This is a genomic window from Acinetobacter sp. ME22, from assembly GCF_022012315.1.
Taxonomy (GTDB): Bacteria; Pseudomonadota; Gammaproteobacteria; order Pseudomonadales; family Moraxellaceae; genus Acinetobacter; species Acinetobacter brisouii_A.
On record NZ_JAKLTL010000001.1, the window covers coordinates 171,417 to 229,087 of the forward strand.

General features: G+C 40.5%; 51 protein-coding genes and 1 pseudogene (2 of these 52 cut by a window edge). 25 read left to right on the plus strand and 27 right to left on the minus strand.

Features of this window, described 5'->3' with window-relative positions:
- From alc to LVY74_RS00905, 4 genes are all read right to left on the minus strand, one after another.
- Positions 1 to 918 carry the 5' portion of an allantoicase gene (alc, locus tag LVY74_RS00890; RefSeq protein WP_237813419.1) on the minus strand. It extends 96 nt beyond the left edge of the window, so the window shows 918 of its 1,014 coding nt (coding positions 1-918); it begins with the start codon at positions 916 to 918; the stop codon falls past the left edge of the window.
- Positions 919 to 1,065: 147 nt separating this feature from the next.
- On the minus strand, positions 1,066 to 1,764 hold the full coding sequence (locus tag LVY74_RS00895) for an aspartate/glutamate racemase family protein (protein ID WP_237813420.1): 699 nt from the start codon (positions 1,762 to 1,764) through the stop codon (positions 1,066 to 1,068).
- A gap of 103 nt (positions 1,765 to 1,867) precedes the next feature.
- The gene (locus LVY74_RS00900; protein WP_237813421.1) at positions 1,868 to 3,328 is read right to left on the minus strand and encodes an NCS1 family nucleobase:cation symporter-1; all 1,461 of its coding nucleotides are present in this window, start codon (positions 3,326 to 3,328) and stop codon (positions 1,868 to 1,870) included.
- 79 nt (positions 3,329 to 3,407) lie between these two features.
- Positions 3,408 to 4,520 (minus strand): porin, encoded by a 1,113-nt coding sequence (locus tag LVY74_RS00905; protein ID WP_237813422.1) that lies wholly within the window; start codon positions 4,518 to 4,520, stop codon positions 3,408 to 3,410.
- 286 nt (positions 4,521 to 4,806) lie between these two features.
- Between LVY74_RS00905 and LVY74_RS00910 the strand changes: the two genes are divergently transcribed.
- The 4 genes from LVY74_RS00910 to leuA all read left to right on the plus strand — a co-directional run bounded on the left by LVY74_RS00910 (position 4,807) and on the right by leuA (position 8,989).
- Positions 4,807 to 5,529, plus strand: coding sequence for a GntR family transcriptional regulator (locus LVY74_RS00910; RefSeq protein WP_237813423.1), 723 nt, complete (start codon positions 4,807 to 4,809; stop codon positions 5,527 to 5,529).
- 135 nt (positions 5,530 to 5,664) lie between these two features.
- On the plus strand, positions 5,665 to 6,360 hold the full coding sequence (locus tag LVY74_RS00915; protein WP_237813424.1) for a DUF1826 domain-containing protein: 696 nt from the start codon (positions 5,665 to 5,667) through the stop codon (positions 6,358 to 6,360).
- Positions 6,361 to 6,438: 78 nt separating this feature from the next.
- Positions 6,439 to 7,203 (plus strand): AraC family transcriptional regulator, encoded by a 765-nt coding sequence (locus LVY74_RS00920; RefSeq protein WP_237813425.1) that lies wholly within the window; start codon positions 6,439 to 6,441, stop codon positions 7,201 to 7,203.
- 97 nt (positions 7,204 to 7,300) lie between these two features.
- Entirely contained in the window at positions 7,301 to 8,989 is a 1,689-nt protein-coding gene (gene leuA / locus LVY74_RS00925; protein ID WP_237813426.1) for a 2-isopropylmalate synthase, read from the plus strand.
- A 55-nt stretch (positions 8,990 to 9,044) separates the two neighbouring features.
- On the opposite strand, the gene LVY74_RS00930 is transcribed toward leuA, so the two are convergent.
- The 4 genes from LVY74_RS00930 to LVY74_RS00945 are packed head-to-tail and all read right to left on the minus strand — an operon-like array spanning position 9,045 to position 13,342.
- Entirely contained in the window at positions 9,045 to 9,710 is a 666-nt protein-coding gene (locus LVY74_RS00930) for a methionine ABC transporter permease (RefSeq protein ID WP_237813427.1), read from the minus strand.
- The gene (locus tag LVY74_RS00935) at positions 9,710 to 10,720 is read right to left on the minus strand and encodes a methionine ABC transporter ATP-binding protein (RefSeq protein WP_237813428.1); all 1,011 of its coding nucleotides are present in this window, start codon (positions 10,718 to 10,720) and stop codon (positions 9,710 to 9,712) included. Before LVY74_RS00935 ends, LVY74_RS00930 begins: the two co-directional genes overlap by 1 nt.
- Positions 10,717 to 12,183: an FAD/NAD(P)-binding protein gene (locus tag LVY74_RS00940; protein ID WP_237813429.1), complete on the minus strand. Its 1,467-nt coding sequence runs from the start codon at positions 12,181 to 12,183 to the stop codon at positions 10,717 to 10,719. The genes LVY74_RS00935 and LVY74_RS00940 overlap by 4 nt, the downstream gene beginning before the upstream one ends.
- A gap of 10 nt (positions 12,184 to 12,193) precedes the next feature.
- A complete protein-coding gene (locus LVY74_RS00945) occupies positions 12,194 to 13,342 on the minus strand; it encodes a peroxidase-related enzyme (protein WP_237813430.1) in 1,149 nt (382 codons plus the stop codon).
- Positions 13,343 to 13,546: 204 nt separating this feature from the next.
- Here LVY74_RS00945 and LVY74_RS00950 point away from each other — a divergent pair, with 204 nt between their 5' ends.
- Positions 13,547 to 14,386, plus strand: a complete 840-nt coding sequence (locus tag LVY74_RS00950; protein ID WP_237813431.1) for a MetQ/NlpA family ABC transporter substrate-binding protein — start codon at positions 13,547 to 13,549, stop codon at positions 14,384 to 14,386.
- A gap of 67 nt (positions 14,387 to 14,453) precedes the next feature.
- On the opposite strand, the gene LVY74_RS00955 is transcribed toward LVY74_RS00950, so the two are convergent.
- The 9 genes from LVY74_RS00955 to LVY74_RS00995 form a co-directional block, all read right to left on the minus strand.
- Positions 14,454 to 15,308, minus strand: coding sequence for a MetQ/NlpA family ABC transporter substrate-binding protein (locus LVY74_RS00955; protein ID WP_237813432.1), 855 nt, complete (start codon positions 15,306 to 15,308; stop codon positions 14,454 to 14,456).
- Positions 15,298 to 16,377 carry an isopenicillin N synthase family dioxygenase gene (locus LVY74_RS00960; RefSeq protein ID WP_237813433.1) on the minus strand — a complete coding sequence of 360 codons (1,080 nt, stop codon included), beginning with the start codon at positions 16,375 to 16,377 and terminating at the stop codon, positions 15,298 to 15,300. The genes LVY74_RS00955 and LVY74_RS00960 overlap by 11 nt, the downstream gene beginning before the upstream one ends.
- A 98-nt stretch (positions 16,378 to 16,475) precedes the next feature.
- A complete protein-coding gene (locus tag LVY74_RS00965) occupies positions 16,476 to 17,183 on the minus strand; it encodes a response regulator (protein ID WP_237813434.1) in 708 nt (235 codons plus the stop codon).
- Between the two features lie 11 nt (positions 17,184 to 17,194).
- On the minus strand, positions 17,195 to 19,807 hold the full coding sequence (locus tag LVY74_RS00970) for a sensor histidine kinase (protein WP_237813435.1): 2,613 nt from the start codon (positions 19,805 to 19,807) through the stop codon (positions 17,195 to 17,197).
- Between the two features lie 2 nt (positions 19,808 to 19,809).
- Positions 19,810 to 20,421 (minus strand): potassium-transporting ATPase subunit KdpC, encoded by a 612-nt coding sequence (kdpC, locus tag LVY74_RS00975; RefSeq protein WP_237813436.1) that lies wholly within the window; start codon positions 20,419 to 20,421, stop codon positions 19,810 to 19,812.
- 11 nt (positions 20,422 to 20,432) lie between these two features.
- Entirely contained in the window at positions 20,433 to 22,418 is a 1,986-nt protein-coding gene (kdpB, locus tag LVY74_RS00980) for a potassium-transporting ATPase subunit KdpB (protein ID WP_237813437.1), read from the minus strand.
- Positions 22,419 to 22,429: 11 nt separating this feature from the next.
- Positions 22,430 to 24,127 (minus strand): potassium-transporting ATPase subunit KdpA, encoded by a 1,698-nt coding sequence (gene kdpA, locus LVY74_RS00985; RefSeq protein WP_237813438.1) that lies wholly within the window; start codon positions 24,125 to 24,127, stop codon positions 22,430 to 22,432.
- Between the two features lie 234 nt (positions 24,128 to 24,361).
- Positions 24,362 to 25,417, minus strand: coding sequence for an NAD(P)-dependent alcohol dehydrogenase (locus LVY74_RS00990; RefSeq protein WP_237813439.1), 1,056 nt, complete (start codon positions 25,415 to 25,417; stop codon positions 24,362 to 24,364).
- Position 25,418: 1 nt separating this feature from the next.
- A complete protein-coding gene (locus tag LVY74_RS00995) occupies positions 25,419 to 25,823 on the minus strand; it encodes a (R)-mandelonitrile lyase (protein WP_237813440.1) in 405 nt (134 codons plus the stop codon).
- Positions 25,824 to 26,014: 191 nt separating this feature from the next.
- On the opposite strand from LVY74_RS00995, the gene LVY74_RS01000 reads away from it, so the two are divergent.
- Positions 26,015 to 26,908, plus strand: a complete 894-nt coding sequence (locus tag LVY74_RS01000) for an AraC family transcriptional regulator (protein WP_237813441.1) — start codon at positions 26,015 to 26,017, stop codon at positions 26,906 to 26,908.
- Between the two features lie 188 nt (positions 26,909 to 27,096).
- The gene (locus LVY74_RS01005) at positions 27,097 to 27,612 is read left to right on the plus strand and encodes a hypothetical protein (RefSeq protein ID WP_237813442.1); all 516 of its coding nucleotides are present in this window, start codon (positions 27,097 to 27,099) and stop codon (positions 27,610 to 27,612) included.
- A gap of 365 nt (positions 27,613 to 27,977) precedes the next feature.
- Here LVY74_RS01005 and LVY74_RS01010 read toward each other — a convergent pair whose 3' ends face one another.
- Complete coding sequence (locus LVY74_RS01010) at positions 27,978 to 28,208, minus strand: hypothetical protein (RefSeq protein ID WP_237813443.1); 231 nt, start codon at positions 28,206 to 28,208, stop codon at positions 27,978 to 27,980.
- Between the two features lie 296 nt (positions 28,209 to 28,504).
- On the opposite strand from LVY74_RS01010, the gene LVY74_RS01015 reads away from it, so the two are divergent.
- On the plus strand, positions 28,505 to 28,948 hold the full coding sequence (locus LVY74_RS01015; protein ID WP_237813444.1) for a universal stress protein: 444 nt from the start codon (positions 28,505 to 28,507) through the stop codon (positions 28,946 to 28,948).
- A 47-nt stretch (positions 28,949 to 28,995) separates the two neighbouring features.
- On the opposite strand, the gene LVY74_RS01020 is transcribed toward LVY74_RS01015, so the two are convergent.
- From LVY74_RS01020 to LVY74_RS01030, 3 genes are read right to left on the minus strand one after another with little or no spacing between them, the layout of a single operon-like run.
- Positions 28,996 to 30,240 carry a GDSL-type esterase/lipase family protein gene (locus LVY74_RS01020; protein ID WP_237813445.1) on the minus strand — a complete coding sequence of 415 codons (1,245 nt, stop codon included), beginning with the start codon at positions 30,238 to 30,240 and terminating at the stop codon, positions 28,996 to 28,998.
- Positions 30,241 to 30,284: 44 nt separating this feature from the next.
- A complete protein-coding gene (locus LVY74_RS01025; protein ID WP_237813446.1) occupies positions 30,285 to 31,364 on the minus strand; it encodes a DUF459 domain-containing protein in 1,080 nt (359 codons plus the stop codon).
- Complete coding sequence (locus tag LVY74_RS01030; protein WP_237813447.1) at positions 31,351 to 32,775, minus strand: MBOAT family O-acyltransferase; 1,425 nt, start codon at positions 32,773 to 32,775, stop codon at positions 31,351 to 31,353. The genes LVY74_RS01025 and LVY74_RS01030 overlap by 14 nt, the downstream gene beginning before the upstream one ends.
- A gap of 462 nt (positions 32,776 to 33,237) precedes the next feature.
- On the opposite strand from LVY74_RS01030, the gene LVY74_RS01035 reads away from it, so the two are divergent.
- The 7 genes from LVY74_RS01035 (at position 33,238) to gcvH (ending at position 39,972) form a co-directional block, all read left to right on the plus strand.
- A complete protein-coding gene (locus tag LVY74_RS01035) occupies positions 33,238 to 33,567 on the plus strand; it encodes a metalloregulator ArsR/SmtB family transcription factor (RefSeq protein WP_237813448.1) in 330 nt (109 codons plus the stop codon).
- Positions 33,568 to 33,803: 236 nt separating this feature from the next.
- Positions 33,804 to 35,006: a serine/threonine transporter SstT gene (gene sstT, locus LVY74_RS01040; RefSeq protein ID WP_237813449.1), complete on the plus strand. Its 1,203-nt coding sequence runs from the start codon at positions 33,804 to 33,806 to the stop codon at positions 35,004 to 35,006.
- Between the two features lie 23 nt (positions 35,007 to 35,029).
- Positions 35,030 to 35,701: a YoaK family protein gene (locus tag LVY74_RS01045; RefSeq protein ID WP_237813450.1), complete on the plus strand. Its 672-nt coding sequence runs from the start codon at positions 35,030 to 35,032 to the stop codon at positions 35,699 to 35,701.
- A gap of 18 nt (positions 35,702 to 35,719) precedes the next feature.
- A complete protein-coding gene (locus tag LVY74_RS01050) occupies positions 35,720 to 36,259 on the plus strand; it encodes a DUF2058 domain-containing protein (RefSeq protein WP_237813451.1) in 540 nt (179 codons plus the stop codon).
- Between the two features lie 107 nt (positions 36,260 to 36,366).
- Entirely contained in the window at positions 36,367 to 37,605 is a 1,239-nt protein-coding gene (locus LVY74_RS01055; protein WP_442862761.1) for a mechanosensitive ion channel family protein, read from the plus strand.
- 84 nt (positions 37,606 to 37,689) lie between these two features.
- Entirely contained in the window at positions 37,690 to 39,522 is a 1,833-nt protein-coding gene (locus LVY74_RS01060; protein ID WP_237813452.1) for an ABC transporter ATP-binding protein, read from the plus strand.
- Positions 39,523 to 39,597: 75 nt separating this feature from the next.
- Positions 39,598 to 39,972: a glycine cleavage system protein GcvH gene (gcvH, locus tag LVY74_RS01065; RefSeq protein ID WP_237813453.1), complete on the plus strand. Its 375-nt coding sequence runs from the start codon at positions 39,598 to 39,600 to the stop codon at positions 39,970 to 39,972.
- 141 nt (positions 39,973 to 40,113) lie between these two features.
- Here gcvH and LVY74_RS01070 read toward each other — a convergent pair whose 3' ends face one another.
- Together LVY74_RS01070 and map are read right to left on the minus strand one after the other, a co-directional pair.
- The gene (locus LVY74_RS01070; protein ID WP_237813454.1) at positions 40,114 to 41,001 is read right to left on the minus strand and encodes an alpha/beta hydrolase; all 888 of its coding nucleotides are present in this window, start codon (positions 40,999 to 41,001) and stop codon (positions 40,114 to 40,116) included.
- 17 nt (positions 41,002 to 41,018) lie between these two features.
- Positions 41,019 to 41,813 carry a type I methionyl aminopeptidase gene (map, locus tag LVY74_RS01075; protein WP_237813455.1) on the minus strand — a complete coding sequence of 265 codons (795 nt, stop codon included), beginning with the start codon at positions 41,811 to 41,813 and terminating at the stop codon, positions 41,019 to 41,021.
- A gap of 353 nt (positions 41,814 to 42,166) precedes the next feature.
- On the opposite strand from map, the gene brnQ reads away from it, so the two are divergent.
- From brnQ to LVY74_RS01090, 3 genes and pseudogenes are all read left to right on the plus strand, one after another.
- Positions 42,167 to 43,477 carry a branched-chain amino acid transport system II carrier protein gene (brnQ, locus tag LVY74_RS01080; protein WP_151710893.1) on the plus strand — a complete coding sequence of 437 codons (1,311 nt, stop codon included), beginning with the start codon at positions 42,167 to 42,169 and terminating at the stop codon, positions 43,475 to 43,477.
- 263 nt (positions 43,478 to 43,740) lie between these two features.
- Positions 43,741 to 43,956, plus strand: coding sequence for a hypothetical protein (locus LVY74_RS01085; protein ID WP_151710892.1), 216 nt, complete (start codon positions 43,741 to 43,743; stop codon positions 43,954 to 43,956).
- A 203-nt stretch (positions 43,957 to 44,159) separates the two neighbouring features.
- Positions 44,160 to 44,360, plus strand: a pseudogene (locus LVY74_RS01090) (hypothetical protein); the annotation flags it as partial.
- 51 nt (positions 44,361 to 44,411) lie between these two features.
- Here the strand turns inward: LVY74_RS01090 and LVY74_RS01095 are convergent.
- The gene (locus tag LVY74_RS01095; RefSeq protein ID WP_151710890.1) at positions 44,412 to 44,873 is read right to left on the minus strand and encodes a hypothetical protein; all 462 of its coding nucleotides are present in this window, start codon (positions 44,871 to 44,873) and stop codon (positions 44,412 to 44,414) included.
- A 109-nt stretch (positions 44,874 to 44,982) separates the two neighbouring features.
- On the opposite strand from LVY74_RS01095, the gene LVY74_RS01100 reads away from it, so the two are divergent.
- From LVY74_RS01100 to dapC, 5 genes are all read left to right on the plus strand, one after another.
- Positions 44,983 to 45,705: an AzlC family ABC transporter permease gene (locus LVY74_RS01100; RefSeq protein WP_237813456.1), complete on the plus strand. Its 723-nt coding sequence runs from the start codon at positions 44,983 to 44,985 to the stop codon at positions 45,703 to 45,705.
- Positions 45,702 to 46,049 (plus strand): L-valine transporter subunit YgaH, encoded by a 348-nt coding sequence (ygaH, locus tag LVY74_RS01105; RefSeq protein ID WP_151710888.1) that lies wholly within the window; start codon positions 45,702 to 45,704, stop codon positions 46,047 to 46,049. Before LVY74_RS01100 ends, ygaH begins: the two co-directional genes overlap by 4 nt.
- A 117-nt stretch (positions 46,050 to 46,166) precedes the next feature.
- On the plus strand, positions 46,167 to 47,375 hold the full coding sequence (gene purT, locus LVY74_RS01110; protein ID WP_237813457.1) for a formate-dependent phosphoribosylglycinamide formyltransferase: 1,209 nt from the start codon (positions 46,167 to 46,169) through the stop codon (positions 47,373 to 47,375).
- Positions 47,376 to 47,404: 29 nt separating this feature from the next.
- On the plus strand, positions 47,405 to 50,071 hold the full coding sequence (gene glnD / locus LVY74_RS01115) for a [protein-PII] uridylyltransferase (RefSeq protein WP_237813458.1): 2,667 nt from the start codon (positions 47,405 to 47,407) through the stop codon (positions 50,069 to 50,071).
- Positions 50,072 to 50,088: 17 nt separating this feature from the next.
- Positions 50,089 to 51,258 carry a succinyldiaminopimelate transaminase gene (dapC, locus tag LVY74_RS01120; protein WP_237813459.1) on the plus strand — a complete coding sequence of 390 codons (1,170 nt, stop codon included), beginning with the start codon at positions 50,089 to 50,091 and terminating at the stop codon, positions 51,256 to 51,258.
- Between the two features lie 79 nt (positions 51,259 to 51,337).
- Here the strand turns inward: dapC and LVY74_RS01125 are convergent, their stop codons facing one another.
- The gene (locus LVY74_RS01125; RefSeq protein WP_237813460.1) at positions 51,338 to 52,231 is read right to left on the minus strand and encodes a LysR substrate-binding domain-containing protein; all 894 of its coding nucleotides are present in this window, start codon (positions 52,229 to 52,231) and stop codon (positions 51,338 to 51,340) included.
- A gap of 182 nt (positions 52,232 to 52,413) precedes the next feature.
- Here LVY74_RS01125 and LVY74_RS01130 point away from each other — a divergent pair, with 182 nt between their 5' ends.
- Positions 52,414 to 53,829 carry an aspartate ammonia-lyase gene (locus LVY74_RS01130; RefSeq protein WP_237813461.1) on the plus strand — a complete coding sequence of 472 codons (1,416 nt, stop codon included), beginning with the start codon at positions 52,414 to 52,416 and terminating at the stop codon, positions 53,827 to 53,829.
- 156 nt (positions 53,830 to 53,985) lie between these two features.
- The gene (locus LVY74_RS01135; protein ID WP_237813462.1) at positions 53,986 to 54,912 is read left to right on the plus strand and encodes a ketopantoate reductase family protein; all 927 of its coding nucleotides are present in this window, start codon (positions 53,986 to 53,988) and stop codon (positions 54,910 to 54,912) included.
- 28 nt (positions 54,913 to 54,940) lie between these two features.
- Here LVY74_RS01135 and LVY74_RS01140 read toward each other — a convergent pair whose 3' ends face one another.
- Together LVY74_RS01140 and LVY74_RS01145 are read right to left on the minus strand one after the other, a co-directional pair.
- A complete protein-coding gene (locus LVY74_RS01140; protein ID WP_237813463.1) occupies positions 54,941 to 55,411 on the minus strand; it encodes an Lrp/AsnC family transcriptional regulator in 471 nt (156 codons plus the stop codon).
- Positions 55,412 to 55,967: 556 nt separating this feature from the next.
- Positions 55,968 to 57,671: the 3' portion of a glutamine--tRNA ligase/YqeY domain fusion protein gene (locus tag LVY74_RS01145; protein WP_237813464.1), read on the minus strand. Its footprint extends 24 nt past the window's final position; 1,704 of the gene's 1,728 nt are visible here — the last part of the coding sequence; its start codon lies beyond the right edge, outside the window; it ends in the stop codon at positions 55,968 to 55,970.

Genomic DNA, 57,671 nt, shown 5'->3' on the forward strand with positions numbered 1-57,671 from the left:
TAAAACTGGGTTGATATAACTGTGTATATGATCCATTTGCATGTCTTGAGCTTCGAGTAAAAATGGCCAGAACATACTTTGCGGAATCAATTGTGGATCTGTTGCATCTTCAACATATACCGCTTGAATGGAAACCTGTGCTGGAAAGTTACCTTTAAAATGGGCGGTATCAATTTCGATTTTTTCAATCTTCCCTGCTTGCCCTAAAGCCAGTACACACCAATCAAACCCCGGTTCACGACGACGCTTCGTTTCCCAGCCATCCCCCATGTTGATTCCACGTCCAGGATTAATCAGGTTACGCGGATGACCATAGTGTGCATCACTGTAGGCAATGACACGTCCACCATTTTCCAGAGCGAGTAAATCGAGTATTTGATCGCTTTTTTGAAGTTGAATCTGCACTTCACCATAAATACGTAACCGTGCAACACCACCATCAGGAAAAATATTCAGGCGAATATGCGTAAACACCTGATTCGATGCAATATCAAAAATATGGTGCTGGCTTGAACCTAAAATACTATTGGGCAATAAATCAATCCATTCGGCCTGCTCCAGCTCATCATGCGGTGCATAGCACGCTTCAAGTGAAGCTGATGCAGGATAGTTGCCTGTAAAGAATGTGGTATCGATATCTATGCCATGAATTTTTCCTGCGACCCCCAGTTTAACGATGCACCAATCATAACCCGCATGACGTTTACGCCGAGTTTCCCAACCATCCATCCATTTGCCGTGATCATCAAACTTATCTTCAACAAAAATTGGGGCATCAGCATTGAGCATACGTTTAGCTTCTGCAAAGAAATCGTCAGAGCAATCTATGATTTTGGCTCCAATTCGTTCATCTGCCAGATTGGTAAACGGCTGTAAATAGGTCGGAATATCAAAAATTGGTGCGAGTAAAGTTGCCATATATTTTCCAAGTTGAATCAGTTTTAAATAAAAAATTTGAGAATAAAAAGTACAGTGCCTGCTTATTGCAGATGATCATGTTGTGAATCATCCTTGTCTGTCAGATCAATACTTCCATGCCATCGTCAATTTCTAAAAAGTTAAGCATTACTTTTGATTGGGATAGTCATAATCGCCCCATTTACTGGTACGAAGTCCTAATCCATGCAATGCTTCGAGTAATTTCACTGCCGCAGTCACACCGTCTATCACAGGGATATTTAATTGTTTTGAGATAGATTCGACATGCTTAGACATGCCACCACAACCCAAGACAATCGCACCAATGCCATCATTTTCTTTTGCACGCAAACAGGTTTCGAGTAATTTGTCGTAGGTTTCTTTTTCGTTTTTTTCAAGATCAAGTACAGGTAAATCAATGCAATGGATTTTTTCGCATTTATGGCTATAGCCGTATTGATGTAGCAAATGCTCTGCAATAATTTTGGTTCGTTTCAGCGTTGTAACGATAGAAAACTTGGTTGCAATGAGAGTCGCCATATGAAAAGCCGCTTCTGCTATGCCAATAACAGGAGCATTGGTTAACTCTCTTGCTGCATCTAAAGCAGGATCACCAAAACAGGCAATGATATGTCCATCGACGTGTTGAGATTGACCTTGTTGCACGAGTTCTAATAAATGAAAGGATGCAATGGCTTCATCATAGTGCCCTTCTATAGATGCAACCCCCTGACTTGGGGAGACTGCAATAATTTCTGTTGAATCAGCTGCAACTTTAATTGCACTTTCAGCAATAGACTGTGTCATTTCCAGACAAGTATTCGGATTAATTACTTGAATACGCATGATGAACCTTGAATATTTTTAAACAAATTGAAAGACCCTTAAATTAAAGATCTTTCCGAGTAATGGACTCCGCCAATCATGATGAACAGAGTCCGAGGAGAAATTAAGTCATTGATTTAGAATATTTAGTTGATGATTTCATACTAATAAAGCTGTAAGTCACCACCCCTAGCCCCATCCCAATAAACCAGCTGAAATTTGCAACTGCATGGAACTGAGGCAGCAATACACAGAGAATTGGAATAATGGCAGAAGGAATCAGGGCATAAATCGCTTGATGGTTATAACCATTTTTATACCAATAGCTTCCGTTGCGATCTAATGTATAAAGATCATCGACAACAATATTTTGTTTTTTAATGAAATAATAATCTGCAATTAAAATACCGAACAAAGGCCCAATGAATGCACCTAAAATATCAATGGTGTAGTGAATGACTTGTGGATTGTTAAACAGATTCCATGGGGTAATAAAAATCGAACCTACGGCAGCGATCATCCCTCCCATACGCCAACTGATTTTATTTGGTGATACGTTTGAAAAGTCGAAGGCTGGAGAAACAAAGTTCGCCACAATATTGATGCCGACAGTTGCAATCATGAGCGTTAGACTGCCTAAGATCACCACAAAGGTATTGTCTAATTTTCCGACCATTTCCACAGGATCAGTAATAAGTTTGCCGTAAATTGGTAAAGTCGCGGCGATACACACCACCGTTAATAATGAAAAACCAAGGAAATTCACTGGCAAACCTAAGAAGTTACCAAATTTGACCGCTTCAAAAGATTTACCATAACGCGAAAAGTCACCAAAGTTTAAAACAGGGCCAGAGAAGTAAGACACAACCAGTGCAATTGCGCCAATCATCACAGGTAAAACATCTAGACCTTCATATTTGACCCCACCAAGATTGAGATCAATATTTTCCCAGCCCACTTGTGTGACTAACCAAGCAGCCATGGCAAACATCACCACATAAACCGCTGGCCCAGCCCAGTCAATAAACTTGCGAATACTGTTCATGCCTGACCAGAACACCACAGCTTGCAAAACCCAGAGTGTCATAAAACCCACCCAACCGAGGTATGAAAGTCCCAAGAAACCATACTGTTTAACATCGGCATACGCAGTCATTTCTGGATTGAACTTGAGAATCACCAGAATAAAAGCACTCGATGCCAAATAAGTCTGGATTCCGTACCAAGCAACCGCAATCAGGCCACGGATAATTGCAGGAATATTGGCCCCTAAAACACCAAAAGTTCCTCGGCAAATCACAGGAAAAGGTGTACTGGTTTTTTGGCTTGGCTTGGCGATCAGATTGGCAAAAAATTGTACGATCACAATCCCGATAAGCAGTGAAATTAAGACTTGCCAACTGTTTAAACCGAGTGCAAACAAACTTCCTGCGGTCACATAGCCACCAACGCTGTGGACATCTGACATCCAGAAAGCAAAAATGTTATACGAGCCCCAAGTCTGCTTTTTGAGCGGTGCTAAGTCCTGATTGGTTAATGCTGGATCATAACTTGGCTTTATTAATGCTTCTGATTTGTTATCCATTGTCATTACTCACTTCATATTCATATGCATGTGTAAGCTCTAATTTATTGACATTGAGCTCACGGCTTTATTGCTTAACCTAGAATGAAAATCTGACGCCTAGTGCTGTGGAAAGCTGATCTTGGTTGGCATAGCCTCCACCAGCAAGTGATGAATCTGTATTGACTAAACTCTCACTAGATCCCTTATAATTTTTAAGATAGGCAACGTTTGCGATAAGACTCAGTGGCTCAGATAGCTTGTAAATTGCCAGAGTTCGGTAAACCACGGCATTATTTTCAAAGGTCATATTTTTCTTGTAGATGATGTCACCTGACAAAGTGAATTTCGGTGTAAATGCATAATCTACGCCAACTTCAGTTGCCCAAGCTTTTTGTTTTGCTGAATTACTGGCAATTGCAGCGTATTGTCCTGGTCCTGAAATATCCGCATAGGCAAAACCCAAACGTGTCGTGAGTTTGTCGAAGCTATACTTCGATGCGAGGGTCGTTAAGCGGTAATGGTTACTGGTATCTTGAGCTTCATGATCTTCGTATGCAGCGCCCAGCAACATTTTATTGGTCGTGTATTTTGCTGCACCTGAAAAAATTTGCCCGTGAGTGTTTTTTGAAGAATCATCTTTGGTCGCGTAAAATCCACCAAACTGCCAGCCTGTCATTTCTGGGGAAACATATTTTAAGGTCTTACTATATAACTCACTGACAGCATCAAATTCCGACATTTTGAACACTGCGCCTGAGTTGTAACCGCCTTTAAAAACACTTCCGACAAACCAGTCATCATTAAATGTCCATTGCTTACCCACACTCACCGCACCATATGGCGTTTTTAGCCCAACATAAGCATTGCGGTCAAAAAGCTCACCCTCTTTATTTTGTTCCCCTGTTGATGGCTTAAAACCCGACTGCAAGTTGAAAAATGCTTGGTAATTGTCATCCAGTTTATAACTGCCACTAAATCCAATATTCGATACACCCAAAATACTGTCTACAGCTTCAGTCTTGCTTTTGTTCCCTTCTTTGACATTCGTTACAGAAGCAATCCCAGTGTCGATTACAGCCGAAATACGGAAGTTCATATCTGGCGTATTAAATTCTACGCCTGCATAACTCAATCCTGTACACGACATCGTTAAGCCAAACAGAATTTTTCTTTTCATTTTTAGCGCATCTTTCCCCAAAACATTGCTCATCGCTTTACCCCATAAAACAAGATTGTTGATAATATTGATTGAAATTGTGCACAATCTGTATTTTGCAAAAACTAAGCCAATTTTTTTTGATCGAAGAAAAATAATGAACGTGTATTTTTAAAATTAACCTAAACACATAATATTTATATTTTTTTAATTTTAATTTTAACTATTAATTCTAAACATTCATTGATAAGATGATTCAATATAGTTCGATTTGCATTGCAAATTTGATTTTGAAATGTGCACCATTTTGAAATTTGAATGCACTAAGGGGATTCAAAAAATGTCATTGCCTACAGAAAATGTGAACAATGTTATCCATAAGAAAGATATAGATCTGCACATCTACAATGCCATTCTTGATGCCATCCTAAACCGTCAATTAACGCCTGGCGCACGTTTAGTGGAAGCACCTTTATGCAAAGCATTTGGTGTGACCCGTGGTGTTATCCGACGAGTTTTTGTCAAACTCGCTCATGATAAAATCATTAAAATTGAGCCCAATCGTGGTGCAATTGTCGCAGAACATGATATTGAAGAAACCAAAGCGGTATTTGAAGCGCGCAGTATGCTGGAGCTTGGAACTGTAAAAAAACTGGCGAAAGAAGCAAAAACCCTCAATTTAAAAAATATCAGGGAACTTGTACGAAAAGAGGAAAATGCCTTATCCAATGGCAACTGGCAGGAGTGGGTAAAACTGTCAGGCGACTTCCACCTTGAGTTGAGTGAAATCAACAATAATCCACTGGTGACCAATTATCTTCAAACCTTGATCGCAAGAACGTCACTGTTGATTCGTATGTATGAAACCCCTACGCATAATTGTTGTTCGGTTGAAGAACATACTGCCATTCTCAATGCCATTGAAAATGGTGATGAACAGCTAGCGATTTCGCTTATGGAAAATCATTTAGAAGATTACGCCAGTGCATTTCTCAATAGACAGCCTGCATCGAATCATGCCAATTTATTTGAGATTTTTCAGAATAAAAAAATAACTGACTAAGGTTTATGATGAGCAAAGTTCGTACAGGAATAACCTAGAATTTTTAAAAATTGACTTGTGTCATTCATTATTCTCCGCTTCTATAAAGCCGAGCGTATATAATTAGATATAGTTTCTCATTTATTTAATTCTTATATGAAGAATGCTTTTTCTGACAATACGCAAATCAAAGTGGTTCCAAGTTTTGCTGAACTTGTAAATTCAGACTTTCATGGCATCATGAATGCCATGTGCTGGCATCGCAATTTGCTTGGTGATTTTAAAGAAATTGTAGATAAACTGGAATTAAAAGAGAATATTACAGAAGTTTCTATCGAAGATCTTTTAGCACTACAACTTTCAGAAAAAGGCAATCTGGCAAGGGAAATTATCTTAACAGATCTACAGCTGTTAACAGATTTTGGAGCCTCTCCTTCTCTAAATTTATTAAAAAATTACCAACGGGATGACGAGCTAGACTTCATTTCGACAGATGTTTATTCCTATCATGTTGATCGTTCTCCCATCGCAACAGATACGTTCTTATGTACTTATTACGGCGTTGCAAGTGATATTTTGCCTAATGATCAGGTTGAACAAAAAATTCTGATTCCAGAAATCAGAGAAAAACTTAAAGCATTACATGACGGCGCAGAAGCAGAATTTGAAAATTTCCTCGCAGAATATTTTTTTGATTTGCACTATCAGCCAAAACCCAATGCAAAACCTGTCAATTTAGGCTTAGGACATTTATGGCGCTTGGCAGTCGATCATCCAACGCAACAGGTTTTACCCTGTGTTCACAGAGCACCGCATGAAGAAGATCAATATCGTTTACTGTTGATTTGTTGAAATATTCCTCGAAAAATTTTGCGTCCATTGATCTTGCACATAAGATAAGGACATCTATCTTCAATTATTCGAGAACTTGTGCACTATTTTCACGGTCAACTGAACTATCCCATTTACGCCTATGCGCAATCGTATACAGATGGGCATATGGAAACGATGCATCAGCATGACCGTATTCAACTGTTGCATACCTTGTCAGGTGTTATTCATGTCGGTACTGAAGAAGGAATATGGGTCATTCCACCATCAAAAGGGATTTGGATTCCAGAAAATAAAAAGCATTCCATTCAAATCTTTGGCACAGTGGAAGCCCGAGGTGTTTTTGTTGAGCCCTTTGCTCGAGCCGATTTTAATACCGAGTGTAGCGTTGTTGCCATTCCAAAACTCTTATCTGAACTGATTAATCAGGCGATAGAAATTAAAGATGAAATATTGCCACATACCCGCAACGAACGGCTTTTAGAACTCATCCTCGATGAAATCCGCTTTTTGGAAGAGTTGCCATTTCAATTGCCTGAGGCACAATCGGCGGTGCTTAAAGACATTTGTAAAAATATTAAAAATAATCTAGGTACAGTGAATCATTTAGAAGATCTCGCTCAGCAATATCATGTCAGTGCCAAAACCATTTCCAGATTATTTAAAAAAGAGATGAATATGAATTTTGGCGTATGGTTGAAACAAGCCAAGTTGTTACAGGCTTTGACCGATTTGGAAATGAAAAAACCGATTTTAAACATTGCTTTAGATTTGGGCTATGAAAGCCCAAGTGCATTCTCCTATATGTTTAAACTAGAAATGGGTTTAACCCCGACAGCTTATTTAAAGAAAAAATTCAATTAAGTTGTCCGTTTTTCGATATAAGTTGTCTATTCTTCAAATGAAAGACAAAATCAGATTGAGCATGCTGTTTTTATTCCCCAGATAGAGATGACACAGCATGTTAAATTATCCTCAAAATAAATATCGTCCATTTGAGTTTTTGGATTTTCCTGAGCGAACTTGGCCCAGTCAGAAAATTACCCACGCCCCGATTTGGTGTTCCACAGACTTAAGAGATGGTAATCAGGCACTTGCTAACCCGATGGATCATGCCAGAAAGCTTAAATTTTTTGAGTTACTTGTCGAATGTGGTTTTAAAGAAATCGAAGTGGCTTTCCCTGCTGCATCAGATACAGATTTTAATTTCGTCCGTTATCTGATTGAACAAAACAAGATTCCAGCAGATGTCTGTATTCAAGTGATGACACAGGCAAGATCAGATTTGATTGAGCGTACATTTGAAGCCTTGCATGGTGCAAAACAAGCGATTGTTCATGTTTATAATGCAACGGCTGAAGTTTTTCGTCGCGTGGTGTTCCAAAAGTCCAAGCAGGAAGTCATTGATTTGGCGGTTGCATCAACCCAGCAGATTAAAGCGTTGTGTATGCAGCATCCAGAAACGAAATGGACTTATCAATATTCACCTGAAACGTTTTGTTTTACTGAAATTGAATTTGCATTGGAAATTTGTGAGGCAGTCGCAGCGGTCTGGCAGCCCAGTATCGACTGTCCCATGATCATTAATCTTCCGACCACAGTTGAAGTCAGCACACCGAATATCTTTGCCGATCAAATCGAATATTTCTGTCAGCATTTTTCTTACCGTGATCAGGTTTGTATCAGTATTCATCCGCATAATGACCGCGGTACGGGCGTTGCAACGGCTGAGCTTGCCTTGATGGCAGGCGCAGATCGGGTCGAAGGCTGTTTATTTGGCAATGGTGAAAGAACGGGTAATTTGGATTTGGTCAATATTGCCTTAAATATGTATACCCAAGGGGTTCATCCCAATTTGGATTTCTCAGATATCAAGGCGATTGCTGAAATTGTCAAAGAATGCAATGAATTACCGATTCATCCGCGACATCCTTATGTGGGTGAATTGGTGTTTACGGCTTTTTCGGGCAGCCATCAGGATGCGATTAAAAAAGGCTTTAAAGCGCGTGAAAGTCAAAGCCATGCTTACTGGGAAGTGCCCTATTTGCCGATTGATCCTGCCGATTTGGGATGTAACTATGAAGCAGTGATTCGGGTGAATAGTCAATCGGGCAAGAGCGGTGCAGCTTGGGTATTACAACAAAATCATGGCATTGATTTACCGAAAAACTTGCAAAAAGATTTTAGTCAAGTGGTGCAACATCAGTCAGATTCGAGCAAGCGCGAACTTTCTCATGCTGAAATCTGGCAGTTATTTTGTCAAAGCTATGGTGTTACCGAAAAAGATCGAAGATTTAAACTTTCCAATTACCAATCACATAAAAATCAGGAGGTATTTGAAGTCAAAATCTCATTGCAATCTCAAAATGAGGTGATGCATTTGACTGGACGTGGCAATGGTTTATTGTCCGCATCGGTACAAGCATTAAATAGCAACTGGCCTTATAAAATTTCGATTGCAGAATATTTTGAACATACCCTTGGAAAACAAAGCAGTAGCCGTTCGATTAGTTATATTTGCTGTGTCGATGATCAGGGAAATCATGATTGGGGTGTCGCGATTGATACCGATATTGCGACCGCTTCCATTCAAGCACTTATCAATGCTTTTGCAGGCGTGAATCAGCAAAATTTGTGTTTAACTGCCTAAAAATAGGTATCTAGGATCGTTGCAGGAATAGATCTTCTGCAACGGTTTTGAGCTTTTAATGACGTGCTTTATTGGCGAGGTATTCCCCAAGCCATTGGATAATCTGCACAATAATAATCAGGGTGATGACGGTTAAAGCCATCGCAAAATTATCAAAACGCTGATAACCATAATTGAGCGCCAAGTCACCAATCCCGCCACCACCGACAGCGCCTGCCATTGCCGTAGCACTGAGCAAACTAATCGTGGCTGTAGTGATACTTAAAATCAGGGAGCTTTTAGCTTCAGGCAAAATAAAATGCCAAATAATCTGCCATACGGTTGCCCCCATAGCATCGGCAGATTCCACAATACCGGGATTAACACTCAGGAGTGAGTTTTCGATCAATCGAGCCATATACGGCGCAATATAAATCACCAGAGGTACAATCGCAGCCGATGTTCCAATTGATGTCCCGACAATCAAACGGGTCAATGGAATAATCGCGACCAGTAAAATAATGAACGGCAAGGAACGAATAGTATTAATGATCGGGCTTAAAATTCGATAGACCCATTTGTTTTCAACAATTCCATCGGGGCGTGTCAAAATCAGGACAATCGCCAAGACCAGTGCCAACAATGTGCCTAAAATCAGAGAAATACCAATCATGGTAAACGTCTGAATCATGGCATCGATAAACTGGTCGAGCGTTAAATCTGTATTAAACCATTGATTCATTATAATTCTCCATTGACACGGACATGTCTGGATTTGAGAAATTGCACAGCATTATGGATTTGCTGATCATCACCAATCAGTTGTACAAACATGCTGCCCACCACATGCCCCTGTATTTCCACCATGTTGGCAAATAACACATTGCTCACCACGATCTGATGGGTTGCCAACTCATGCAGCACAGGCTGTTTGGCGGCATGGTCTAAAAACTCCAGTCGGTAAATATGCTGATCCGATTCCAAATGTTGCAGCACATTTTCAGGAATTTGCTCATTGAGTACGGTATTGACAAATTTTTGAGTCACGCTGTGTTGTGGATTAGAGAAAATATTCAATACCGAATCCAGTTCAATGACCTGTCCATTAGCCATAACGGCGACCCGATCACAAATATGCTGAATCACATCCATTTCATGGGTGACCAGTAAGATGGTAATTTTCTGTTCACGGTTAATCTTTTTCAGCAATGCCAAAATTGACAGTGTAGTTTGCGGATCCAGTGCTGAGGTTGCTTCATCACACAGTAAAATCTTCGGATTATTGATTAATGCTCTTGCAATACTCACCCGCTGTTTTTGCCCACCCGATAACTGACGCGGATAACTGGATTTTTTTTCCTTCAGATCAACATAATCCAAAATGGCATCGACCCGTTGTTCGATTTCCTCAGTTTTCACTCCTGACAAGATCAAAGGCAAAGCCACGTTTTGCGCCACAGTTTTTGATTCGAGCAAGTTAAAATGCTGAAAAATCATGCCAATATTCTTTTTATGTGCAATACGTTGTTTGGCATTTAAACGGGCAATATCAACACCATTGACGAGAACCTGCCCTGAACTTGGTTGTTCAAGTCGGTTAATCAGACGAATCAGGGAGCTTTTACCCGCACCGCTATAGCCAATAAAGCCAAAGATTTCCCCTTGCTCGATGCTGAGATTCACCTCTTTCAAGGCATGTACGCTTTGACCATTGCGGTGAAATACTTTGGTAATCTGTCGTAATTCAATCATGCGTCAATCTCATCTCGCTGTACTGCCCGTGTGGCATAAGGTTTAGCCACTTGCCATTCATTACCCTCAAGTTCATATTCGGTGCTGTGTTTGACCTGCTGTAAATGCTCATCAAACTGATCTTGATAGAGTTTTCGGGCAATCGCCTGTGCCAAAACCTCTGCGCCATGATGTGTTCCACCAATCATGCCCACCAAAGGTCCATGACTTAAACCTGCGCTAAAGTTAAAGGCATAAAGTCGTGATAAACCTGCCAACTGACCTGCCTGCTTCTCCTGAAACTCAAACGCTGCCCCCAAATATGGCTGCCGAGCCAGTTCAGAATTTTGTTCATGTTCAGGTGGATGGTAAACATCTTGCCACTGTTTAAAATACGGCTGTAATTTGGCTGTCCATGCATGTTTTTGCCAATCCAAACAAAAACCTGTGGCTAAAATCAGATAATCCAGTACAAAGCATTCTTGTTTGGTATAGACATATAATTTTTGGTCAATCAGTTCGACCTTTTGCACGGCGCTATTCAAATTAAAATAAGCATTGTCATGACGTGACACCCGTAAGGTACTGCCATGTGGCGCAGGCGTGCGCTGTTGCTGTACATAAAAATGAAAATGCCATTTTTGCGCATCTGTCCAGTCAGAATAAGACTGCAAATAACCCGCATTTGAGGCAACCTTGCCACGATTGACCCGAGGAAAGTCCTGACAGCGACATAGCAATTCTACAGACCTTGCTCCATGTTCCAGTGCGGTGGCTGCGCTGTCCATTGCGCCTGCGCTATAACCGACAACACCAACATCTAAATCCTGAAAACGCGCATAGTCTGTCCCCGCATAAGAATGCTCCCAGTAAGCACTTGGAATATCTCGGATAAACTCAGGAATATTCGGCACACTAAACGCTTCCATACCCGTTGCCAGTACCGTATGTGCTGCAAAATAACTGACCTGACCTTGTGCTGTGGAAAAAGTCAGTGTTGCGCCATGATCCTGAAGCTCAAGATCAACCAGTTCATGCTGATAGCGAATATCAGGCGCAGTTACTTGCTTAAACCATTGCAAATATTCATGCCACTGGATACGTGGGATTTTATCGAGTTGTTGCCATGCCTCTAAACCAAACTGTGCTTTAAACCATGCCTGAAAACTCAAAGACGGTGAAATCAGTGCAGGGCCAATGGCATTTTTAGGTGAACGTAAAGTCTGCATGAGTGCGGGGCTCAGCCAAGGACCTTCATTGCCCTGATCTGCTTTTTCAAACAAAGTACAGGCAACACCTTGCGCTCGCAGCGCCAATGCCAAAGCCAGTGCTGACATGCCCGCCCCAATAATCGCCACATTGAGGCGATACTGTTCAGGGCGATGTGGATCAATTACCCAGTCTTTGACTCCGATATTCAGATACTCAAAATCGGCTTGGATCTGCTGCTCAAGTGCAGCCAAACCATTCAGTGAAGATGTCATGTTGCTGCTCCTAAGCCACTACAGTTTCAGGGAGATGAAATGGCTCACCCAAAGACAGCATTAAACGGTTTGCCCATGCAAAAAATGCGGTTGCCTGAATAAAATCCAGTAATTCCTGATCAGAAAACCCGAATTGACGTAAACCCTGTACATGTGAAGCATTTAACTGAATCGGTGTAGTTGCCAGTGCCGCATTAAATTCAATAATTTGCTGTAATTTTTCAGAATAAGTGCTATTTGCTAAAACTTGTCCTGCAGGTGTATCCAGCAAGCGCTGTACATCGTCAGCGTGTGCTTTGGCATAAATACTGGCTTTACGGGCATGTACCGAAGCACAATAAATACAACCATTGACCTTACTAGAAATAACCGCAGAAAATTCACGCAGCCATTTTTCCAGACCACCCTGACTATAGAAAATGTCACGATCAATCACAGTACGTTTTTCTAAAATATCGAGCTGATGACTCAACAATAAAAAGTAAGCTGAACCTTTTTGCAATAAGCCATAACGATCCAAAACAGCCTGCTCAGCCACAGACAACTGATCTAAATCTCTAGGTCGTAACCATGCTTCCCAACCCAAGACCTCTTGGGTAAAGTCTGTCACACCTGTTTGCCCTGTCGATGTGGTTGAGTGATGATTCCAGTCATGCGCACGTATCGCAGTAAGATCTGAAGGCGGCTCACTTGAGGTATGATGATCAAGCAAAATGCTTAAACCCTGAATCAGACGGACTTGAAAGGCGACAAAACTACTGAGCTGTGCCAGCAATACAATATCTGCAACTGCCCAACCTGCTTGTTGTAAATCCTGTAATTGTTGGCGCTGAGTATGCTGCGGCTCAAGTGTCAAGGTATCGACATAGTCCAGAAGCACATGCCACCACGGCGCAGTTTCAGGCAGATCTGCAAACTCGGATTGCGCCGTATAGTGTGCAGCCAATCCAACGTTTCCAGATGCGTTGGCAATTCGTGCAGCCAGAAAATATTTTAAGGCTGGGCTCAGTAGCGTTGAAGGGGCTTGAAAAATGTCATGAAAAGCCGCTTGACTAAATTCGGCACTTTTTGCACGTAAACCACGAATATTCTCAAGGAAAATTAAATCATTAGGATGTTTGACCAAAAACTGGTGAATAAAATCAGATGAATTGCTCATTTTCTAAAATCTCCAAATTATGGCTATTGAAAAGCAGAAAAAAATATAAGAAAAATAATTTAAAGATATAAACAAAGCTGTTTTGATGATTAGGACTAAAAAATAAGCATTAGCTGTTTTTGTGCTAAATATATTGATTTTTATTAATTTTAATTATTTTGAATATTTCTAGAATGATCACAAATTTCTTCGGATGATGTGTTTATGTCTTTGTCTAAAAAAATATTCTGCTGTGCAATTGCCAGTGCAGCGATTTTATCGGGGTGCAGTCAATCTTCAGGCAAAACTGCGACTGACAACAAAAAGACCATTACGATTGCGTTTGGTTTAGGCAACTATATCGATCAAGTACGTGGCGGTATTGTGCCAATTTTGGAAAAGCAAGGTTATACGGTCAACTTAAAACAGTTCTCACAAAACCGTCAGATTAACCCTGCATTTCAGGAAGGTTCTATTGACGCTTCGGTCAACCAAAGCCGCGCCTATATGGAAGCGTTTAACAAGAAAAATAATACTGACCTGATTGCATTGACTGACTCACCCAGTGCACCACAAAGTTTACGCTCACTCAAGCATAAGTCTTTAAACGAAGTACATGATGGCACTATCGTCATCATTCCAAATGACCCTGTCAATGCTGAACGTGCTGCACAAATCTTGCAACAACTTGGCTGGATCAAGATCAAAGCCAATACCAGCCCGCTCAGCTTCGGTATTAATGACATTTCCCCAGCCAAATATAAAATTGATGTCCGTGAAGCCGACTCAGGGCAAAGCTTGCGTTTATTGCAAGATGCTGATTTTGCTGTGGTGAATGGGAACTATGTAGCTGATGCAGGACAAAAAATCTCAGATGGCTTGGTGGTTGAGAAAACCCCATTGCAACACCGTGTTGTGGTCGCAATTAGTGGAAAAGACCAAAATAGCCAATGGGCAAAAGACCTCAAAGCAGCGTTTGAGTCCAAACAATATGCCCAGTATGTGAAAAGCCAAACCAAATATAGTGGCTTTATTTTCCCTGCATCATGGGATAAATATAAATAATTCTCCCCAAATACTAACAATAAAAAAAGAGCCGCGATTTGGCTCTTTTTTATACTCGACTTCAATCTTAGTTCAGACTTGAAATCGGTTGGTCTACATCGACTTTTGTTCCACCAAAATGTTTTTGAATATATTGTGCGACAAAGGGCTGATGATAAAGCTTGCCGAGTTTTGCCAAGTTGGCATCATTGGCGCGAGCTTTATTCACCACCAAGATATTAATATTTTGCGTGGTACGCTCTCCCACATTTTCCCGTGCCAAAGACTGTTGCAACACATTTAAACCACTGTCTAAGGCATCAGTATTGCCAATTGCCACCAAATCGACATCGGGCAAGACCCGTGGTCCAGAAGGCCCTTTGATTAATTCGATTTTCAGTTTTTTCGGATTGGCTGTAATGTCTTTCAGATTGCCACGAATCGCGTTGAAGTGACTATCAAGCTGAATCAGCTTGGCTTGTTCCAGTAAGCGTAAAGCTCGTGCGGTATTGGCTGCATCATTGGGAATCGCAACTTTTGCGGCATGGGGTAAATCGTTCAGAGTTTTGTATTTACTCGAATACAATCCCATTGGTTCAAGGTAAGTCGTAGAGATCGCCACCAGTTGCTCACCATGAATCTGATTAAAGGCTTTGAAATATCCCCATGACTGAAAGGCATTGACATCGGCATCCTGATCAATCACGGCGCGGTTGAGTGCCACGCCATCATTAATCTCTTTGACCTCAATATCAAGCCCCGCCTGTTTGGCTTCATCCGACTGGGCAATATATTTCCAGATCTGGGCATCTGCACCGACAGAAGCGACCACCACATGGGCATTTTCCAGCGATTTTTTGCTCTCGACATTCGAACATGCAACAACGCCTGCACCCAAGACTAAACTGGAAATAATGGCGAAAATGGTTTTTTTATGCGTCATATTGACCACCTACAACCCGATGCGGATTACTGATAATTTCTTGATATTGTGCTGGATAAAACTTGGCAGTCACTGACAGGTGTGAACGTAAACGGCTTTTGATACTGTTTTGCCCAATACTTTTTAATAATGGATTGAGAGGATCACTGACTGATCCTGTGGCTAGACGTTGCAATTCCGCTGGCAATTGCAAGACAGGTAAATCGCCTGCAAAGACATTTGGAGAAATAAAATAGGCAATTGAATAGCGATCTTGCTGCGTTGGTGACACCACCCGATGCGTATTGGCAACCAAATACCCGTTAGTCGCCAACTCTAAGGTTTCACCAATATTAATCACAAAAGCATCTTCGACATACGGCACATCAATCCATTTGCCATCACGCTGTACCTGTAAGCCACCGACTTGATCTTGCAGCAATAAAGTCAAAATATTGGTGTCTTTGTGTGCACCCACGCCTTGCTGTAGCTGATGTTGCAGCTCGGTTTTGGGATAATGAATCAGCTTGAGTAATTCATTGGGTGTACCTGTAACAAAAGCATCCAAAGCATTTTCTGGGACTTTGAGCGCAAGCATAAAGGCATGTAACAAATCTGTGGCGATACGGCGCAGATCTCGCAACCAAGCTGTAGTAACTTGCTGAAATTCATCCCAATCCGTTGGCCACTGGTTTGGTCCTTGCAGTCGATGCCATAACGGTGTTGCTGCATCAAAAGGCAAGGCAGGCAATTCAGGGCCAATATCAATTTGTTCACGGGCATCGGGAATATTACGGGTATTTTCTGCATAGAGTTGGGTATAGCCCCGAAAATGTGGTGAATTGTCCATCGACAGCCGTTGTTTTTCGGTCTGATCAAGCGCAAAAAATGCTTGGCTAATGCTTTCAATTTCCTCAATTCGAGCATGACTCAGCCCATGCCCTGTTAGATAAAAAAAGCCAATATCACGGGCTAAAACTTGCAATTCTTGTAAAAACTGTGGACGCGTTTCAGGATCATAAAAACGCGTCAAATCCAAAATCGGTAAATCGCTGTGGGTTGCTGTCGCTTGGGATACAAATACGCTCATAATTCATCAATGTTGTGTTATTTTCAAACTCAGACTAATCATTTTTCGCTGTGCTTAAAAATAATAAAAACTTGATTACTTATTCTTTTTTATTGAAATCAAGGGGTTTCATCTTGACGTAAAAAGCGTAAACCCACTCCAGGTTCTGTCATAATATAGCGCGGATGAATCGCATCATCTTGCAGTTTGGCACGCAGTTTTGCCACCAAAATCCGCAAGTAATGGGTATCTTGCTGATGTGAAGGTCCCCACAACACTTCAAGCAAATGTGGTTGGGTGATCAGTTGCCCACAATGTTGCACCAATAAACTCAGCAGTTGATATTCCTTACGACTGAGCGCCAACGGCTGTTGCTGTAAAAACACCTGATGCTGTGCAAAATCAATTTTCAGTTGCCCATCATCATAAACAGCCATTTCAGGTGTGACTGTACGAATGGTACTGCGTAACATGACGCGTATCCGTGCCATCAGCTCCTGTACGCTAAATGGCTTGGTGACATAGTCATTGGCGCCCATATCCAGCAGTTTGACTTTTTCCTGTTCCGAATTACGCACCGAAAGTACAATGACGGGCACTTGCGACCATTCACGCAGTTGCTGTAACAATTCTGCACCGTCTAAATCAGGCAGCCCCAAATCCAAAATCACCAGATCTGCCCCTTGCAATACCAGAGTTTCCAAGCCTTGCTGCGCAGTTTCCGCCAACAAAGTCTTATAGCCTTGGGCACGTAGGGCAATCTCTAAAAATTTGCGAATCTGTGGTTCATCGTCAATCATCAGAATTTGGGGTGCAGAAGAAGTCATAACGTGCCTATTTAAGCGGCTGGAGCAATCAGTAAGCTCATGATAATACATGTCCCTTGCTGATGATGCCCAGCCGTTGCCCAAATTTGTCCCATATGAGCGCCAATAATCGCTTTGACAATGCTTAAGCCCAACCCTGTTCCCTGTTGACCACGATCACCGCGCTGCATGGTATAGAACATATCAAAGATACGCTCACGCTCCGCTTCGGGAATCCCTTGCCCCCGATCATAGATGGCAATCTGAATCTGTTGATTTGGCAGGCATTGCACTTTCAATTCGACCGCCTGATCTTCGGGGGAGAATTTGGCGGCATTTTCCAGTACATTAAAAATCGCCTGTTCAATTAAAGCGGCATGTACCCATAAACTGGGAGCGGGTTCAGGCAAATCGATCTCAATACGCACTTGAGGCAAATAGCGCTTTAAACGGCGTACTGCCGAACCAACCAGTTCATCGACCCCAATCCAGTCACGCTTTAGGGTTAAACCGTCATGCCCCAAACGGGTCATATCCAGCAAGTTCTGAATATAGCGGTCTAGGCGCTCACCTTCGACCCGAATTGCGCTCAGCAAGTCTGCCTGATCTTGCGGATTCATGGCATGTCGATAGTGTGTCAGCGTATCGGCAGCGCCAATCATCGCCGCCAGTGGTGAGCGTAAATCATGCGACACGGACGACAACAGTGCAGAACGTAATTTTTCAGTTTCAGCATTAATTTTTGCCGCTTCTAATTCCTGACTAAGCAAAGTTCGGGAAATGGCTTGGGCAATATGCTCCACCATCGCTTCACTTAAACGCTTTTGCTGCTCAGCTAATGTATGCTGTTCAGCCGAAAACTGTAAACCCACCACCCCCACACACTGTTTGGATGCCAAACACGGTAAAAACCACCACACACTTTGACTCAAGGTTTGGGTAAAACGTCCTGATGGCTGCTGATTTTTCAGTGTCCATTCGGCTGAAATCTGTTCCTTTTCACTCAAAGTCTGCCCGATGTTTGATTGTTGCGGTACATGCAACCAAACTTGCGCTGATAAATGCTGGGTTAAACACGCATCAGCAATCTCAAGAACCTGTTGTAAATGGACGGCACGTGACAGCTTTTCCGTTAAATCACGCAAAATTGACTGATCACGGTTGGCAGCGGTCAAGGCATTGACCTGTTCACGTAGCCGCGATGCCAGACGACTGGCAATCAATGCCGCTGCCAAAAACGCCACGATGGTCATCACTCCCGTATATGCAGCAATTTGAAAGGTAAATTTGGGTGGAATAAACAAAAAATCATAGGCAAGAAACAGCAAAATTGCCGCAATCACGGCGACTGTCATACGGGTTTTTGAGGCAATAAAGACCACAGCAGTGATAAAAATCACCGAGATTTCCCGAATGGCTAAGAACTGCTCGCCCAGACTGGCAAAGACAATACTGAATGCAGTGACCAGTAGCAGCAACCCTGTTTCTTGCAAGCTCAGCATCACACTTGATAAATGTCGCACAGGCAACGGAATAGGCTTTACTGCAACAGTGACCAGACTCACTTCAAAACGCGGTTGCAGTTTCAGTAATTCAGACAAAGTATTCTGTTGCCAATAACGGCGTAAACCTGTCTTGGCAGGCTGTGCCATGATCAGGGTTGAAATCCCATGTTGCATTGCATAGTCATAGACCAGTTGGACATGTTGCTGACCATAAAGCACCTCTGTCATTGCACCGAGCTGCCGCGCAAGTTGAAAACTGTTTTGGGTCAGCGCCGTTGCCTGATGTGAAAATGCCACCACTGTCCATATTGCAACACGGCTCTCAGCAATACGACAGGCTGCACGTAGCAAAGCTTCGGCATCACTGTGTTGATCCAGTAACACCAACATATGCTGATGCAGTGGAATCGGCGCTTTGCCTTGTAACACAAAGCTTTCACGCACATTGTGATCGACATGACTGGCAACAGTCTGAATCGCCAGTTCACGTAAAGCAGAAAGATTCGCCGTCTTAAAAAAGCCATTCAGCGCTTGCTGAGCCTGCTCGGGGACATAAACTTTGCCCTGATTTAGACGTTCCAGTAATTCATTGACAGGCAAGTCAATCAGGCGAATATCACGAATTCGTTCAAACACCCGATCAGGCACGGTTTCTTGTACTCGAATCCCCGTAATTTGGTACACCACATCATTCAGGCTTTCCAAATGCTGAATATTCATGGTGGTAAAGACATCAATCCCTGCATCCAACAGTTCATTGATATCCTGCCAACGCTTTTGATGTCGGCTACCCGAAATATTCTGATGTGCAAACTCATCGACCAGTACCACCGCAGGTTTACGTGCCAAAACTGCATCCAAGTCCATGTCTTGCAGTTGGCGCCGCTGATCACCCAAACAAATTCGCGGTAAAACCGTTAAACCCGCCAATAATTGCTCGGTATCGTGGCGGGCGTGGGTTTCGACATAACCAACCACCACATCAACACCTTGCCGATGCAGTTCATGCGCCCGTACCAACATGGCATAGGTTTTCCCCACGCCAGGGGCTGCCCCGAGAAAGATCGTCAGACGTCCTGCCTGATAACGCTGGGCATGTTGTAGTATAACATTGGCTTTTTCGGTTTGCTGTGGGGTCATGCTTATGGGTGTCCAGCGTTGAGTTGATCCAAGGCGAGATTGAGTTGTAAAACATTGACATGCGCTTGTCCCAACACTTGCCATGTTTTGTGCTGTACATGTTGCTGAATCAGGTGAATCACCGTGGACTCAGGCAATGAACGTACCTGAGCAATCCGTTTTGCCTGAATCAATGCACCTGCGACACTAATATCGGGATCAATCCCACTGCCTGAACTGGTCAGTAAATCCGCAGGAATGGCAGAAATCGCGACCTGTTCACGTTTGGCAATCAACTGTTGGCGCTGTTGAATCTGCTGCTGCAATTCAGGATTAGTTTCGGCTAAGTTACTGCCCGACATTTTGACAGGGTCATTATTCACAGCAGATGGTCGTCCAATAAAATACTTGTCCTGCACTACAGGCTGTGCCACCAGTAGCGAACCCACCACTTGCCCATTTTTGTATAGCAAACTGCCATTAGCTTGCTCTGGAAAAAGCCACTGTGCCAATGCAGTTGCCACGCCACTGTACAGTAATCCACACAACAAAAAACCAATCAGGCTCAAGCCCAAGCTAGCACGCAGCATCGCCCAGATTGAAACCTCAGAATAGTCTACGGTTTGAGTTGACATTTTGGCACTCCTTAAACAAAGCATGGGCTGACCAGAAGGTCAATCGCTTTAATCGCAAGAAACGGTAAAATCACGCCGCCCACGCCATAAATCAGCATATTACGGCGTAACAATTCGGTGGATGTTGCAGGTTGAAATTTCACGCCCCGCAGCGCAATCGGAATCAGTAGCGGAATGACCACAGCATTAAAAATCAGAGCGGATACAATCGCACTTTCAGGGCTCGCAAGATGCATGACATTCAGCATCTGCATCTGTGGAATCGCAGCAACAAATAAAGCAGGCAAAATCGCAAAGTATTTTGAAATGTCATTCGCCAGTGAAAAGGTGGTGAGCGCCCCTCGGGTAATCAATTGCTGTTTACCAATTTCAACCACAGCAAGTAGCTTGGTCGGATCGGAGTCCAAATCTACCATGTTGCCTGCTTCTTTGGCAGCTTGCGTACCTGAGTTCATGGCAAGCCCGATATCTGCCTGTGCCAGTGCGGGTGCATCATTGGTGCCATCACCAACCATAGCCACCAAATGCCCTTTGGCTTGCTCATGACGAATACACGCCAGTTTGTCTTCAGGTTTCGCTTCTGCGATATAATCATCAACACCTGCCTCAGCGGCAATTGCTGCCGCCGTCAGCGGGTTATCGCCCGTGACCATCACAGTTTTAATGCCCATTTCCCGAAGCTGGGCAAATTTTTCATGAATGCCTGATTTAATCACATCGGAGAGAGCAATCACCCCAAAAATATCTTGCTGGCTTGCCACCACCAGTGGTGTTGCCCCTTGTTTGGCAATCTGCTCAACACGGGCTTTCAGCTCTATCTGTTCGGCAGGATAGCGACCACTAAATTGTAAAATTGCATCCATTGCCCCTTTACGCAGTTGTTGACCTGTAGCCAAGTTCACTCCCGACATGCGAGTTGATGCATTGAAAGCAATAAACTCAGCCTGTTCGGGTTCAGTGAGGGTTACGCCTTGCTGTTTGGCAAGTGCCACAATCGATTTGCCTTCAGGAGTCGGGTCTGCCAATGATGTCAAAAGTGCAGCCTGACGTAATTCTGGTGCTGTGATACCTGTTAATGGATAAAACTCGGTTGCCTGACGGTCACCATAGGTAATCGTGCCTGTTTTATCGAGCAATAGCACATCGACATCGCCTGCCACTTCAACCGCTTTCCCCGATTTGGCAATCACATTGGCTTTTAAGGCGCGGTTCATCCCTGCGATACCAATTGCAGGCAACAAACCACCAATCGTGGTTGGAATCAAACACACCAAGAGCGCAATCAATACTACTGGGCTAATTGATATCTTTAAGAAATGTCCAATCAGCGGCAAACTCACCACCACTGCCACAAAGGTGATGGTCATTACCCCCAATAAAATCCCCAAGGCAATCTCATTCGGCGTTTTTTGGCGATTTGAGCCTTCAACCAGTGCAATCATACGATCTAAAAAACTATTGCCTGCCTCAGCCGTGACGCGCACCACAATCTGATCGGTCAGCACTTTTGTACCTGCAATCACACCTGAGTGGTCTGTACCTGCTTCACGCAATACAGGTGCAGATTCGCCTGTGACCGCAGCTTCATTGATAGTAGCAAAACCTTGAATAATCTCACCATCGGCAGCAATCAGCTCACCCGCACCAATCTCAATCAAATCATTGGGCTGTAACTGCGTGGCAGGCACAAATTCACCCGCAGGCAAACGCCGTGCTGTTAAATTTTCGCGGGCTTGACGCAGTGCCAACGCCTGACCTCGTCCTTTGGCTTCAGCAATCGCTTCGGCATAATTGGCAAATAAAACCGTCAGTAACAGGATCAGGGAGACTGAACCGCCAAATGCCCAACTGCTTTGCCCCAACACCGTACACAACAAAGTGATCCATGTGCCTAGCCATACCATCGCGATGACAGGATTACGTAAGGCATGCTGTGGCAGCAGTTTGATACAGGCGTATTTACAGGCTTCTGCTTGAAATAAACTCGAATTTTTCATGATTTCAGTCCTTAACCGTGCAATAACACGAACTGGTCAGCAATAGGTCCAAGTACCAGCACAGGCATAAATTGTAAGAGGGTCAACATCAGTACAATCGCAATCAGTGTCAGTGCAAACGTTGGGGTTTCTATCTGCAAACTGCCACGAGATTCTGGGGTTTTACGTTTGCTTGCCAAACGTGCTGCAATCCAAAGCGGAATGATTAACGTCGGAAAACGTCCAAGCAACAGCGCCAGACTACACGACAGATTCCACCACGGCGTGTTATCGCCTACACCTTCAAAACCTGAGCCGTTATTGGCAAATGCCGAAACATATTCATAAAACACCTGAGAAATGCCATGAAATGCAGGATTACTATTCGCCGTCAGGCTGGGGAAAAAGAGAGCTATCGAGGTCAATGCCAAAATTACGATCGGTTGCAGCAAAATCACCACAGCCAGTAGTTTGATTTCTTCTGCCTCAATTTTCCGTCCAAAGATTTCAGGGGTACGCCCTGTCATTAACCCCGCAATAAACACCGCTAAAAACAGATAGATGAAAAACTGTTGTACGCCACAACCAATTCCCCCCCAAATCGCATTAATCAGCATATTGACCAAGGTCACCAAACCTGTGAGGGGTGTTGCGGAGTCATGCATCATATTGACTGAGCCGTTATTGACTTGGGTGGTCAACGCTGCCCACAGTGCCGAGGACATTTCCCCAAAACGGACTTCTTTACCTTCCATAATCGCAGGATGCAAAGCCGCGTGTGACCAAGCTTCCGACCAAAGTGCAGCGATGCTAGACAGCAATGACATCAGTAGCATTGATGCAAAGACCAATCCCGCAAATTTACGGCGTCGACTCAAGATGCCGAGCATAAAGATCACAGCAACAGGAATCAGTAAAATCGCAAACATTTCCATAAAGTTGGACAATGCTGTCGGGTTTTCCAAAGGTGTGGCACTGTTTGGTGAATACCATCCTCCTCCATTACTGCCAAGTTGTTTAATCGCCACCAGTGGTGCAACAGGGCCTAGAGGAATGTATTGCGTGGTTGCAGCGTGCTGATCTAACACTGTGACCTGTGCGCCTGCATTGAAAGTTGCAGGTACACCCTGACTGTTGAGCAGTAGCGACCACAACAAGCACAGTGGTAGTAAAAACCGCACTGTAGGGCGAATGAGATCTGCCCAATAATTGCCAACCCGTCGTTGTTGAAACTGTGAAGTTTCGTTTGGATGATTGGTGGGAATAAATAATGCCCGAATGGTCGCCACCAAAATGGCGAGTCCCATCATGGGGCTAATCACTTGTAAACCAACAATCACCATCATTTGGGATAAATACGATAACTGGGTCTGACCTGCATAATGCTGCTGATCGGTATTGGTTAAAAATGAGATCACGGTATGCAGCGCCAAATCCCATGACATATTGGGGATATGGTCAGGGTTCAGCGGCAACCATGCCTGAGTCATTAAAATGCCCCAAGCGAGAAGCGCCATCACCCCACAACTTGTCAGAAAGCAGCCGATATAGCTTTTCACCGTCATGCTGTTTTGCGGATGGGTTGCCAAAAGTGCATACAGTGGTTTTTCAAGCCATGTAAAACAGCCATCTATGCGCATGGGTTGATTTTGCATGATGGCAGCCAGATAACGCCCAAGTGGATAGGCGGCTAACATCACCAAACAGAGTAATAAGATTAATTCGAGCATGCGTGTTCTCCTTGAAGAAAAACACTCGCACAACTCACAATGTATTGTGGTGACATGAAAATTTCATCCTGAATCTAAAAATCAGTCGCTTCAGTATGAAAAATCTGCCCGTAAATTCTCTATGCACGCCCATCAGCAACGGCGTAAAATTTGCGTAAAATTTTGATGATTTGTAGATTTAACCGCGGAATAAAAAACCGCATCACGTCATGCCAACGTGATGCGGTGCTTGAATTAAGAAGCGTCTTTAAAAGACTGCATATCAATCACGAAGCGGTATTTGACATCGCTTTTTAACATACGCTCAAAGGCATCGTTAATACTGTGCATTTCGATCATTTCCACATCAGCAGTAATGTTATGTTCACCACAGAAATTCAACAGCTCTTGGGTTTCCTGAATCCCGCCAATGACCGAACCTGCAACCGAACGACGACCCATAATCATTGGAACCGTATGTGGCTGGATTTCACCCAAATAACCCACCAATACCAACGTACCGTTCAACGCCAAAGTTGGTACATACGGATTGAGATCATGCTCATACGGCACAGTATCAATAATTAGGTCAAACTGATTGGCAGCCGCTTGCATTTGTGCGGCATCGGTCGAGAGCACCACATGATCTGCACCTAATTGTTTCGCATCCTGTTCTTTACTGGCTGAGCGGGTAAATAGTGTGACTTCTGCACCGAGTGCATGCGCCAGTTTAATCGCCATGTGCCCCAAGCCACCTAAACCAACCACAGCTACTTTCGTACCCTGACCCACGTTCCAGTGACGCAGTGGTGACCATGTGGTAATTCCTGCACACAGCAACGGTGCAACCGCTTTGGTATCTAAGTTTTCAGGCACTTTCAGTACAAAATCTTCCGAACAGATAATGGTCTGTGAATAGCCACCATAAGTTGGGCGATGGTCATGCAAGTCTTCACCTGCATAGGTTTGCACATGCCCATTTTCACAGTACTGTTCTAAACCTTTGTCACAGGCTGAGCAGTGGCGGCAAGAATCGACCAGACAGCCAATTCCGACCAAATCACCGACTTTGAATTTGTGGGCTTTTGTACCTGTTGCAGTGACACGTCCAACAATCTCATGTCCAGGAACAATCGGATAACGGCTAAAACCCCAGTCATTACGCGCCTGATGTAAATCGGAGTGACAAACACCGCAATACTCGATTTCAATCGTGACATCATCTTCACGCGGATCACGGCGTTCAAAAGTAAACGGAGCTAGCGAACTTGTTGCCGATTGGGCTGCATAACCCAAGACTTTAATACTCATATTATTCTCCAGACACTAAATATTGTTCATCTGCCACGTGTTCTAACCACGTCACGACCTGACCTTGTTGGGCTTCCTGCAAGGCAATATGGGTCATAAATTGCTGTTCCGATGCGCCGTGCCAGTGTTTTTCATTGGGTGCAATCACCACAATATCGCCAGACTGAATCATCTGACGGGGTTCACCCCATTTCTGCACATAGCCCATACCTGCGGTGACCAGTAAAATCTGACCCAGTGGATGGGTATGCCACGCCGTGCGGGCTTGGGGCTGAAAGGTCACCCGCCCACCACTGACATAAGCAGGTTCTTGCTGTGCAAACAGGCTATCAATATGGACTGTGCCACTGAACCAGTCTGATGAACCTTGCTGAGACTGATGCTGGGCATTTTTAAGCACTTGCATGAACTTCACCTCTTTATTGAAAGCGGTCTGTCATCAGAACCGTAAAACCAGTATAGAAATTTTGGGCTAAAACGGTTGTTCCATTCCTCTTGCAGATTTGCCTAATTCTCCAAAAAAATATTGCAGACTCTAGGTTTCTTGCCCAATTACGACTATGTTGGGCAGAGTTACAGCAGTAAAAAGGTCGGGCAATGTCAAATTTGGAAATGGGGCTTAATGAAATTTTAGGACGTAGCATCGCCCAGTGGACGCAAGGTCAGCACCATGTGCAAACACCCATTGCTGGCTTGAATTTAAGCCGTTGGGAACATCTGACTGAACCAACCAGTTATGTCATGGATGCCAGTCTGTGCCTGATTGCTCAAGGGCAAAAACAGGTCATGCTCGGTCAGGAAATCTATACCTACGATGCCAGTCATTTTCTGTTTACCGCGGTGGATTTTCCCGTAATTGCACAAATTACTGAAGCCTCGCCAGAACGTCCCTATCTCAGTGTGTTACTCAAACTCGATCCGCATTTACTGGCGCAAATCATGCTTGAAGCGCAGATTCCTTTTAAACCTGCACATAAAGACCGTAAAGGCGTTGCGGTTGGAAAACTCACACCCGAGATGATCAGTGCCTTTATTCGCCTAATGAATTTACTCAATACACCACAAGATATTGCTGTACTCGCACCCTTAATTATTAAGGAAATTTTTTATCGCCTGCTAATCAGCCCGCAAGGTGAACGACTCAAGCAGATTGTTACGATGGGCACAACGGGGCATCGGATTATTCGCGCCATCGACTGGATTAAGCACAATTTCACCGAGTCTTTAAGCATTGAAGAACTGGCCAAAAGTATGGGAATGAGCGTATCGAGCTTTCATCAGCATTTTCGGGACATTACCAACATGAGCCCGCTTCAGTACCAAAAGAGTATGCGTTTAACTGAAGCGCGCCGTTTGTTACTGACCGAAAGTCGAGATATTTCGTCTGCCAGTTTACAGGTCGGCTATGAAAGTCTGTCGCAATTTTCCAGAGAATATAAACGCTTTTTTGGCATGCCACCTTCAGAAGATCAAAAAAACCAATCATCATGACCTTGGCTTGTCATACAGCGCATCACAATAGCATTTAGACTGCCCATTTTTTCTTAAACCCACATACCTTAAAATGTTTGTATCAAAATATGAGGTATGATTTGATTACTCAAGTCGGTATGCCGACTTGCTTCTTCATTTTCATTTCCTTTACTGGTTGATACATGACATTAGGAGCCTAGCCCAGTATGAGTTTAAAAGATCGCTTGGTTTGGTTCTTACTGCTGTATTGCTTTGATTATTTTAAAATTTGGACATTACAAGTACGAAATTTGACTCATGCAGAAATGACTTTAGCGAAAGCAGTTTTTGCCGATTTAATTGATTATACGCAAGTTAAAATTTTGAGTGCGCCATTTTTACCTTGGCAACCAATTGGCATGTTTATGGCACCCAACGGTACTATTTTTGTCAATCCTGAAAATTATTCACTCGATTATGGTAAAGAGTCCTTGATTTATCAGTCAGTTTTTATTCATGAAATGACTCATATTTTACAATATCAGCAAGGTTTATCAGTCTTATGGCGAGGTGGATTACTACAAACGGCCTATTATCTCACAGCAAAATACTACAACCCTTACCGTTATACACTACAAAAAGGCAAAGCATTTGCAGCGTATAACATTGAGCAGCAAGGAGATATTGCTCGTGATATTTTTCTAGGCAAGATTCCAAATATTTTATTGCAGGATCATCATTGATAAGAAAAATTAATTTATTATTCACTAATATCTTGATCTCCATAATTGATAGTATTCTTGGATTTTTTTATCAAAAAATTCATCTTCTTCAAGATCATAATGGAAACTGATATTGGATATATCAACATTACCTTCTTCAAGGAAAGATAGTAAATACCCTTTAAAATCAATTATTTTAGATGGAAACTCGTGTTCTCCATCCCAGAGAATCTTTGTCATAATACTATTATTTAAGTTGTTATTTGAATTTTTATCTTATATAAAATGGTTTATTTTTTAAACGAAAAATTAGATGAACGGTAGAATATACTGATCGCTCAGATATTTTTGAAGCTCACAATACGGTGAGCTTCTTTGTAATTGAGTTAAACAATTTCAAGTTGTCGCCCATCTTGAGTGACTTTAATTTTAATATTCTTATACTTACGTTTGTTTGGGTTCATTGCAGATCCAACCACTTCTTGCATGAACTGACGTTCATTCATTAACTCAGCATAAACCTTATATCCAATTAAAATTTTTTCAGGTTTTTTATTCTTTACTGTAAATTCTTCAATTAATTTATCTAAGTTTTGAATGTCTGATTTATTATCCATGAGGGGTCACTCTAAAAAATGATGGCTATTATGGACAGCAGATTATGAAAGAAAGATGAAAGTTAAGCTTATTCCCCAATATTTATAAGGATTAGCATAGATTTTATTCATTGAAAGCACACGCTCTCCCTCTTTTTTCATCATTGTAAAAATGCTAGCCTTAAAGCATGTGTACTTCACTCAAATCCTCTGGTCAAAATAACTAGAAATTCTGATGAATAAGACACTTAGACTTCACAAAGAGTAAAATCTAACAAAAGTATCCAGTGTCTACGGACAACTCAGGAGTAATTAAAATGGCTTACCAACATATTTTAGTACCAGTTGATGGTTCAGAAACTTCACTTGTCGCAGTCAAACAAGCCGCTGAAATTGCAAAAGCATTTAACAGTAAAGTCACTGCTGTATGTGTACTGGCAATTGACCCATTTGTTGCAGTAGAGTTTGTGAACACAGATCAATTTATTAATGATTATGTGGTTAAAGCAAAAGAAGAAATTCAAGGTATTCTTGAACAAGCAAAAGCTTTATTTACCCAAGAAGGCGTGAATGCTGAAACTCAAATTCTTGAAGGTCAGACCGTCCATAAAGTTATTGTCGAAGCGACTGCTGAGTTAGCGGCTGATCTGATTGTGATTGGCTCGCATGGTCGTAAAGGCATTAAAAAATTACTCTTGGGCAGTGTCACTCAAGCAATTTTGGAAGAAGGTACTGTTCCTGTATTGGTCGTACATCAGTAATTCACTCATAAAAAAAGACCTGTTATTGCAGGTCTTTTTTTATTGATTTAATGAATCGTTTTACAGCTATTTTGATCTTCAACATCACAAATACTGGCATAGCCCAAACTGCTCACTGTATTATTTTTTACAGATAGTCCTGATTTTGGTAATGCTTTGACTGCACTAGATCGCGTGGTGGTTGGTGCGGATTGCCCTGCCAATGCCAAGATATCATTACCCAGCATATCTCCCAATTGCGTATAACCTGAAGCTGAAAAATGTACGCCGTCCCGCGCCGCATCTCCGCGTTCCATCCAATTTTTCATGCTACAACTTCCCCCCATTGCAGCTTGCCAGTCCCAAAATAAGGTATGAGCTTGTGTTGCGACTTCACGTTGCATGGTTTGAAATTGGGTAAGTTGAGTAGGTCGTGTACCACATTCACCAGATTTATCTTTTAGACTCTCAGGTGCAGACACAATTAAAATTGCACTTTGTGGCGAAGCTTCACGAATATCGTGGATACGTCCCAATAAAATTTGGCGCTCTTGTTCAAGGTCATATCTGTTATAGGCTTCATTTGTCCCATACGCCAAAATAATCAAATTAAATTTGAGTTGACCAAGTTGTTGTTTCCACGCACTGTTCCAATTGTTCCAAGATTGAAGCTGTGCACCATTAATACCAAGGGCTGAAACCACTGCTCCAGAACCTGTGGCATTTTTTGCCCACCATCCCCCAATAACAGACTGTGGATTGTGAGGTGCAGTAATGGTAAAAGGTAATTGTGCTTCAAATGTCTGTAACTGCCATGTATTATTTTTCACTGGCGCACTTAAGCTAAAGCGTTGCCCTTGACTATCGACCCCAACAAAATCACTGTCTTGCGCGCCTTGACGAATACTCACTGTAATCTTTTGGCGTTGCTCAGATTGTTTGGCTTTAATGGTTAATGTCGCACCTTCTGTCAGAGGGCGTGCAAGCAAGCCTCCTAGCGTATAGTTTGCATTGGGCTGTGAACGAATGGAAATAGGTTGCCAGTGACTATTGTCATAACCAAAACGGGTTAAACGTTGTCCTGAAAAATACATTGGCATTCCCCATCCCATGCCCCCATTTCCCAATTGATTTTGTAATGTCGTTCTAAGCGCATTGCTCATGTAGTCCGCAGCCGTATGTGAATCACCAAACTGCACAACATTTAACTGATGTTGTTGAATACCTTTAACCAATTGGGCTGTATTAGGTTCTTGGAAATTAGAAAGTTGACCCGCAGATACGCCAAGACTCAGCACAGATGCAGCCCACAAAAGGCTACATCTTTTAAAGGTTTTCATTTTCATTCAAAAGTCGCTTAATTTGCTAAATGTAAGTATTGCAAAATATTGTGCGCGATGATTTTCTGTCCTTCAACTGTAAAATGTATCCCGTCGGCACTACGCATCTTCACATTTCCTTCAGCAGTATTCATGCTTTCAGTAAAATGGTTGTTTTTTCCACCCACAATTGGACGAGAGTCAATCACAAACTCATTGGACTTTTGCACTTCGCTCTGAATCACTTGATTCAGATAAATCATTTGCTCATTCAATTGATCTTTGTGCATATTCGGCGGTGTAAGCCACATCACACTGACATGGTGTTTACGTGCTTCACTCAAAATGCTATCAATACGGGCACGATATTGTGTTTCCCATTCTGCTGATTTGAAGGTTAGCCAATGTTTGCTTGTCGCATCAAACATATCCCAAGGGTCATTTGGCCCTAAGAAGACCACCAAAACTTTAATGCGTGGGTTACTTTTTAAGGTTTCACGAATTGTTTTTGGCCAGTCAAAGAATTTTGGATAGGTCAAACCTGTACTTTGTTTACTTAAATTAATGGTTTGGATACCTTTATCTTCAAGTACTTTTTGTACATGAGGTGCGACGCCTTGCATCATCGAGTCACCCGCAAAAAACACCTGATCTTGCCCTGTCAGCATAAAGCGCTGATCAAATGCTTGTTTTGCTTTCTGTTTTTCAAGTAATGCTAACTTGCGCTGTTCTTCTTGCAAACGTTTTGCTTCAGCAGCCTTATACTCAGGTGTATAAGCATAATCTTGGTTAAATCCATCAATAACTTGTGTATTGATTTGATTGACATGATCATCATATTGACCATTTTCACCATATAAATAGTCGCCAATTTCACCACCAATATGCCAAATGTGAAACTGATCTAAGCCCGAAAATGGGCTATCTTTATGATAAGTCTGCTGAAAATAAGCATTGACTGAGTTTTGCATAATCCAAATTGAGGTCAATGCAAATGCCAGTAAAATAAACAGCACATACAAAAAATTTTGGCGCTGCTCAAGCTGTTCTTGTACACATTCGGGCTGCTGTGGCTGTTCTAGCGAAGAACTTATAATATCCGTATCAGAAGTTTGCATAAATAAATCCTGGAATACCCGAAGGTGCGCAAATCAGTACAAGTAAAAACACAACAAATAAAGGAATGGAAACCGCATATTTAGGAACGCGACCAAATATTGAACTCAGCTTTGGTGTGTAATGTCGAACAAAAGGATAAGCTATCCATGAAATCAATAATATACTGAGTAAATACAATGGATTGTTTGTCCAAGATACGTTCACAGTATTTTGAAATAAAGCCTGAAATACTTGTAATGCTTCATCTAGGCTTTTGGCACGGAAAAATACAAAGCAGAAACAGACAAAATGAATAGTAACGAAAGTGCCTATGACTTTGCCCAACCATCCTGTATTGGCTAAAACATTTCGTGACTCACGTGGACTTACTTTGCGGACTTTTTCATAGACTTTATCGCCGATATTGAGTAGCACCAAGCCAAGACCATGTAAGAGTCCCCACAGGAAAAAGTTCCAACCCGAACCATGCCAAACGCCAGACAAAACCATTGCAATCAATAAATTAACTTGAGTACGTGCAAATCCGCCACGGCTACCGCCTAACGGAATATAGATATAGTCACGAATCCAAGTCGACAGGCTAATGTGCCATTTGTCCCAAAAATCACGAATATTATGCGCGAGTAACGGGGCACGAAAGTTTACAGGTAATCGAAAACCTAATAACAAACCAAATGCCACCATCATTTCACTATATCCAGAAAAATCTAGAAAAAGTTGTAAGGTATAGCCATAGATTGCACAAAGCACTTCTAAAGCGTGGTATTGCATGGGGTTTTCAAAAACGGGGTTGACCCAATGATCTGCCAACCAACCTGCAATCCACCATTTTTTAATCAATGCAAGTAAAATCAATGCAAATGCCAAACTTGGATATAAAATTTTTCGTGGCTCAGTTTGGCAAATTTGAGCACTCATACCACAAGGTTGCTGCTGAATATCAGTTAAACCTTTAGCGCTTTTTGCACGCGCAATTGGCCCTGCGGTAATCGTTGCAAAAAATGAAAAATGTAATAAAAGTTGAGGAAGATTAAAACGAGGAACTTCAGTTTCTTGATGATAACGACTCAATAAATAACTAATAGATTGGAAAGAATAATAAGATAAACCTAAAGGTAACAATAGATTAGAAATTAAAAATGAACTGTCTAAATGCAATGCATCTAAAGCCAAGCTACTTTCTTGTCGGAAAAAATCATAATATTTAAAAAATGCCAATTGTAGCAGAGTAAAAATAACCCCTGAGAGCAATATCTTTTTCTTATGAATTTGCCAACGATCCATCGCAATTGACAAAAAATAAATGATACAGCTATATGTTGCAATGACAGAAACTGCAATCCAGTTTGACATCAAAAAAATACAAAGATAACTTGCGATGACCAGCAAAATATTTTGCATTTGGGGCATCTTCCGTAAGCCCCAGTATAGGCAAAAGAAGCCTATAAAAGAGAGTGCAAACTCAATTGAAAGAAAGGAAAACATTGATCAAACGTTTGTACATAAAATTTGCACGCATATTATACCAAGTGACTACAAAAAGAATCATCTCCTATAAAAATCATAAAAACCCTAGAGTGATAGTTTTTTCCTATTGGTAAAAATGAAATATTATTCAAAATACTGATAATATTAGATATTATTTTAAATTTCCTTCAAGCATTATCATTATTTTTTATAATGCAACATAAATCACGTTATTTGTGTTTTTTGCCAAAAAGAGCAAATATAGATAAATAATGATGATTTTCCTCATATTCAGTCGTTACCTTATTTACAATAATACGCAAAGAATAACAAAATCCATTTTTTGTCCACATCTTTTCTGTATATTTATTAATAAATTATAGCAATCTTATATAAGGGGGAAAAATGAACGAACCACTCGATATTAATGTGATTCGTGAGTTATCCGATGACATCGTAAGTGTACTCAAATCACTTGGAAATAAAGATCGCTTGCTAATTCTGAGTTTATTGCTGAATGAAGAGCTAAATGTCTCTGAAATTGAAGCAAAAAGTGAGATTTTACAGCCGACTTTATCTCAACAATTGATGATTTTACGCAAAAATAATGTGGTCACTACACGTCGTGCAGGTAAACAGATTTTTTACTCAATCAAAGACCAACGCTTTGTTAAAATCTTAAATGATATTTACCAATTCCATTCTAGCCATCCTGTCGCCGTGTTAGCAAGCTAACCGTTGATTAGCTAAACAGTAATTTTTTGTTTACTTTCCAAGCAAAACGATTTTTTACAGATTTTACTGTTTAGCTAAAAAAATATTTAAAAAATAAAATCTTACATAAAAACAAATATCAATTAAACTCATAAAAAATCATCTTTTATAGCAGTAAAAATGTAATATCTTGTATTTTTTCTATAGAATAGCGCACCTGTTATTTAGAACCTCAATTGGTCTTTTAAGGCTCTCTTATGCTTTCAGCTCTTAAACAGTCAAGTCTTGTGACTCGGATTGTCATTGCGATTATTTTAGGGGTCGCTGTTGCCCTATTTTTCCCTCATGCTGCGCCATACCTTAGCTTGCTTGGCGATATTTTTATTAAGGCATTAAAATCTGTTGCACCTATTTTAGTGTTTGTCTTGGTTATCTCTTCGATTGCTAACTTCCAAGCAGCTCAAAGTGCTAAAAATTTTAAACCTGTTTTAATCATGTACACCACAGGTATGCTTTTAGCTGCATTGAGTGCTGTGATTGCTGACCGTTTATTTCCAACTACATTAATTTTGCATCTTGCAAGTGATCAATCTTTACAACCACCAAGTAGTCTAAGTGTTGTACTGAAAAATTTAGTACTCAGCTTTGTTTCCAATCCTGTTGTGGCTTTAAGTGAAGCGAATTTTATTGGAATCTTGGCTTGGGCTTTGATTTTAGGGGTTGCTTTTCGTCATAGTAGCCATTCAACCAAAACTTTTTTACACGATAGTGCTGAAGCGATTGGTCGAGTGATTAAGTTGGTGATCAGTTTTGCACCGATTGGTATTTTTGGTTTAGTTGCGGTCACATTCGCTAATTCGGGATTAGATACTTTAGTGAGTTACACCCATTTATTGGCTGTTCTCTTGGGTACGATGTTCTTTGTGGCTTTTGTCATTAACCCAATTATGGTGGCAATCGTGATTAAAGGTAATCCATATCCGTTGGTATTTAAATGCTTGCGCGAAAGTGGCATTACTGCATTTTTTACACGAAGTTCTGCGGCCAATATTCCTGTCAATTTAGACTTGGCTCGTCGTTGTGGTGTTGATGAATCTACTGCGAATGTGGTTATTCCTTTAGGTTCAACGATCAATATGTCTGGTGCAGCAGTCACAATTACGACTTTGGCATTGGCGACGGTCAATACTTTAGGTATTCAAACAGATCTTACGACAATGCTGATTTTATGTGTAGTTGCAACGGTTTCTGCATGTGGTGCTTCGGGTGTTGCTGGTGGTTCTTTATTGCTTGTCCCTGTTGCATGTGGTTTATTTGGTATTTCCTCTGAAGTTGCCATGCAAGTTGTTGCGATTGGTATGGTGATTAGTGTACTGCAAGATTCAACTGAAACAGCACTCAACTCTTCAACCGATGTGTTATTTGTAATTGCAGTAGATCAAGGGTATAAAGAGAAATAAATTCTCTGTTCCTATGAGTGTCTATGCCATTTCAAACATTACCTGTTTGGGTTCAGCTCGGTGCATTTTTTCTTGCCTTTAATGCAGGTATGATGAATGCACTTGGGCTACTGAGTATTTGGCATCAGACTGTTTCTCACATGACTGGCAATGTCAGTATGTTGGCAATCGCCATTTTGCATGGGCAATCTATGCAAGCTATTTATGGGATTTGTGTCATCACTAGCTTTGTGCTTGGGTCACTCTATAGTGGTTACATCTTGGGAAGTAGCCACTTTCAGTTGGGTCGACGTTATGGCATTCCCCTTAGTTTATCAGCGCTGTGTATTTTTTTGTGTTGGTTACTTATTCCATATTATCCACGTTATGCACTTCTTTGGGCATGTGTTGCGATGGGAATGCAAAATGCGATGGTCAGCCATTATAAAGGTGCCATTATTCGAACCACGCATTTAACAGGTTTATTAACTGATTTGGGTTTAAATCTGGGCTATCTGTTACGTGGTCTACCTGTTGAAAGACGCCGTGTTGTATTATTAATTGTTATTTTAATGGGGTTTTTATTTGGAGGGATTCTTGTGACATGGCTCTATCCTTATTTAAACTTACATACTTTCCTGATACCTGTGTGTTTAAGTTTGGCGATGAGCCTAACTTACTGGACACTGTACATTCGTAATCAGTTACATCACTAATTTTGTTGGATTTATCTCATGGTTAAAAATGCTTTACAAGCACAGCTACTCAAAGCGGGTTTAGTCGATAATAAAAAGGCAAAGAAATTAAGTAAGCAAGCGCAGCACGAACAACGTACTGGACAAAGTCATGAAGCTGAATTAAAAGCTAAAATCGCACAAGATCAGCAGCATAAACAAGAGAAAGACCATGCTTTGAACTCTGAGAAGCAGCGTCAGCTTGAGGAAAAAACCTTAAAAGGCAATATCATACAAATGATTAGTCAGCATCAAGTGAAAGATACTGAAGGTGACATTGCTTATCAATTTATTGATGAAAATAAGATTAAGAGAGTTTATATCAATCAGCAGATTTATAATGCATTGGTTGCTGGCAGTTTGGTGGTTGCCAAAGAACAAGAACATTATGCTTATCTGCCAAAGGCTTTGGCGGAACGTATTGAACAAAAAATGTCAGGTTTTATTTTATGGAAGAAATCTGAAGACAACAATCAGCAAACCACAGATGAAGAAGATCCATATGCTGCATATGTTATTCCTGATGATCTGATGTGGTAAGTCTGTAACATAATCATTATAAAACGTTTTTTTATTTTAAGTAGCACTAGGCCTTCCTACAAATCGCATTACAATGGGAATCATTTTCAGTAGAAGGCTTAGGTATTTTGTTTAATTTTTCTAAGTTTATTCAAGATTTACAAGACTGGGCGAACCAGTTCCCTTGGATTGAGATGCTGAGTGGTTTAAGCCTCTTGATTCTATCTGCATTTGTGGCAAATTTTATTGCCAAGCAAGTTGTGGTTCGTGGTATACGCAAGCTGTTATTAAAAATGCCATTTGCCAATAATTCTATACTTGCTGAACATAGTGTCATTCAGCGTTTTTCAAATATTGTCCCTGCGGTCATTATTATGAACGGGATTGATACGGTTCCGCATCTTTCAACCAAATTGATTTATTTGGTACAAATGCTGTCACAAGCATTTATTTTCCTCAGTATTGCATTGACCATTAGTGAAATTCTCAATGTATTAAATGCGCTTTATCAACGCAATCCAAATGCCAGAAACAAACCCATTAAAGGTTATTTACAACTGGTTAAGCTCATGCTGTTTTTGGTCTGTGGCTTGATGATTTTAGGTACTTTCCTTAAAAAAGATGTGTTTACCCTACTGGCTGGCTTTGGTGCTATGGCAACGGTACTCATGCTAGTATTCCAAAATACTATTTTGTCTTTGGTTGCCAGTGTACAAATTTCTTCATATGACATGATTCGGATTGGTGATTGGATTGAAATGCCTTCATTAAATGCCGATGGTGATGTCATTGATATGTCACTACATACCATTACCGTACAAAATTTTGATAAAACCATTACGACCATTCCAACCAACAAATTAGTCACTGATACATTTCGTAACTGGCGTGGCATGACGCAGTCTGGTGTACGACGTATGAAACGCGCACTATATATTGATCAAAGTAGTGTGCATTTTATGAATTTTGAAGAACATGAAAAATTAAAAAGCTTTCTATTGCTCAACCATTATCTCAATGCAAAAGAAAATGAACTGGAACAATTTAATCATCAACTGTCCAACCAGTCTGAATATAACCAACGCCGTCTAACCAATTTGGGAACATTTCGAGCGTACATTAATTTTTATTTGCGCCAGCATGAAGGTATTGCACAAAATCAAACTTTAATTGTACGTCAGTTACAGCCAACCAACTTGGGAATTCCAATGGAGATCTATGCATTTACAGACACCACAGTTTGGTTAGAATATGAGAATATTCAAGCAGATATTTTTGATCATTTAATTTCTATTTTACCTGAATTTGGTTTAAGAATTTATCAATCTGCTTCCCAAATTGATATGCAAATTCTCGCAACCAAATAAGGATCTATTTTTTAAATAAGCATATTACATTTTCTTCAAAGCACTTTTTCGGTTTTAATATAGTCATAGCTTTGGAGAAAATGTATGTTATTGAAATGGTTTGAACAGCGTGTAGATCCCTATCCTTCTAAAAATCTAGATCAACCATTACCGAAAGATTTCTTCCCGTTTGTTTGGCAATGTGCTGAAGGCTTAAAACATTATCTGATTATTTTGGTGATGTTGACCGCAGCAACTGCCAGTTTTGAAGCGTTATTTTTCTCACAAATTGGACACTTGGTCGATTGGCTCAGCCAAAGCCATCCCAATCAGTTTTTTCAGCAGCATGCAAAACAACTGTTGATGCTGGTCGGGGTTTTAGTGACCAATATTATGTTTGCAACAATGCAATCTATTATCCGCCATCAGATTTTGTTTAGCTCATTTCCAATGCGCCTCAGATGGCGTTTTCATAATTTAATGATGCAGCAAAGTCTGGATTTTTTCTCAAATGAGTTCTCAGGGCGTTTGGCTGCCAAAATTATGCAAACAGCACTTGCTGTACGCGAATTTTGGGTCATTTTGGGTGATATTTTAGCTTATGTGATCATCTATTTTATTTCTGTCAGTTTGATGCTTGGAAATGTTGCGCCTAGTTTATTAATTCCGCTGTTTGTATGGCTAGGACTATTTGTACTCGCTGCAACTTTCTTTGTACCGCGTATGATCCAAATTTCAAAAAAACAAGCCGATGCGCGTGCTGTAATGACGGGTCGTATTACCGATGCCTATACCAATATTCAAACGGTTAAATTATTTGCACATACTCAACGTGAAAGTCAGTATGCCAAAGCATCTATGCAAGAATTTATGGTCACTGTCTATAAACAAATGCGGCTTGCAACATTGTTTGAACTGAGTTTAAAACTGCTGAGCGCCGTTCTGTTTATTGGTGTGTTGGGTACAGCAGTTTACTTATGGACACTTGGACAAGTCGAGCTAGGTATTATTGCAGCAACAACTGCCATGATTTTAAAACTCAACAGTTTAAGTGAATTTGTCATGTGGCAGATTTCCATGCTTTTTGAAAATATTGGTACAATTCAAGACGGAAAAAATACCCTTGCCCAAACAGTTTCAATTGTTGATCCACCGCATGCTCAACCGTTACAACTCACACAAGGCGGAAAAATCGAGTTTAAAGACATTTGTTTTTCATATAATCAATATCGTCATGTCATTGATCATTTCAATTTAACGATTCAACCAGGTGAAAAAATCGGAATCGTTGGTCGATCAGGTGCGGGTAAATCTACACTTATTCAATTATTGCTACATTTTTATGATATTCAAAAAGGTGCTATCGAAATTGACGGGCAAAATATCGCTGAAGTCACACAAGATAGTCTAAGACAACATATCGCATTAGTGACACAAGATACATCGCTACTTCATCGCACTGTTGCCGACAATATCCGTTATGGACGCAATGATGCCAGTGACGAGCAATTTGATTATGCTATTGAAAAAGCTAAGGTTAAAGAATTTATTGAGGCTTTGTCTGACGCCCGAGGTCGTAAAGGCTTAGAGGCTTATGTCGGTGAGCGCGGTGTTAAGCTCTCAGGTGGACAACGTCAACGTATTGCGATTGCACGTGTTTTTCTAAAAGATGCTCCGATTCTGATTTTAGATGAAGCAACCAGTGCGCTAGATTCAGAAGTTGAAGCAGCAATTCAATCGAGTCTAAACGATCTTATGGCAGGTAAAACGGTTATTGCAATTGCCCATCGCCTATCTACAATTGCTAAAATGGATCGAATTGTTGTTCTTGATCAAGGGCAAATTGTTGAACAAGGTTCACACACAGAACTTCTAGAAAAACATGGCATTTATGCTCAACTCTGGCAACGCCAAACTGGCGGTTTCTTGGTAGATTAAGTATTTTTAACTTTTGTTTTTGAAAAAAAACAGGTATAACTCACTGCAATCATTGATTTTAATTATGGAGTTGTTATGAATCATCCAAATGATTTGAAATATGCAGCATCTCATGAATGGGCACGTATTGAAGGTGATCTTGTCGTTACTGGTATTACAGATCATGCACAAGATGCTTTAGGTGATTTGGTCTATATCGAAGTTCCTGAGCTTGATCGTCAACTAGATGCTGGTGAACAAGCTGGTGTTGTTGAATCTGTAAAAACAGCTTCTGATATTTATGCGCCAATTGCAGGTGTTGTAGTTGAAGTTAACCCTGCTTTAGAAGATGAACCAGAATTGGTCAATAATGATCCATATGGTGCAGGTTGGATGTATAAAATTAAACCTGATAATATCGCAGATGTAGAAAAATTGCTTTCTGCCGAAGAGTATGAAGAAGGTTTATAATTTTATAGACCGATAAAAAAGCACAGATTTTTTCTGTGTTTTTTTATGCATGCTGTTTCTGCTTGTGGGTTAATTATTTTATATTTACTTAGGCTATTTATAATAGGAATAAAATTACATTATCGGCTTATGTTTAGAAAGTTAAATTTGCTGCTGCTTTAAAAATTGAAGCTGGACTTTGATCGCTTGCTCAAAGAAATGACTTTCTCGATTGACCACTGCAAAATGATCCATTGGATACTCAACAAATTCAAGATCAGAAATTTTATTTGCTGCTTTTCGTGTCGCACGAATCGGAATTAATTGATCATGTTGAGCCGCAATCATCAATGTTGGACACTTGATTTTTTGAGCAATATGCGTAGGTCGATAGGTATTTATTTCCAATAATATTCTTGCTGGAACTTTATTTTCCCAAGTTGAATCTGTCGGCACACTTTGCATAAAAGCATCATAACAACCCTCTCCTGCTAGGCAGCAAACATGCTGTTTTGAAATCACAGGAATATAAACTGTTTGACCTGAACGAGATGCCCAAAGGTCTTTTAGTGCTAATTTTAGCGCTTGAGGAAAGAATTTTTTAGGATAATCCAATGCACTCGCCAAGCCATCAATATGTGGAACACATGCAATAATGGCTCTAATCTTTGGTATTTTTGCGGCAAGTGTCATGACATGCCCACCACTAAAAGAAATACCCCATAAAAAAAGCTGTTGCTGATTGACATGCGACCAAGTATTGACTTGCTGAATCACATTTTCCCAGTCTTGCAAATGTCTTTTTGGAGAAACCCATTGTCGTGGCTCGCCTGTACTATCTGCAAAACCACGATAATCGAATAAGACCACTGCATAACCTTGCTCAGCAAAACGGCTTGCTACATCGGGTAAACTAAATTTTCGCTCACAAGCAAAACCATTTGCCATAATAATCACAGGTGGAAGATCGACTTGCTTTGGCATATAAATATCGGCAGCAAGTTGTTCACCACAACTTGAAAAGTGAGCAGATTCAATTTGATATTGCATGGTCTTCTGACTCAAAATTAAATTTTAGGGTAAGTTCCAGTCCCTTCAGGCCACGGTGTCAATAATTCAAAACCATGATCTGTGACAGCAATCATATGTTCCCATTGTGCAGACAGTGAATGATCTTTTGTGATTACCGTCCAGCCATCAGAGAGTTCTTGGACTTGAGGTTTACCCATGTTGACCATTGGCTCAATTGTAAACACCATCCCTTTTTTTAATTTTATGCCCTGCCCTTTTTGTCCATAGTGCAGCACATTGGGCTGTTCATGATAAACACGACCAATTCCATGTCCACAGTATTCACGAACGATACTATAGCCTTGTTTTTCAGCAACTGTTTGAATTGCATGCCCAATATCACCTAATGTTGCATCTGGATGAACAGCATGAATTCCCGCAACCATTGCTGCATAAGTAGTTTCAACCAATTTTTTAGCTTGAGGTGTAGCTTGACCGACATAATACATGCGGCTGGTATCACCATAAAATCCATCTTTAATAATAGCAACATCAATATTGATGATATCGCCTTCTTTTAAAATGACTTTTGCAGAAGGAATGCCATGACAAACAACCTCGTTTGGAGAAATACAAGTCGTTTTGGTATAACCATAATATCCAACATTGGCAGGAATCACTTTTAAAGTATTGACAATGTAGTCATTACATAAATTGTCTAAATATTCTGTACTCACCCCAGGACGTACATGTTCACCAATCATGGCTAACACTTCTGCGGCAAGCCGTCCTGAAATTCTTAATTTTTCAATTTCTTGTTCAGTTTTAATTACGACTTTGTTGGCACGCATGGCTATTTGTCCTTATTTCATTGCAACGATGAAAATAAAACGTAGATTTACTTAGGCTATTTCGATAGAAATAATATTAGAAAAATAATCCTCATTGTATAAAACTGCAAGCTTTTAAATGAAAATTATACTTTTTGTTATTTTTAAGATAATAATAAATAACAATTTTATTTTTAAATAATGCAAAAAAATTATTTTAATAATTTTATTTTCAAACCATTAAGCTGAGAAGTGATACTTTAAAAACTAAATTAATTAAAAATAATCATGCTTTATTTGGAAGCATGAGGATTTTAAAAAAAATATTTTTGCACTAGAATCTACCGCTTTGTTTCAACATCCTCCCGTTTTTTATGAATAAGCTCAATATACGAGATATTATTGCTTTAGGTTTTATGACCTTTGCGCTCTTTATTGGTGCAGGAAATATTATTTTCCCTCCCATTGTCGCACAACAAGCTGGTGAACATGTTTGGCTCGCAGCCATTGGTTTCTTGATTACTGCTGTGGGGTTGCCCGTTTTAACAATCATGGCACTTTCTCGTGTCGAAGGATCTATTGAAACGCTTAGCGCACCTTTAGGTCGTTTTTCAAGTTTACTGCTCACTATCGTTTGTTATTTAGCGGTTGGCCCTCTTTTTGCAACGCCTCGTACAGCAACCGTTTCTTATGAAATTGGTTTTTCTCCTTATTTTGGTGATTCATCTTCGCATCTATTTATTTATAGCTGTATTTATTTCACCATTGTGGGAATTATTTCACTGTATCCAAACAAGTTGCTTGATACGATTGGACATGTTCTTGCGCCGCTTAAAATTGTAGCTCTAGCAATCTTATGTATTGCAACACTGGTATTCCCTATTTTGGTGACACCACCAGCAGTCCATAATTATATTCAGCAGCCTGTTTCTGAGGGTTTGGTCAATGGTTATTTGACCATGGATACTTTAGGCGCATTGGTGTTCGGTATTGTGATCGTGCAAGCCATTCATTCACGTGGTGTTTCTGACAAGAAACTCATTATGCGTTATGCAATCATTGCAAGCTTAATGGCAGGTGTTGGTTTAACCATCTTATATCTCTGCTTATTCCGTCTTGGATTGCAAAGTTATGCCTTTATGACGACTGCCACCAATGGTGCAGAAATTTTACATGCCTATGTACAACATACTTTTGGTGATTTAGGTTCGCTCTTCTTGACGATCTTAATTTTCCTTGCATGTACAGTTACCGCAATTGGCTTAACATGTTCATGTGCTGAATATTTTCATGAATTAACCAAAGTTTCTTACAAACTTTTAGTGTTTATTTTGGTTATTTTTGCATTGATCATTTCAAATCTTGGTTTAACTAAGCTGATCGCGTTCTCTGTGCCTGTATTAACCGCAATTTATCCCCCTGCAATTGTGGTGATTATTTTGAGTTTCTTCTGGAAATTCTTTAATCGTCCATCGTTAATTGTCATGCCTGTGACCATCATCGCATTAATCTTTGGGATTTTTGAAGGTTTAAAAGCATCAAGTTTAAGTCATTTAGTGCCAAGCTTTTTGTCACAATTACCATTAGATGCACAAAATTTGGCATGGTTAATTCCTTCGGTTGCTATTTTTGTGCTGTTTTTTGTGATTGATAAATTTCTTGGATTGGCTCAGCGTCAAAACTAAAGAAATTTAAATTTCAAAAACTTAAGATTTTTTTGAAAATGTCTGATCAATTCAGGCATTTTTTTTGCTTATTTATTTACTGTAGTTTACAGAAGATCGCTGTGAACTCACATAATGTGACTCAGCTATAACTTACAGGTGTTTTTGTCATATTAGTTTAACAAAAAACTGCTAGCAGCTATTGAACTGAGATGAAAATCAAAGTAAAACAGTATGAATTGATGAAAACAAATGTGTTTGTCGTGACCGACAGGAGGTGTGAAATGATTTCAATGAACAAGCTAATCATTAACAACGCAGTAAAACATAACCCACAATTTCTGACGTATTGTTTTACAACACTCGCACTGATGTTAACGCTTACTTTTCAGGGAGCAATTACAGGAAACTTGAAACCTGCATACTTTTTTTATGCATTAGTCGTATCACTGGCATTTGCAGTGTGGGCGGTCATCGATCATAAATTTCGTAAAGAATAAGCTTTGATAAAAACTGGACTTGATCCAGTTTTTTTATGTCTGAATCAAATTTAACTTAAAATAAACTTAAAATTTAAGCATAAAGTCTCAAATTAAAATAATTTAATTAAAAATCCACATTCAATACATTATTCAATCTATAAAGTTCAGTATCATCACGACTAGGTAATTTTGCCTAGATTGCTGATAAAAAAGGCTTGATGATGAAAAAAATTCTAACTTCTGCAGTTGCTTTAACTTTTGCTGTTTTAAGTGCGAATGCGATGGCTTGCCCTAAAGGTACAACACTACAAGGTGGTACTGGCCCTAAACATAAAGGTGGCAAATGTGTAGTCGTAAAAAAAGCGACTCCAACTAAAGCTCAAGAGAAAAAAGCAGCTCCTGCTCAAAATAAGCATAAAGCCTAATTTATGTTATAAAAAAAGCGGTTATGCCGCTTTTTTTATGTTTAATGTTTAACTTGCAGGCGTATTGCCTAAACTAGGATGATCAATCGCATTTTTACATAATGCTTTATCACGACTGTATTCTGCATAAGCATCTTGAATAGCAGAATCCTGATTCAGTGTCGCTGTTGCCCAAGAGTCTAAACTGGTTAACGCTTTTCGGCACAATGCATACTGACCTTCTGTCACCGAATCTGTCATTTTCACATTGACCCGCCACTGAATGCCTAATTCACGCAATGGTTTACGAACCTCTGGTTCAATTTTCGTAAGTTGCTTTTCTGCAACAATTGGTTCAACCTGATTAATTAATACCCATGCCTTTTGTGCATAAAGTGTTGCATCATTGGTCAATTTTGGTGCGGGCTTAATTTCCACTTTCTTTTCAGAAGAAGATCGATCACAACCTTGCAAACCCAAACATAAACACGCCGTTAAGATATAAACGACTTGATGTTTTTTCAACAACATAAGGTTGCCTCATTCAAATATTTCAGCGCTGATCTGCGTGATTTCATTTACAATAGCATTTCGTGAATTTTAGTCGATATTTTGGTGCAATGCACCCAAACTAAAAAATATGTCCCAATCTCATGCTAATTTCTGGCACGGCGTCAAAGATAGCCAAGCCATTATGTTGACTTATTTACCTGTTTCTTTTGCTTTTGGAGTTTCAGCTTCTAAATTTGGCTTCTCTGCTTTTGAGGCTTTATTTCTGTCTTGTACCATGTATGCAGGTGCAAGTCAGTTTTTGGTGGTTGCATTATTGGCAAGTGGATCTTCGATTTGGCTTGCAGCGATTACCGTCATTGCACTCGATATTCGGCATGTCTTGTATGGCCCTGCGCTCTATCACCTCATTCAACAAAAGCTCAATCTGAAAAAAACAGCGATTTGGGGTTGGGGACTGACCGATGAAGTCTTCGCTCGTGGCATGATTCAACTTTCCCAACGCCGTCAAGATTGGAGTGAGTCATGGATGTTGGGTCTAAGCCTATCAAGCTGGTTTTCTTGGGCGCTCGGAAGTTTTTTAGGTGGCTTGTTTGCCAATCAAATGCATCTTCTTCCCAAGTTCATTCAAGCCTCTCTCGATTTCTTGCTTCCTGCCCTATTTTTAAGTTTTTTACTGGCTGCCTTTGAAAAACGTCACGGCTTAGTAGTTGGTGTCACTTTAGTGGTTGCAGGCTTATCCTGCTATTTCATTAATCTCTCCGCAGCGATTTTCTTAGGTATTTTAGCAGGCATTGGCGCTGGGCTATTTAAACACTACATCTTAAAACAACAGGATGAACATCATTTATGAATTTATCCATTATTTTAATTGGAATTATTGTTGGCATTGCCAACTTTAGTTCGCGCTTTATGCCGTTATGGTTTATTCAAAAACGCCATCAAAATCAGCAGAAACGTGGAGCAATCTGGCTACGAATTGCGCTGAGCTGTATTGGAATTTCTGCGATTAGTGCAATGTTAATGGTTGCCACATTACCGCCACTGATGGCAACACCCAATAAAATCCTTGCAATGAGTTTAGGCTTTATCACACTTACCGTTTTATATTTAAAAACTCGACGTATGGTTTTGGCAACTTTACTCGCTGCACTGATTTATGGCGTAAGTTACACATATTTCCCTGTTATACTGTAAATAAATAGTTTCCATTTACTTATTTTTTAATAAAATTTGATTTTTACTTTAATACAGGCATGACAGTTATCCCAGTTCTGTTATGCTAAAAGTCCACCTGAACAAGGATGAATTTGCATGCACGTTTCTATCGGTACTCCTCTTCAATCTTCAGCATTTAAGGTCTTACTTTTAGGCTCTGGTGAACTGGGTAAAGAAGTCGTCATTTCTTTGCAACGCCTTGGTGTCGAAGTTCATGCCGCTGACCGATATGACCACGCACCAGCAATGCAAGTTTCACACTTTTCTTACACACTCAATATGGCAGATGCCAACGAATTAAATGCTTTAATTGATCAAGTGCAACCGCATTTAATCGTTCCTGAAATTGAAGCAATTGCCACTGAGGTTTTAGTCGCGATTGAACAAAAACAACAAACTACGATTATTCCTTCAGCAAAAGCCGTTAATTTGACCATGAACCGTGAAGGTATTCGCCGTTTAGCTGCGGAAGAACTTGGTCTAGCGACATCAACGTACCGTTTTGCCGATTCTTTAGAGAGTTTCCGCGCCGCTTGTGATGATATTGGCTATCCAAATTTTGTAAAACCTGTCATGTCATCTTCAGGTAAAGGTCAGTCTCGCGTAAAAAGCTTTGCTGAGGTTGATGCTGCTTGGGAATACGCCATGCAGGCAGGTCGAGTCAATCAAGGTAAAGTGATTGTTGAATCACAAATTGATTTTGACTTCGAGATTACCCTTTTGACGGTTCGTGCTAAAAATCCAGCAACAGGTGCAATCGAAACACATTTCTGTGATCCAATTGGACATCGTCAAGATGCGGGTGACTATGTTGAAAGCTGGCAGCCACAACCAATGTCTGCTGCTGCACTCGAAAGCTCTCAACATATTGCGGATAAAGTCACAACTGCTTTAGGTGGCTGTGGTATTTTTGGAGTTGAGCTATTTGTTAAAGGCGATCAGGTTTGGTTCAGTGAAGTTTCACCTCGTCCACATGATACAGGTTTAGTCACTTTAGCTTCTCAATTCCAAAGTGAATTTGAGCTACATGCCCGTGCAATTTTAGGCTTGCCTGTCAATACAGCGCGCCATAGCGTCGCAGCAAGCGCTGTCATTTACGCAGGAGTTGATGATACAAACTTATCATTTACCCACTTAGAACAAGCCCTAACGCAACCAAATACAGATTTGCGTCTGTTTGGTAAACCTGAGGGCTTTAAACTCCGTCGTATGGGGGTTGTGACTGCACGCGCAGAAACCACAGATCAAGCTCGTGATATTGCTCAGCATGCAGCTCAAAGCGTGACTGTGCAGCAAAACCACTAAAACAAACTTGACACATAGGCCAAAAAACCATGATTGAAACCTTGCCCCTGTTGGATTATGTGAAAGATGATCAAGACATTCGCGCTATTAATCAATGGCGCAATGATGTTGAACAGCAACTTGAACAGTATTTTGAGGAAGGCTATAGCATTCGCCAAATTGTGCTTGCACGGTCAAACACAATTGATGAAGCGCTGACCTTTTTATGGAAATATGCAGGCTTAGAGCAAAGTGAACTGAGTCTTTTTGCTGTTGGTGGTTATGGTCGCCGTGAAATGCTGCCTTATTCTGATGTTGACATCATGATTTTGTCAGAACATGACCTCACCGAAAATCTTGAAAAACAAGTATCTAGTTTTATTGCATCTCTATGGGATGTCGGTAATTTTAAACCAGGGGTAAGTGTTCGTACCATTGCAAGCTGTATTGACCAAGCGCGTCAAGATTTAACCATTGCCACAACACTCATCGAAGCGCGGATGTTGATCGGTAATGTACAACTCAACAAATGGCCTCGCCGAATTGTGGCAGAAACGTGGACAGATCAAACTTTTTTTGATGCCAAAATGCAGGAGCAAGCCAAACGCTATGCTCAGCACAACAATACTGAAAGCAATTTAGAACCCGATATTAAAAATGCGCCCGGTGGCATCCGTGATATGAACCAAATTGGCTGGATTGCAAAACGCCACTTTCGGGTCAATCGTGTTTATGACTTGGTACATTTGGGCTTTATTTCAGAGTTTGAACTGAAAGTTTTAGAAGAAGCGGAAAGTTTTTACTGGGAAATTCGCCATCATCTGCACCGTTTAACCAAACGCGATGAAAACCGTTTGTTATTTGACTATCAACGTGAGATTGCTGCTAAATTTGGCTATGAGCGAGAAGAAGGAAAATCGCCGAATTATCCAATAGAACAATTCATGAAGCGTTATTATCGGGCTGCACAGCAAGTTTCAACGCTCAATGAAATTTTATTGGCTTACTTTAATGAATCGGTGATTACGCCAAGATTACCTGAATATGAGCGTGAAATCGTACAGATTAATGCCCATTTTAAACTGGTCGATCATAAAATTGCGGTTCAACACCATAAAGTTTTCGCTGAAAACCCAAGTGCGATCTTGGAAATATTCTATTTATTGGCTACTCGTCCCGAGATTGAAGGCATCCGTGCCCGTACCTTACGTTTATTAAATCTTGCAGCCAAAGGGATTGATCAGAAATTCCGTGAAACGCCTGAGCATCAAGCGCTATTTATGGATATTATCCGCACTTCTGGGCGTTTGTATGAAACGCTTTCGGCAATGAAACGCTACGGTATTTTAGGTAATTATCTTCCAGCATTTGGGCAAATCATGGGGCTGATGCAATATGACTTGTTCCATATTTACACAGTCGACCAACATACTTTATTGCTGTTACGCAATCTCAGCCGTTTTAAAGAACCTGAATTTGCCAAGCTATTTCCTGTAGTGAGTTCAGTCTATCAGCGCTTACAACGCCGTGATATTGTGATGATTGCTGCTTTATTTCATGATATTGCCAAAGGTCGTGGCGGCGATCATAGTGAACTAGGCGCTGAAGATGCGATTGAGTTTTGTCGTATGCATGGATTTACTGAACGTGAAGGTAAGCTGATCGCATGGCTCATTCAAAATCACCTACTCATGTCGCTTACAGCGCAGAAAAAAGATATTTCAGATCCGAAAGTCATTAAAGACTTTGCTGAAAAACTCGGTGACATGGAGCATTTAGATTATCTTTATACACTGACGGTTGCCGATATTAATGCAACCAATCCAAACTTATGGAATACATGGCGCTCATCGTTGATGCGTCAACTGTATACACAAGCGCGTGATGTGATTCGTCTTGGACTAGATCGTCCTGTCGACTATCAAATGCTGATCGAAGACACCAAATTTGCTGCAAGTGAACTTTTAGTCAATGAATTTTCTTTGGCAGATGTCGAACAAGTCTGGCAAGAACTCGGCGATGATTACTTTTTGAAAGAATTTGCCGAAGATATTGCATGGCATACCCGTGCCATTTTAGAACATGGCGATAATCCTGCACCATTGGTCAAGCTGCGCGCACACCGTAAGTCTGCACCAGATGCCGTACAAATTTTTATTTATACGCAAGATAAGCCTAACCTGTTTGCAACAACGGTCGCTATTCTTGACCGTATGAATCTTGATGTTCAAGATGCACGAATCATTACAGCGACCAAAGCCTTTAGCTTAGACACGTATATTGTACTGGATCGTTTTGGGACTCTGCTCACCGACCCAGAACGTGAAGAAACCGTAAAACAAGCGTTGGTTCAGGCACTCAGCCATTCAGACAAATATCCAGGTCTCATGCAACGACGCATTCCACGTCAATTGCGTCACTTCGATATTGAAAATACGGTTGATATTAGTTTAAACCCAGCACTCAATCAAAATATGGTCGAAATCTCAACGCTTGACCAACCCGGTTTACTCGCTCGTGTCGGTGGCTTATTTATGATGCAGGGCTTGGACATTCACTCTGCGAAAATTGCCACTTTGGGCGAACGTGCAGAAGATATTTTCTTTGTTACAAAGAAAAATAATATCCCAATGTCAGATACAGAAGCTTCAACCTTAGCACAACAACTCAAAGCGGCTTTAGATGAAGCCTCTAACCAAGTGATTGTGCAACATTAATTTTGGTAGTTAACCCAATGAATTCGAGTTTATCTCTTTTAAAGCCTTACCCTTTTGAAAAGCTGAATCGTCTTTTTCAGGACATTCAGCCTGCTGATTTACCCCTGATTCCGCTCTCAATTGGTGAGCCAAAGCACCCTGCTCCAGAGTTTGTTAAACAAGCAATTATCGACAACTTTGCACATTTGTCGACTTATCCAAACAGTAAAGGTGTTCCTGAATTACGTCATAGCATTGCAAATTGGTTAACTCAACGTTTTAATCTTCAGCAAATCAGTGCTGAACATGAGATTTTACCTGTTTCAGGCACTCGTGAAGCGCTGTTCAGTTTCGTACAAGCTTTGGTTTGCCGTGAAAATGCACCTTATGTGGTAATGCCCAACCCGTTCTATCAGATTTATGAAGGTGCAGCCATCCTTGCAGGTGCAAAACCATACTTCATTAACTGTACAGAAGAGAACGATTATTTAGGCGATTTCGATGCTGTTCCTGCTGAAGTTTGGGAAAAAACCGCTTTATTGTTTGTGTGTACACCAGGCAATCCAACAGGTGCGGTACTTTCTAAAGAGAAATTCAAGCAACTGATTGCACTTTCAGATCAATATGGTTTCGTAATCGCATCTGATGAATGCTATTCGGAGTTATGGTTTGATCAAGCGCCAACGGGTTTACTCGAAGTTTGTGCTGAAATCGGTCGTCATGACTATAAAAACTGTGTCGTTTTCCATTCATTATCTAAACGCTCTAACTTACCAGGCATGCGCTCAGGTTTTGTCGCAGGCGATGCAAACTTGCTCAAGCCGTATTTGCAATACCGTACTTACCATGGTGCGGCAATGCCTGTACAACATCAAATCGCGTCAATTTCAGCTTGGAATGATGAACAACACGTTGAAGAAAACCGCCGACTTTATCGTGCCAAATTTGAATTATTCCAATTTGAACTTGGACATTTACTCCCATTACAAAAACCTGATGCAGGTTTTTATTACTGGTTAAAAGTCGATAATGACGAGCAATTTGCACGTATGCTCATGGAAAAAGCCCATATTAAAGTTTTACCAGGTCGCTATTTATCTCGTGAAACAGAACAAGGTAATCCAGGTGAAAACCATGTGCGTATGGCACTCGTTGCAGATATTGCACAATGCGAACAAGTGATTGAACGTTTAAAACGAATTCTTTAGGTTTTAAACGATTAAAAAAAGGTGCTGATCGTGAATGTATCAGCACCTTTTTTTATTAGAAATTTTCCATCAATTTCTATTATTTTTTGAGTCGTTTAAAATGTTCAAAAACAAATTGGGTAAGTGGATTATTATTGAGTTTACTTTTATAAATAAAAATACTTTGATTGACTGCATATTTTGAAGCAGACAATTCAATTAATTTATTTTGAGCCAACTCATCCATAATGGTAATACGTGGCAACCAAGCCACGCCAACCCCTTGCAACACCAACTGTTTTAAATTCTCTGCATTATCAGTCTCATACAAAATATGACAATCCAAATTATTGGCTTGAATCACCTGATCAACCAAGTTTCTTAAATAAGCATTTTTGCTATAAGTTAATAATGGAAAATGTTGATTTAAATCATATCTCTTATTTTTAATCGCATTTTTTGCATAAACAGGAATAATCTCTGTTTCCCCAATTCGTACTGAAGATAAACTATCCGCTTTTCCCTGATTCATTTCATGCTTAGACGCATAAGAAACTAAAAAATCGATTTTCCCTTCTTTTAAAAGTTTTAATCCTTCGCCTGTATTAATCGCCATAATTTCGAATTTAATGGCTTGATTATCGACAGGTATAGAACCTAAATAATCTGCAAAAAAACTGTTCACAAGAGAATGAACAACTGCAAATCTCAAGGTATTATCTTTGGTGTTTTTTATCTCATAAATAAGCTGCATACTTTCATTGAGTTGCGCTTGTAGCGTATTTGCCGTAGATAATAAAACCTGTCCTAATTCTGTAAAATTCACTTCCTTGTTATTTCGATCAATAATCGAAAAACCTACTGTTTCTTCGAGATGCTGTAGCCTTCGACTAAACGCAGATTGTGAAATATATCTTTTCTGTGCAGCTTTTGAAATTGAACGTTCCTGATCGAGGGTAATCAGATCAAGAGCCCAACGAATTTCAAGATTCATAGATCACTTTGATTGGTGGTTTGACTAAAGCGCTGAATTATACGCACACCTTATGCGGAAAATACATATCGATTTTTTGATCTTTTATATGCAAAAAATGCATATCTCAAGAATTTTATGCATTATCAATTTGGCTTTTTTGTTCTTATGATTTGGCTATCTCCTCTTGATTGTTACCCAATATGAATACTAATGTTTCAGTTCGCTCAGAAAAAGATCTTTTAGGTTATCGTGATATTCCTAATCAATTTTATTTTGGTGTTCAAACACTTAGAGCTATTGAAAACTTCAACCTAACACATAGCAAAATTAGTAATCATCCAAATTTCATCATCGCACTTGCGATGGTTAAACAAGCTTGTGCTCAAGCGAACCACAAACTTGGTCAACTTAGCGAAGAAAAATATCAAGCGATTGAGTTTGCATGCAAACAGTTAATTAACGGTCATTACCACGACCAATTCCCAGTTGATATGCTTCAAGGCGGCGCTGGTACATCAACCAACATGAACGCGAACGAAGTCATTGCAAACGTTGCTTTAGAGCACATGGGCTTTGCAAAAGGTGAATACAAAAATCTTCACCCGAATAACGATGTCAACATGTCTCAATCAACCAATGATGTTTACCCAACTGCGATTCGTGTTGGTTTATTGTTAAGTTTGAAAGGCTTACAAACTGCATTTGCAACTTTGATTCAAGCATTCTCAAACAAAGCGGTTGAATTTAAAGATGTCTTGAAAATGGGTCGTACTCAACTACAAGATGCTGTACCAATGACTTTGGGTCAAGAATTTGCTGCTTTTGCAACAACTTTACAAAAAGACCTCGACAAAATCAATGCGATTGCACCTGACATGTTGGGTTATGTGAACCTTGGTGGTACAGCAATTGGTACAGGTATTAACACTGAAGCGGCTTATGCACCTTATGCAATTTCTGCATTGGCTGAAATTACTAAAGAGAATATCCAAGCTGCGCCTGACTTTGTTGAAGCAACGTCAGATATGGGTGACTTCGTTTTATTCTCTGGTTTGCTTAAACGTACTGCAACTAAATTGTCAAAAATTTCAAATGACTTGCGTTTACTTTCAAGTGGCCCACGTACTGGTTTAGGTGAAATCAACCTTGAACCACGCCAACCAGGCAGCTCAATCATGCCAGGTAAAGTGAACCCAGTAATTCCTGAAGCTGTTAACTTGGCTTCTTTCCAAGTTATGGCAAACGATTTGGCAGTGACTTTGGCGGCAGATGCAGGTCAACTTCAACTTAACGCAATGGAACCATTAATTGCATTCAAATTGTTTGAATCAATTGATCTACTTGCTAAAGCAATGTTGATGTTTACTGATAAATGTATCAACACCGTGACTGCAAACCCTGAGCATTGCAAAAACTTGGTCGAAAACTCAATCGGTATCGTAACTGCATTGAACCCGTACTTAGGTTATGAAAATACAACACGTATTGCAAAAACTGCAAACGTTGAAAACCGCAATGTCTTGGATTTGATTCGTGCAGAAAACTTGTTATCTGAAGAGCAACTTTCTGAAATCCTTGCGATTGAAAACATGATTCAACCTAAAGCTTCTGCGTAACTCTCCCGCGCTTTACAGGTCAATCACCTTAGTGTGATTGACCTTTTTTTATTTTTAATGACTATATTTCTCGCAAAAACATTTTAGTACAGGCTTTTGTTTGGCTTTTTTTATAGACTATTCCATAAAACATCGAAACTAAAAAATGGAATTCTCATGCCAAATCAACTTCAACATATTTATGTGATTGGCTTAGGCGCTATGGGCGCACTTTATGCATCTAAACTCTATGACTTTGACCCTTCACGCATTCATATCATTTTGGATGAACAGCGTAAACAACGTTATGAACATGATGGTTTTTGGGTGAATCATAAAAAGTATGACTTTAATTACATAACTCCTGAACAATGCAGCGATGTGCCTAAAGCAGACTTGATTATTATTGGCGTTAAAGCAACTCAACTCCATGAAGCGATTGAATTATCTCGTGCTATTCTTCAGCCTCAAACCCGTATTATTTCACTACTCAATGGTATTAGTAGCGAAACTTTAATTGCTGAACGTCTTGGCGAACATCACCCATTTTACGCTTATGGTGTTGCGATGGATGCAACGCGGCAAGGGACTCAAGTGAACTATAGCAAAGCAGGTTTTTTGGTCTTTGGCGAACCAAATAATGAAACGTTGAGTGATGATGTCAAACAGGTACAGCAGTTGTTTGAGCAGGCACAGATTCCCTATCAAACCCCTGTTGATATGCGCCTTGCGCTTTGGAAGAAATTTATGTTGAATGTCGCGGCTAATCAGGTTACCGCGATTTTAAAAATTCCGTATGGTGAAGTGAAACACAACCCTGATGTTCAAGCCCTGTTATTTTCAGCAGCGCGTGAGGTGTTAAATCTTTCAGAAGCGGCAAAAATTGGTCTAACTGAACAAGATCTACAAGGCATTATGACCCCCATGCTGCAACTCAATGATCAAGCATACACCTCAATGTGTCAGGATATTTTAGCCCAGCGTAAAACCGAAGTGGCAATTTTTGGGGAAACCGTGATTGAACTTGGCAAGCAATACCATGTCGCAACCCCTGTGAATCAAGTTTTAGTCAATATGATTCACGCGATTGAAGCAGGTTTCTAATTGAGATTCATCAAGCGAATGTTGAGCCTTAAATACGGCTCAACATATTATAGCAATTAAAAACATCATATTTTTTAATCACAAAGCTCGAATGCAGCGCGACCACATTTTCAATGTTGGCAATACGGCGCAGCAAAATTTCACTGTAGTCTTCCATATTTTTAGCGACTAATTCCACAATAAAATCAGCACTTTGTCCTGTCACCAGATAAGCATTAATCACTTCTGGAATTTCTTCAATTTTTTCAAGGAAGCTGTCAAATGTTGAACGATCATGCTTGTTTAAAGACACTTGCAGCAAAATATGCAAAGTAAAACCCAATTTGGCGTAATTAATTTCACGCCTCAAACTGGTCATGATATTGGATTCAATCAGGTGCTTGATACGGCGATGTACTGAACTTACAGAAAGGTTAATACGCTCAGATAATTCATTGAGGTTTAAATCTTCATGCGTCAAAATTTCTAAAATCTGTTTGTCGTAACGGTCTAATTGCATGGTGTCTTTCCCATATTCAAAAATTGGAAAAACAATAAGAAAGGTTTTTTTAGTATAGTGACATAGAATTTTTAAGGGTCAAGGGAAAACTGCTGTTTACTTTTGACAACTTAATGATGGTAACATTAAGCACTTGCAAGCAACTTTTGGTTGTTGTGTCTAAAAGCCGAGTCGATACTTTTTGAGCAAGGTTAGCGCTTATCTCCCAATGTTGACTAACCAATCTTCTCGATCCCCATCACACCCTGATTCATACTATAGCAACGGCCATTTCGAATTATTTTCCTGAATAACGTTAATTTAGCATCTTTTTGGGATTTTTTTTCACATATATACGATACAAACTTATTATTTTCTTTTTTAGGTTTTTTAAAGCATTTTTATTGTCTAATTTATCGAATTTTAGAGAATTTTTTATAACTAAACTTCATCCTTTATCTTTCATATATAGCCATAATACGTCACTCAAACCCGATGAAATAAAAAACCCCAGCGATTGCTGAGGTCTTCCTTTGATATCGAACTTATGCTTTCAAAGCATCATCGAGTCAAAATCTTATTTCTTTTCAGGCTTAAAGCTGTCTTTTAAGTCCAAAATGCGGTTAAACACTGGTTTTTCAGCATGATGATCATAACGATCCGCCACAAAATAACCTTCACGTTCAAACTGGAAACGATCTTCTGGGTTGGCTTGTGCCAAAGCAGGTTCAATCACGGCTTGGACAACGGTTAATGAATTTGGATTTAAGTTATCCAAGAAGTCTTCACCTTGTTCAGGATCAGCCACACTGAATAAACGGTCATAGATACGTACTTCAGCAGGAATACCTTTAGATGCAGATACCCAGTGAATCACGCCTTTTACTTTACGACCTTCTGGGTTTTTACCTAAAGTTTCAGGGTCAATCGAACACTTCAGCTCAACCACTTCACCATTTTCATCTTTAATCACTTCATCACACTTGATTACGTAAGCATGACGTAAACGCACTTCACCTTCAGGCACTAAACGTTTAAAGCCTTTTGGTGGCACTTCTTCAAAGTCTTTACGATCAATGTAAATTTCTTTGCTCAGTGGAATCACACGCTCACCCATATCGACGTTTGGATGACGTGCATGCGTTAAATCCAAATCTTCAGGCAAGTTGGTTAAAGTCACTTTAAGAGGATTCAATACCGCCATACCACGTGCTGCGCTATTTTCAAGCGACTGACGGATACAGAATTCCAGCATCGCTACATCAACGATACCATCAGTTTTTGATACACCAACGCGTTTACAGAAATCACGTAAACCTTCAGCCGTAAAACCACGGCGGCGCATACCGACAACGGTTGGCATACGTGGATCGTCCCAACCATTGACAAAGTTACCTTCGACTAAACGGCGTAGTTTACGTTTAGAAGTAATCGTGTAGTCAATATTCAAACGAGAAGATTCGTACTGACGTGGTACAGCAACAGAATGAACTTTCTCGATGACCCAGTCATAAAACGCACGGTGGTCTTGGAATTCTAAAGTACACAGTGAATGCGTAACGGCTTCAATGGCATCTGACAATGGATGCGCATAGTCATACATTGGGTAGATTTTCCAAGTATCGCCCGTTTGGTGATGCTCAGAATGCAAAATGCGGTACAAAATCGGATCACGCATGTGAACATTTGGGCTTGCCATATCAATTTTGGCACGTAACACGGCCTGACCTTCGGCAAATGTACCATCTTTCATTTTTTCAAAACGTTCAAGATTTTCTTGTACAGTTGCATCACGGTAAGGTGAGTTTTTACCAGGCTCAACAAAGTTACCGCGATTCAGTTTAATTTCTTCAGGGCTTTGCAAATCAACATAAGCATCGCCTTGTTCAATCAGTTGAACAGCCCATGCATATAACTGATCAAAATAGCTTGATGCATAGCATGGCTCGCCTTTCCAGTTAAATCCAAGCCATTTCACATCATTGGCAATACCATCAACATATTCTTGTTCTTCTGCATCTGGATTCGTATCATCGAAACGCAGGTTGCAGTAACCACCAAATTCTTCAGCAACACCAAAGTTTAAGCAAATGGCTTTCACGTGACCAATATGCAAATAACCATTGGGTTCTGGTGGGAAACGAGTAACAACGGTTTGAGTGCGTCCTGCTGCAACATCTTCTGTAATGACTTGACGGATAAAGTCTAAGCCGGGCTGTTGTTCTTGCTGCGCAGCATCGACAGTGGCTTGGGTATTCGGTGTCGGTATATTTGGCAGATT

Bases quoted from the DNA above. Each gene is read 5' to 3' on its own strand.
- LVY74_RS00950 (WP_237813431.1), top strand. From the start codon at position 13,547: ATGTCTTTGTCTAAAAAAATATTCTGCTGTGCAATTGCCAGTGCAGCG.
- LVY74_RS01060 (WP_237813452.1), top strand. From the start codon at position 37,690: ATGTTATTGAAATGGTTTGAACAGCGTGTAGATCCCTATCCTTCTAAA.
- LVY74_RS01005 (WP_237813442.1), top strand. From the start codon at position 27,097: ATGAGTTTAAAAGATCGCTTGGTTTGGTTCTTACTGCTGTATTGCTTT.
- LVY74_RS00955 (WP_237813432.1), bottom strand. From the start codon at position 15,308: ATGACGCATAAAAAAACCATTTTCGCCATTATTTCCAGTTTAGTCTTG.
- LVY74_RS00970 (WP_237813435.1), bottom strand. From the start codon at position 19,807: ATGACCCCACAGCAAACCGAAAAAGCCAATGTTATACTACAACATGCC.
- brnQ (WP_151710893.1), top strand. From the start codon at position 42,167: ATGAATAAGCTCAATATACGAGATATTATTGCTTTAGGTTTTATGACC.
- LVY74_RS01000 (WP_237813441.1), top strand. From the start codon at position 26,015: ATGTCAAATTTGGAAATGGGGCTTAATGAAATTTTAGGACGTAGCATC.
- LVY74_RS00995 (WP_237813440.1), bottom strand. From the start codon at position 25,823: ATGCAAGTGCTTAAAAATGCCCAGCATCAGTCTCAGCAAGGTTCATCA.
- LVY74_RS01015 (WP_237813444.1), top strand. From the start codon at position 28,505: ATGGCTTACCAACATATTTTAGTACCAGTTGATGGTTCAGAAACTTCA.
- LVY74_RS00990 (WP_237813439.1), bottom strand. From the start codon at position 25,417: ATGAGTATTAAAGTCTTGGGTTATGCAGCCCAATCGGCAACAAGTTCG.
- dapC (WP_237813459.1), top strand. From the start codon at position 50,089: ATGAATTCGAGTTTATCTCTTTTAAAGCCTTACCCTTTTGAAAAGCTG.
- LVY74_RS01125 (WP_237813460.1), bottom strand. From the start codon at position 52,231: ATGAATCTTGAAATTCGTTGGGCTCTTGATCTGATTACCCTCGATCAG.
- LVY74_RS01025 (WP_237813446.1), bottom strand. From the start codon at position 31,364: ATGCAAACTTCTGATACGGATATTATAAGTTCTTCGCTAGAACAGCCA.
- LVY74_RS00960 (WP_237813433.1), bottom strand. From the start codon at position 16,377: ATGAGCGTATTTGTATCCCAAGCGACAGCAACCCACAGCGATTTACCG.
- LVY74_RS00895 (WP_237813420.1), bottom strand. From the start codon at position 1,764: ATGCGTATTCAAGTAATTAATCCGAATACTTGTCTGGAAATGACACAG.
- LVY74_RS01010 (WP_237813443.1), bottom strand. From the start codon at position 28,208: ATGGATAATAAATCAGACATTCAAAACTTAGATAAATTAATTGAAGAA.
- LVY74_RS01035 (WP_237813448.1), top strand. From the start codon at position 33,238: ATGAACGAACCACTCGATATTAATGTGATTCGTGAGTTATCCGATGAC.
- LVY74_RS01070 (WP_237813454.1), bottom strand. From the start codon at position 41,001: ATGCAATATCAAATTGAATCTGCTCACTTTTCAAGTTGTGGTGAACAA.
- LVY74_RS01140 (WP_237813463.1), bottom strand. From the start codon at position 55,411: ATGCAATTAGACCGTTACGACAAACAGATTTTAGAAATTTTGACGCAT.
- LVY74_RS01085 (WP_151710892.1), top strand. From the start codon at position 43,741: ATGATTTCAATGAACAAGCTAATCATTAACAACGCAGTAAAACATAAC.
- leuA (WP_237813426.1), top strand. From the start codon at position 7,301: ATGTTAAATTATCCTCAAAATAAATATCGTCCATTTGAGTTTTTGGAT.
- LVY74_RS00910 (WP_237813423.1), top strand. From the start codon at position 4,807: ATGTCATTGCCTACAGAAAATGTGAACAATGTTATCCATAAGAAAGAT.
- kdpA (WP_237813438.1), bottom strand. From the start codon at position 24,127: ATGCTCGAATTAATCTTATTACTCTGTTTGGTGATGTTAGCCGCCTAT.
- LVY74_RS00940 (WP_237813429.1), bottom strand. From the start codon at position 12,183: ATGACATCTTCACTGAATGGTTTGGCTGCACTTGAGCAGCAGATCCAA.
- LVY74_RS00945 (WP_237813430.1), bottom strand. From the start codon at position 13,342: ATGAGCAATTCATCTGATTTTATTCACCAGTTTTTGGTCAAACATCCT.
- LVY74_RS00965 (WP_237813434.1), bottom strand. From the start codon at position 17,183: ATGACTTCTTCTGCACCCCAAATTCTGATGATTGACGATGAACCACAG.
- LVY74_RS01135 (WP_237813462.1), top strand. From the start codon at position 53,986: ATGCCAAATCAACTTCAACATATTTATGTGATTGGCTTAGGCGCTATG.
- sstT (WP_237813449.1), top strand. From the start codon at position 33,804: ATGCTTTCAGCTCTTAAACAGTCAAGTCTTGTGACTCGGATTGTCATT.
- kdpC (WP_237813436.1), bottom strand. From the start codon at position 20,421: ATGTCAACTCAAACCGTAGACTATTCTGAGGTTTCAATCTGGGCGATG.
- purT (WP_237813457.1), top strand. From the start codon at position 46,167: ATGCACGTTTCTATCGGTACTCCTCTTCAATCTTCAGCATTTAAGGTC.
- LVY74_RS01100 (WP_237813456.1), top strand. From the start codon at position 44,983: ATGTCCCAATCTCATGCTAATTTCTGGCACGGCGTCAAAGATAGCCAA.
- LVY74_RS00930 (WP_237813427.1), bottom strand. From the start codon at position 9,710: ATGAATCAATGGTTTAATACAGATTTAACGCTCGACCAGTTTATCGAT.
- LVY74_RS00915 (WP_237813424.1), top strand. From the start codon at position 5,665: ATGAAGAATGCTTTTTCTGACAATACGCAAATCAAAGTGGTTCCAAGT.
- LVY74_RS01045 (WP_237813450.1), top strand. From the start codon at position 35,030: ATGCCATTTCAAACATTACCTGTTTGGGTTCAGCTCGGTGCATTTTTT.
- LVY74_RS01030 (WP_237813447.1), bottom strand. From the start codon at position 32,775: ATGCCCCAAATGCAAAATATTTTGCTGGTCATCGCAAGTTATCTTTGT.
- LVY74_RS00900 (WP_237813421.1), bottom strand. From the start codon at position 3,328: ATGGATAACAAATCAGAAGCATTAATAAAGCCAAGTTATGATCCAGCA.
- gcvH (WP_237813453.1), top strand. From the start codon at position 39,598: ATGAATCATCCAAATGATTTGAAATATGCAGCATCTCATGAATGGGCA.
- kdpB (WP_237813437.1), bottom strand. From the start codon at position 22,418: ATGAAAAATTCGAGTTTATTTCAAGCAGAAGCCTGTAAATACGCCTGT.
- LVY74_RS00935 (WP_237813428.1), bottom strand. From the start codon at position 10,720: ATGATTGAATTACGACAGATTACCAAAGTATTTCACCGCAATGGTCAA.
- map (WP_237813455.1), bottom strand. From the start codon at position 41,813: ATGCGTGCCAACAAAGTCGTAATTAAAACTGAACAAGAAATTGAAAAA.
- ygaH (WP_151710888.1), top strand. From the start codon at position 45,702: ATGAATTTATCCATTATTTTAATTGGAATTATTGTTGGCATTGCCAAC.
- LVY74_RS01130 (WP_237813461.1), top strand. From the start codon at position 52,414: ATGAATACTAATGTTTCAGTTCGCTCAGAAAAAGATCTTTTAGGTTAT.
- LVY74_RS00905 (WP_237813422.1), bottom strand. From the start codon at position 4,520: ATGAGCAATGTTTTGGGGAAAGATGCGCTAAAAATGAAAAGAAAAATT.
- LVY74_RS01050 (WP_237813451.1), top strand. From the start codon at position 35,720: ATGGTTAAAAATGCTTTACAAGCACAGCTACTCAAAGCGGGTTTAGTC.
- glnD (WP_237813458.1), top strand. From the start codon at position 47,405: ATGATTGAAACCTTGCCCCTGTTGGATTATGTGAAAGATGATCAAGAC.
- LVY74_RS01095 (WP_151710890.1), bottom strand. From the start codon at position 44,873: ATGTTGTTGAAAAAACATCAAGTCGTTTATATCTTAACGGCGTGTTTA.